Source organism: Faecalibacillus sp. TM498 (assembly GCF_020589955.1).
GTDB lineage: Bacteria > Bacillota_I > Bacilli_A > Erysipelotrichales > Coprobacillaceae > Faecalibacillus > Faecalibacillus intestinalis.
In genome coordinates, this window is record NZ_JAJDKB010000021.1 from 1 (window position 1) to 48,355 (window position 48,355).

The following is a 48,355-nucleotide window of genomic DNA, read 5'->3' on the forward strand; positions in this document are numbered from 1 at the left end:
TTGCGGACATTTGAGAAGATATAAAAAGATAGTCAAAAAGACATATATAATTTAAATCAAAATAATCTGCATTTTTTAAATCTGAAATAACTGTTTTATCAAATATATTATTTAACATTTTGATAGTAGCTCGATTATTCAATAGATAGTATTCCCGTATACCTTCAAGTTGATTATCTATTAATTTATTATTATATTCATTTGCCATTTTTAATTTTCCAAGATGTGCATAATTCATAGATAGTGCGATATATATTGAAGGCAAATATAATGGATCATTTAAATTTATTAGACTTGAAATACATTCATTATATATTGTATTTCCTTCTTTTAAATTAGATAATTCCGCTTTGTTTCGTAGATAGTAAGAGTATTCGGGATAATGTTTAAATTTTTCTATTTTATCTATATAATTGATTAATTGGGTTGTTTGTTTTATTGATTTTCTTTCCATAAATATTTTCATTTTATAAAGTATAATAATAAAAGTACATCGACTAGTATCATCATAATATTTCTCAATTTTATCAATAATATCTATAGATTTTTTTGTATCTCTATAATTAATAGCTTCTAATTCTGCTATTAATATATTATGAGCATTTCTTTTTTTGTTATAAATTTTATTTAGATAAAATTTGCCTTTTTCATAATCATCACATAATATACATAATTCAACAATAAACATTATTATTCTTTCATTAAATGAATCTATTTTTTCATCTTGTAAAAAATTTTTTTCTAATTCACTTATTATTATTTCTGGATACTTCCTTTTTATTGCCATTATTTTTAATTTTGGAAATAATTGAATGATTTCATTATTTTCTTTAAATAAACAATTAATTTTAAATAGAGATATTATGTCATTTTTGCTATTAAAATATTCTTTTAAAAAATTATATGCAATATAACCTTCTATATTATTATGATAGGATTCAACAATTTGATTGTACAATGACTTTGATAAACTTAATTTTGGTTTTTCTTCCAAAATGTTATTACTGATTAATTCATTTATTATAATATTATAATTACTTGATTCAAAATTTGATATGTTAATTGATTGATTATTTAAAAGTTGTACAATTTCTTCAACAGAGAAACTGATAGGAGATATATGAATAAGCTGAAGTATTATTTTTTGAATTTGATCTAATAAAATGTAATTAAATTCAGGTTCGTTATTTATATATAATGTTCTATACTTTTCAAATAATTTTATTAAATTACCGTTAACATGCTCGTAAAAATCTTTTATTTCTTTTAATTTAGGTCCACTTATTTTTGATAAATTAAAAAGTTGTTTTATTTCATTAAAATTTATAGGTTGAACATAATAATATTGACATTCTTTATTAATAGAATTAATTTCGTTTTTTATACAAATAAAATCATCCTTACAAAGAGTATACTCAAAAATAAAAATTGTTGTAGGTATCTCACTTGCCAAATTTAAAAATAAATCCATAGATTCCTTTTCTATAGATTGTGCATTTTTAAAATAGATAAAATTATTATCAAGATTCGATTCTAGATAGTTTCGTATAAGATTTATTTTATTTGCTATTTCAAGATTATTGAAGCCTATTATACTGCTGGTTTTATTCATTATAAAATTTTTTAATGAATTTATAAATAATGGTTTAATCCCTAATAGAAAATTTGTCATTCTATTTGATTTTTTTTCAATTGCATTTAGTAATAAATCAACATGATAAAACTCTTTCAAAGTTTTTTGCTTATGTGATCCTTCAACTATAATAGAATATTTTTTTATGTCAGATTGTTCTAAAATTTTATTTATCAATTCTGATTTACCTATACCGTTATCACCATAAATAATTAGGACATTTTTTATTTGATCATTTTGAGGTTTTAATAAATAAGGTAATTCGCTTCTTTCTTTAGTTCGATTAACAAATTTCATACTATTCTCCTTTATCTATCGATAACTTCTAATTATCGCTATAAAAGGCTATATAAAATAATTAACATTTCTATATAATTCATATTGTAATTTAAAGGAGAAATATGATATGAAAAAAATAGAATTAGAAAAACAATTAGAATCTTATTATGAAGATTGCAAATTTAGAAAAAGATTAAATGAAAAAACAATAAAAGCCTATACAATAGATTTAAATCAATATTTAGAATTTATTACTACTACAGAAATAAATCAAAAAATAATAAATGAATACATACACTACCTAAATAAAAAATATTTAAAATATAAAACTATTAAAAGAAAAATAGCAAGTGTAAAAGCTTTCTATTCTTACTTAGAATATGAAGAAATAATAGACTATTCCCCATTCAATAAAATAAAAACAAAAATAAAAGAACCTAAATTACTACCAAAAACAATTCAAAAAGATTATATCGATAAAATTATTCATCTATTATTAAAAGATTTAAAAAATTCAAAGACAGAATTCCAAAAAAAGATATCCTTAAGAAACATTACACTTATAAGCGTAATGTTTTCAACTGGAATCCGTGTATCTGAATTATGTAATATAAAACTAAAAGATATAGACTTATTAGAAAAGAAATTAAAAATATTTGGTAAAGGATCAAAGGAAAGAATTTTATATTTGGGAAATTCTAATGTAGTTCAATTATGTCAAATGTACCTAACTTATAATAATACATGTAAAAAGAATGAATATTTTTTTCTAAACAAATTCAATAAAAAGCTATCTGAACAAACCGTTCGCATATTGTTGAAAAAAATAGAAAGTGAATTAGAACTTTCGACACATATAACCCCTCATATGTTTAGACATACATTTGCTACAACTTTACTTGAAAAAGGTGTTGACATTAGATACATTCAAAACATATTGGGACATAGTTCAATATCGACAACACAAATATATACATATGTTACATATTCAAAACAAAAAGAAATATTAACTAACAAGAATCCAATAAATGATTATCAATTAAATATTTAAAATAATGAAAGATTTGGAATCTTTCTTACTTTGGGACACTATCTAAATAAAAATTTTGTATAATATAGAAAATTTTTAATATTTTATTTATCCACTATTGAGTAATAATAAAAATTTGAAATTATATGTCTTTTTTTTTGATTATTTCTAAAAAAGCGATATCAACATTAATAATAGTTATATTAATGTTGATATTTTTTTATTTTCAAATAATTTTTCTTATCAGTATCAATTTGTGAAATATTATGTAAGCGACGAATAAAATAGTGGATGAAAATATAGTAAATCACCAATGATAATTATAGTAGTTTTAGTGCCTAATTTTACTATACATGGAAGATGAGATTATGAATGTTTGTAAAAGTCAATATAAAAATGTAGATTTTGGACTAAATAATTTTGTGGGTTTTCTAACATTTTTATTTTATCCTTTACAAATGTTAAGAGTATTAATAACGACATCAAAACAAAGCAATGGATGAAGATAATAAGAAAGAGGGCTACCAATTAAAATGTGGTGTAAGACCTACTACAAATGGCTTAAGAAAGTAAGAACTATAACAGTTGAATCGGGAGCTATTTCAGTTCCAAACATTGTTTCTATAGATTAGAGTAATCTAAAAAATAAAATATTCATATAACCAAAGTCGACGTACGAATCGAAGTTTCCTGTCATATGGATATAAAAACAATAACAAATATTACTGGAGCTTTATTATGCTAGGTGATATATTCTATACAGAATATATTTACACAGCTGTTGGCTTATACTATACAAGATGCCTTGAATTATGAGGGGACTGCGTTTATTTTTAGAGTACCTATGACCGATTCATTAGATGAACATATTTACTGTTGATTGAAATTATGTGTTATAGAACACAATCGAAAGAACTGACTGCTTTCAACTTCTACGAAGGTAGTTGATAGTATTCAGTATGATTGAAATAGCAAAAGATAACAAACTGGATCTATATGATTATATTGAATTTATCCTGAATTATTTATCTCAATAAGATTTAGTTGAAAATTCAGAAAACTGGATTGTTTTTACCATGGAGTGAAGAGATAAAAGAAGAATTTGAAAGAAAAGCCGTTTAAATTGATTATCGGATCAAATTGAACGGCTTTTTAATACACTGTTTTATTTGGCGTTTACAGTGTTATTTTCAATAAGACTATCTTTTGAGTGAATGTTACTAAAATATTAAGTATGTAAAATTTTTTTAATTTTGTTAATAGAGGAGAGTTGTGCCATATATGTGTAACTTATAACAAATTAATACTTTTTATGCTTTATAGATGTTATTTTTTATATGTCAAAGAGATGAGGCGAAAAAATGAAGAAAGTGAAAAAGAATATTATAGATAACATAAACCTGAAATTAGAAAATTATAAACCAAATAATTTCCCAGAAACATTTGATTTAGTTATATATTATTATTTTTTGGCAATTTATTATAAAAAAACAAATTTAAATAAATATAGACAATATCTTGAATATTCAAAGGATCAACTAAATGAAATACTTAATAACCTAAAAAAGTATGATATTCCATTGGGTAGTTGGTACGGATTTACAGGAATAGCATATATGATAAGAGAATTATATGGTGAATGTCAAATATTGTATTCAATAGAAAATTTTGTTAAAGATCAATCTTTAAAATTAATTGTTAATGGGAAAAACCATGACTTGTTTAATGGAAAATATGATTTATTAAATGGTTTAACAGGGATTTTGTCATATTTTATTACATATCACAATGAACAATTAAATTATATAGAAGAATGTTTGAATTGGATGATTAAATTATTTGAGGAAGATTGTGAAATAATTAAATCAAAAAATATATGGATAAAAAATAAATATATAACAAATCCAATTTTTAAAAAAAAATATTCAGAAGGGTATATTGATTTAGGAGCAGCACACGGAATTATAGATTTCTTGTATATATTTTCTCTTGCGAAAAAAAATAACATAAAATGTAATAAATTAGATGAAACATATAATAAAATTTTAGAATTTTATATAAATATGTTTGTATTTTCAAATGATACATATTGGCCACAGATTATAACCAATAATGAAAATGATAGAAAATATGTATATAAAAAAAGATTTGCATGGTGTTACGGGAAATTGGGAATAATTAGAATACTCTTTTGTGCTGCTAATAATACAGAAAATATAGAATTAAAATCATGGATGATACAAGAAATGAAAAAAATAGATATAAATGATTTAAATTTAGAATGTCCTACATTTTGTCATGGGTATTCTGGATTATATTTAATTATTAATTTATTTTATATAGAAACTAAAGATGATTATTTTAGAATATTAAGTAATGTACTTGAAAGAAAAATATGGCAAATGGGAAATAAAAATAATAAGTATTATTTTTATAAATATGATAAAGACTACATAAATAATAAAGATATTTATGAGTATGAAAAATTAAATTCAATAGATGGTTTATTTTCGATTTTAATACCCTATTTTTTAAAAGAAAGTAATTATTTTTATAATATGTACACAAAATCATTATTTTTAGTATAAAGAGGAGGATATAAAAAATGAAATGCAAAAATGATTTTATGATAAGAATACCTTATAATTCATTTGATTATTATAAGGAATCAATAGAAAACAAAGAGAATTTATCACTAGATAAATTTAAAGAAAATTTATTGATATCTTCATCTGGCTTATATGATATTATTTCAAAAAAAGAAAAAATAAATAATGATGAATTGATTTCGTTAACTAAATATTTAATAAGAAGTTCAACAAGATGTACACCATATGGTTTAAATTCGAGTGTGATGATTGGAAATTTTAAAGAAGACAATATATTAAATATACATAAGAAACATCATAAAAAATCTAGGCCTGATATGTCTTGGTTAATTGAAATTATAAAAAAATTAGAAAAAGATGTAGGTATTAAGCTAAAGGTAATAATAAATGATACCAATAGATTTGTTGGTGAAAAGGTCTTGAAAAAATGGAATAGTTGTTATGTGAAAAATGCACGTGAAAGTGAAAGAAAGATATATATTAATAATACCAAAGCAGTAAAGTATGTATTTGATATGTGTAAACAATATATTTCTATTGAAGATATTATCAAAAATTTAAAATCAAATTCAATTGGTGTTAAAGAAGAATCAATAATTGAATTCATTAGTAGTTTACTAGACAATGAATTCTTAATAAGCGACTTAAGACCAAATACTTTAATTACTGATCCATTAGGATATGTATTAGAAAAACTTGAGGGATACAATGTTAGTACAGAATTATTTTGTAAATTATTAGAACTAAGAAGTATGTTAGATAATTATGAAAAGACTGATATAGGTGAAGGTGAAGAAATTTATAAAAATATAATTAATTTTATGGAAAGTATTAATGTATCCGATAATTATCTTCAAATAGATATGTATAATACGTCAAAAATATCTTTAAATAACAAAGTAAAAAGTGATATTGAAGATTTTGCAAATTTTCTTGCTAAATATAGATATAATGAAACATTTTTTGATTATTCGATGAAATTTAAAGAAAAATATGGAAATCAGGCTGTAAAATATCTTGATTTAATAGATGAAGAAACGGGTTTAGGATTTCCACATTCCGATGATAAAAATTCTTTAAAATATAATGATAATATTATTTGTGAAATTTTATTAGCAATGTCTGAAAATAAAACAAATAATTTAAAGTTAGAAAATTATATGGTAAATAATATAACATACAAAGAAAATGTTTCGCAAACAGGAGGAGAATTAGCTTTATATTTATATAATGAAAAAAATACGTTAAAGTATATGATAAGTCCCTTGATGGGATCAAATACTGAATATAAAATTTCAGGAAGATTCGAATATTTATTTTCTAATGAAGAAAAGCATAAAAAGGATTCTTTAGTTAAGGAAGTTGAAGTATGTTTTATACCTCAAAATGCAAGATACAATAATGTTATGATGTGTAAATCAAATAAAAGTGCATATGTTGAATATGGGACAAATACAATTATTCAAAATAAAGAAAGAATAGATATCGAAGATATATATGTAATAGTTGATAATCAAAACTATATTAGGTTTGTTCAAAAATCTACAAATGAAATTATAGAGTTTTATGCATCTAATATGTTCAATATAAATGCATATCCACAAGAGTTAAGAACACTTATTGAGGTAACTAATAAACAGAAGTTGTTATTTACAAGTTTTTATACAGCTTTGCAACACTATATTTTACAAGTAAAAGGTTATTTGCCACGAATAAGTTACAAAAATTTTATTTTATTTCCAGCTTCTTATACATTGCCGAAGGATTTTGATTTTAAAAACAAAGATGTAACATTAAAAAATATATATGAATATATAAAAGAAATGAAGAAAAAATACAACTTTTCTAATCTAGTTAGTGTAGGACCATTAGATCAAAGAATGCTTTTAAATGTAGAAAATAGGGTACATTTAAATATTTTATATAATCTACTTAAAGGAGATAGTACATTAAGAATTTATGAAAATATTTTTGAAGAATCAAATCTTCCAATATATGATGAAAATAATGAAAAATATGTTAGTGAGATAATAGTTCATTTATCACCATGTCAAAAAAAATATAAAGATAAGTTAATTTTACCAGATGATATTCAGTATATAGATACAAATAAATATTTAATGTATTCAAAATTTCCTTTAGAAAATTGGCTAAGTATTAAATTGTATTCCAATGACGATGTACATAATCACATTTTAATTAATTCTATTTCAAAATTAAATAATATTTTAAAACAAAAACAGTATAATAGTAGACTATTTTTTATTAGATATAAGGATCCAAAATCACATATAAGACTAAGAATTAAGTATTCCAATGAGAAATTAAAAGATATTGTAGGACTTGTAAGTGATATGATTAAAGATTTAAAGGAAAATAATTTAATAACAGAATGTGTTATGGATACATACTTTCAAGAATTTGAGAGATATGGAGGAGCTAATAACTTTTATTTTGCAGAAGAAACCTTTTTTTCAAATAGTGAATTAGCTATAGGACTTCTAAAATTGTATGAATACAATTTTACAAAATTAAAATTAACTGATTTATTTATTATAAGTTGTTATAAGTTAATAGAAGATTTAGATATTAATTCGGAAGATAAACTATACTATTTAGAAAATTTTAATATTGGAAAAAAATATAATAAAGAATTTGAACAAATAAAAATAAGAACAGGGCATTATTTGAAAAATCATGATAATTGGCAAAATTATAGAACTTCAGAAGAAGGAATAAGATTATTAATTAACCTAGATAACTATGAGAATGATTTTATTAGTTACTGGAATAAAATTAATAGTAGCATCAATTCTAAAGAAAGAAAAAAGGGAATATTATTAAGTATTTTTCATATGCAATTCAATCGAATGATAGGAATAAATAGAAAATTAGAAAATAGAACAATGGGATATTTAAGAAAAATTATTTATAACCAAATTATGAGGGAAAAATATTATGGAAAGAAATAATATACTAAAAAAAACAAAAGTGATTTCAAAAAATATTATAGAAACCATGAAGCTTTTACTAAGGTATGAAAAAAAATATATATTTTTATCATTATTTTTGAATATTTCAGTTAGTACGTTACCTTTTATTTCTATTATTATTTCTCAAAAAATGCTTAATATGCTTCAAATTGGAGGGGAAAAAAGTACTTTAATTAAAGTTTTAATATTATATACAACGATAAAAATGGTTTCCCTTATTTTGAATAATTTTAATTCATATTACTTAACTAAGTACAGTGATTATTTATTTTATCATTTAAATGTTTTATTTTTAGACAAATGTTCAAGGCTTGATTATCAAGATTTCGAAAATCCACAAATATATGATGCTTTACAAAGAGCAGAACAACAAATAGGCATTAGACCATTAAGTCTTTTTAAAAATATATTGTCCTTAATTTCAGGGTTAGTAAGTTTTATAGTTTCGTTAATTATATTATCAAATTGGCATTTATGGTCATTGATAGGGTTTATTATCTTACCATTTGCAGCTTACAAATATTTTATTGAAATTAATAAAAAAGAATACGATATGGTATACAAAAGAGCAGAAAATGAAAGAAAGGGATGGTATTTATCACATTTAATTATTAAAGATTATTTTGTAAAAGAAGTTAAAATGTTAAATTTATCTGAATATTTAATAAGAAAATTTAAGAATATAAAAAAAGAAATATTTAATGAAAATATAATTATTAATAAGAGAAAAAATATTTTTAATTTCTTTTATCAACTTTTAAATACATTATTTTCGCTAATAATTGTGGCATTAGCGATGTTAGAAGCGTTATCTTCAAAATTATTATTAGGGAGTTTAATGACTTATATTAATACGACTACTAAAGTTGAATCTGCAATTAATAATATTGCTAGTTCGTGTTTTTCATTATATACGGATAGTGTTTATTGTGAATATATTTTATCTTTTTTTAGATTAGTGGACAATAAAAAGTACCAAAATAATGAAGAAAAAATAAAAATAGATTCTATTAAAAATATAGAATTAAAAAATGTTTCATACAGATATAAAAATAGAAAAAATTATTCGTTAAAGAATATCTCATTAAAATTAAATTCTGGCGAAATAAATGCACTTGTTGGTGAAAATGGTTCAGGTAAAACAACTTTAATTAAAATACTAACAGGATTATATACTGATTATGAAGGAACTGTTTTAGTTAATGATATTGATTTAAGAAAAATTGATATGAAAGACTATCAAAACAAAATTTCTACAGTTTTTCAAGATTATAACAATTATGAATTTGATGCAAAAAATAACATTGGTGTTGGGGATATAACACAAATTAATAACAAAGAAAAAATAATAAAAGCGGCTAAACTGACAGGTGCAGATGATATTATTCAAACATTACCAAATAAGTATGATCAACAATTAGGAAATTGGTTTTCTGGAGGTATACAATTATCTGGTGGCCAATGGCAAAAAATTGCTATTGCTCGCTCTTTGATTAGATGTGCAAGTATGTATATTTTAGATGAGCCTACTGCTGCACTTGATCCATCTGCGGAATATTCATTTTTTAAGAATTTTAGAAATAATATTTTAGATAAAATAGGAATTTTTGTTACACATAGATTTTCTAATGTCAAGATCGCAGATAATATTTTTGTACTTAAAGATGGAAAATTAATTGAACAAGGAACACATAAGTCACTGATGAATAATAAAGGTGATTATGCCAAATTATATAATATACAGATAGGAGAATAAAAATGAATATATTATTGTTAATGTCTTCTCCAAGAAGTCATATTACTCTTGTAGAAGTACTAATAAGAGAATTAATAAATAAACAAAATGTAGTTTATTGTATGAGTACATCCAATAATAAAGATATGCTTGAAAGTTATGGTGCAAAGTTTATTGAATATCCCGATTATATTGTTCCTGCTTCTTGTAATAATATTGATGTTGATTTGGTTATGAAAAAAACAGACGAACTATGGAAAAAAGGTAAAATTAAAGAAGGTTATGATTATATAACTGAAAAAGACATAGAATCTGTTTTTGATATAACATTAAAACAAATAGATTATATTTGTGAAATTGTAGAAAAATTTAACATCAATTTAATGTTTCGAGATGCTGTGGATAAATTAGGAAGATTGGTTGCTGATAAAATGAATATTAAATGCATTGGATATATGACACATAATATTTATTCAAAAAGATACTTTGAGCAGAATCCAAATGATTTATATGCTGTATTTATGAATGCTAAATGGCGTATAAAAAACTTACCAAATGAATATTTTCTTGATTTAAGAGAGAGAGCAGAAAAATTATATAAGAAATATGGGGAAAAAATTTTCCAATTTATACTCATCATCAGTTAGATCCAATGACTGAATTTACACTAATTTTTTCAAGTGAAAAATTTCAACCGGTATCATCATTTTATGAAAATAGAAAGTATTTAATAATCAAACCAGAAAAATCTGTATTTAAAATAGAAGAAAATATAGATGATAAATTAATAAAATTTATTGAATCATACAAAAAAATCATATATATATCTTCAGGTTCATTTGTAACACAATCATATTATTATTATAAAAATTTTGTAAATGCTCTTTCAAAATTTAATATTGGAGTTGTTATGGCAGTTGGAAAATTTTCAGAGCCCCTAAATAACTATATAAGAGAAAATAAAATAAATAATATTTACATTTCTAGTTTTATACCTCAAAAATTTATTTTATCAAAAACAGATGTCTTTATTACATCAGGAGGTCATAATAGTATATTAGAAGCAATTTATTATAAGGTTCCAATGTTAATTACTCCAATTAGTAGTGAACAAAGAATGAATGGATTATTATTAGAAGAATTAGGAATAGGTGAAACAACCTATTCATTAAATAAAAATGCTTCAATTTCATCACAAATAAATAAATTATTAAGAAAACAGTTGAATGTAAATAAATTAAATGAAATTTCAAATGATTTAAGAAATCAAAATAATAATTTTAAATCTATGTGGGATTATATTTATGATAATTAAAAGTACAAAAAAATTGTTGCATATTAATGGAGATCATTACAATGAGAAGAAAACAACAATGAAAATCTATAAACAATTAAAATTAGAAATAAAAAAAAGATACTATTTAGAAGAAATTTTTATAGATGATAGTTACTTAAATTTTATAAATAATTGTATTGGTTGTAAAACTTGCTTTAAAACTGGAAATTGTATTTATGATAACAAGGATAGAATTATTGAAATAAAAAACAAACTATTAGGCGCAGATATTATTGTTATTTCAACACCAATATTTATTGATAATATATCAGGTAATTTAAAAACACTATTTGACAGATTATCATATTGGTTTCATACGATGCCATTGAAAGGTAAAAAGTGTATTCTAATAATTTCTACATATAGAACAGGTATAAATGAAGTATCTAATTATTTATATAAAATATGTAGTTATTTAGGGTTAGAAGTAGTGGGATTAATAACCAGTGATTATAAAACAACTAAAAATGTCCTATGTAATGAAATAGATATATCTTTAGATTATTTGGAAACAGGATTATTAAAGAAATGTACAAATGTAGCTTATAGTGATTATATATATAATTTATATGATAAATTATATAAAGATATGTTAAAAAATAATCTTATTACTTTTGAATTAGCTTACTGGTGTAAATTACATCAATAAGTGGTTATAGAAGAAAGGAGGGAAAAATATGGATAAAGAATTACAATTAGAAGACTTCAATTTAGATTTGTATGATGAAGGTAATGGAGAGGATGATGGTGTTGGAGTATATTCTTCAGTAGTAGGAACAAATAGCTCTACATCAATTGTCTGTGCAACATTAACAAACTTCACAGAAGGATGCGATTATTGCTAAAAAAGTAGAAAGGAGAAAAAATTATGGATAAAGAATTACAATTAGAAGATTTCAATTTGGATTTGTATGATGAAGGTAATGGAGAAGATGATGGTGTTGGAGTATATTCTTCAGTAGTAGGAACAAATAGCTCTACATCAATTGTCTGTGCAACATTAACAAATTTCACAGAAGGATGCAATTATTGCTAAGGCAAAAATACAATGAATAAAAGTTATATAACATTATCAAAAACTAATATTTTTAATGCAGTAATTTCAATAAATAGTAAAAATGAACAAAAATATTATCACAAATATAAACCTGAGATTGGTGTTAATATAACAGCTAATAGTATAGAATTACATTCAATTGGTTCATTAACTGGTAAATGGAAACAAGAGCCATTTAAAATAATTAATTATTCAGAAATAGAAAAAATAGAAGTATCAATTTGCAGAAGAAATTATGGTGCTATTTCGGGAATAATTGTAAATGAATACCATATTGATTTAATTATTGAATTATTAGATGGATATTCTTATCAATTAGAAACGCAATCATGGGATAATTTTATTTACATGATAGAAAAATTAAAGTTAGAAAAAGTGTTAGTGGATGATATATTAAATGTTTATGAAAATTACAAACAGTATAGAAAAAAATATTTTGAAAAGTTAGATAAAACTTTTGATGATATTGCTAATCAATACCATTTAGATTCATATAGATCAAGCAATAAAAGAAAAGGGTGTTAAAAGCCAATGCCATTAAGTTAAGAGTTTATGGCTATAGGAGGTTTACATTAAAGTAGACCTCTTTTTTATTTTTAATATTGACATGGCTATAAAGTATGCAGTCTATTATCAATAGATTTTATTGATAATAGGTCAATTTTTTATAGATATTGTCGGAGTTGTTTTTATGGATAACTATAAGTATTTGAAAAATATTTTATATCATATCATTGATGATATGAACAATTCTTGTTCTCTTTTTTGTGAAAATCCGGATACTGATTTTATTCGTTCTTGTAAACTTGATTTTAAAACTACTTCCATCCTTTGTATGGAAACAAGTTCTTTAAAAGATAAATTTTATCAATTATTTGATTATTCTTCGACTACTCCTGCTTCTTCCACTTTTGTATAATCCAAAAGTAAGATTAAAATGGAAGCTTTTTTCATATTCTTAATACTTTCAACAAGAAAATATATGATGAAAAGTTCTTTAAAGAATATCGCTTTTGGCTGTAGATGGATGTGAGCTTCTTATCGACAATGCTTTTTAGGATAATGAAACAACTGTTAGAAACTGTAATAAATAGGACAAAACATACAGTGTATTCTATCTAAATGTTTCTTATGATTTATTGGAATTTACTTTTGATATCTTATCATGCAAAGAAAAGCTATAATGGATGAAAATGATGTTCTCTGTAAAATAGTTGACTGTTACCAAAGTAATAAAGATAACAAAGAATATGAATCTTACAATGGTATTGAAAATGTTTTAAAATTTGACAATAAATATCTGATTAGGGTAAAAAATATTCATTTTAGAACGAGTTGTCCAGATTATTAGGACCATTTCCAGATGATGAATTTGATTTAGATGTAAGTAGAATCCTTGTATTAAAAAATATAAAGATGGTAATGGCATGCTTTCATTACTACAAATGGTATCCTAAAAATATGGGATTTGATTATTATATAAAAGCAATCCATAAAGCATATTTTTCAATATTTCTTTTCATATATCTTTTTATTGTTTCTCTTTGTTATCTTTGATTTTTATAAAAGATGAAATAAGCAATTCAATACCAGTAAGTAATCCTAATAAAATATCTATAAAATCAATACTGCTTTTCAAACTAATCAATTTATAGAATTGAATTAAAATTGAAATGACACTTAATATAGCAGCTAAATATAATGAATTTTTCATCTTCAAGTTCTCCTTAATAAGATTATAAATTATTATATAACACACATTTTTATGGCAAACCATTATTTTAAGCGGCTCACACCTTGGCATATTCACTGATATGCCAAAAGATTGTTCTATTTTGCCCTAATTTAAACCTAAAATAACCTAATTTTGAACATAGTCCTACAATGAGAACATATAAAAATTCCTTATGTAGAAAGGATTTTAAAATAGTTACATATATATGCTCCACTTAGTAATGTAGGGGTCAAAATTATGAAAATGTCTCTTTTTTAGTTACAACAAAGTAAAAATCAGAAGAATATTTTTATTTGATATCTCTTTTGATTATATTTATTTCATCATAATTTAATAACATTGTATTAAAAGCAGCCTTTTTAATTATAAAACCAGTATCACATGCTATGCATGTGGTAACAGAATAGCTTTAGCATTGAGAAAAAACTTCAGTGATATACTGAAAATAGCTTGAAAATTAAAAATGAAAAAGTAAAGTGGAGTTGTTTACGAATGAGTTAATGAAAACGTTGTAGACTTTAGATTTCAGTCAGTAGAAACTTTGACGTCAAAATAATGTACTCTTTTTGGATGTGGATATAGTATATTTTTTGATATTGGAATGATTAAATATATTGTAGTAATTCTTTTTTTAATCAAAAATTTTAATTGATTAGATAGTTTATACTATTTTATTTTTAATAGTTTTTTTGCATTTATATTTTTTTATTATGTTTGATCTTTTCTACTATGTTATTATAGAACAAAAAATTTTTTCTAAGTAAATTACTAATAATTTTTTTGAGCTAATGTTTTAATTAGTTAAGTATTTTCATTTATCATAAATTATTTTATGAGTATATAATCTAGAATCATGTGTGTTTTCTAATACAGTTTAGTCTAAATATTTTTTAATACATAACTAGGAGAAAAATTTAAATTATTATATCAATATATTTGTTTCATTTCTAAATATAGGTATTTTTGCAATCATAATTTTAAAAAAATAAATGTGTAATATAACGCAAAATCATTTTCTTTATAAAATAGAATTAATCACGTTATGTTTTTGTTAGTTGTGACATATTTTTGTTAGTTACGTAGATAATAAATACAAATGCTTAAAGATACTATAAAGTTAAATATGGAGGGAAAAGGAATATGAAAAAAATTAAATTGAAAAAGAATATGGTAAATTTTCTATTAACAGTATTGGCTTTTATGGCTACTGCAGGAGTTAATAATTACTCTATTAGTGGATTATATCAACCAAAAAAACCAGATGATTTTTGTTTTTAAAGTACATACAATATCAAAAAATAATTAAATCAATGTATCGATGTATCTTTAGAATTGTATATGAAAGTATTTAATTGTGTCAATAATTATGATAAAATTATTTTAATAATGATATAGTGAGAGGTACATATAGTGAATATAGCAATTGTAGATGATGATGTTGATTTTTCTAGTGAACTTCAACAATATGTAAAAAAGTTTATTGAAAGATTGTACACTAGGTATGAGATTGATATTATAAATAATAATTTTTTTAATAATACTTTAGATAAAACCTATGATATTGTTTTTTTGGATATTGATTTAAAAGAAATAAACGGAATAAATATAGGAAAGAAATTATTAGTTTCTGAAGCGAATCCTATAATTATCTTTGTATCATCAAGAGATGATTTAGTGTTTTCGTCGCTTTCAGTTAGACCATTTTATTTTGTACGAAAGTCATATTTAAAACAAGATTTAGAAGAAATGTTTATTTTGTTAAAGACGTATTTAAAAGAAACAATGCAATTATTTACTTTTGATTTTCATGGAAGAAAAACAAACTTATTTTTAAAAGATATTTATTTTATAGAATCCAGTGGACATGATGTTACTTTATATACTAAAAATGGAAAATATTGCTATAGATCAACTATGAAAAATATCTTGGATAATTTGGGAACAGAAACAATTGTACAATTTCAAAAATCATTTTCAGTAAATTTAGATTATATTAAGGAAATAGAAAAAAATACTATTATTTTAAAAAATAATGAAGAATTTAATATAGGCAGAAAATTTAAAAATAATGTTATACAAAAATACAAGGAGCACTTTTTACGATGACAATATATAATTATTTTATAAATTTTTTAGAGGGTCTATTATTGAGTTCATTCATGGCATATTATTTCAATGTTAAGAGGAAAAAAATGTATATTTTAATAACAACGATAATTTGTTTTTTTGAAATATCTATTTCAAATTACTACAATACATTTGATCAGTTGTTGATATTTATTGTAATTGCAACATTATTTATCTCTTTATTGAAATTAAAAACAGAAAGTTTGTTTGAAAAAATTATTATTTGTTCTATAGCAGGAATATTTTTATACTTGGCAAACTTATTGTCAATGCTTGTTACAACTTTTATATTTAATATTAGCACATTAGAAATTTATACAAAAAATTATTATGTATTCTGTACAATATTATCTAAATTTATTTTGTTATGTTTTATAATATTCGCTTGTATTTTTAAACGACATTTTTATGATTCTTTAACAATGAAGAATGGATGGGCTATCCTATTATTATGTCTAACGATTGAATATACTATTGCTGTATTACTAGAAACGTTATTAACAGGTGCTTTTTCTACAAAAAAAGGTGTTTCATTAACAATATCCCTTATTGTTATAAGTGGTTTGTTTCTATTTATATTTAGAAAATTACAGACTGATAATGAAAAGAGACTTCAATATGAACTTAAACTTCAAAAGAATCATTTTAGTGAAGAAAATTATAGTAAAATGAAATATATGTATAATGAAATCATCGAAACAGAACATAGAATGATGTATATATTAATAGGAATAAAGAAATATTTAGAGTCAAACCAAATAGATAAAGCAAATTTTATGTTAGAACAATATATTACAAAAGTTAAGAGATTCTCAGCTACAATAAATACTAATAATCCATATTTTGACTTTGTTTTAAGTTCAAAAATACATGAGTTTATGTATGATGATATTTTTTTAAAAAACACGTTATTTATATGTGAAAATCCTATTTACGATACGAATGAATTTTGTGATTTAATTATTTACTTGTTAGATAGTTTTAAAGATAATTTAAATTCTAAAACAGGGTTAAGTTTAGGAATTCATCAAGAAAATAATTTCATAATTATGGAGATAATAGGTGATTTAAAAGAATATAAAATTACAGATACTTTATATAAAAAAATTGAATATTTTACAACAGATTACTCTTTAAAAAATGTGGCAAGTATTTATACATTGAAATTAGTTATTGATATTGATATTGAGTAAATATATAATTTAAAATAAAGAGGGGATTCTCATATTTTGATTATCAAATAGTGTGGCTTGAGTTCAGGCTCCATGTCAATAATGGAGAGGCTTAAGAGATAGCGAAAGCTATCTCTTTTCTTTACTCAAATTCATATGAAATTCTTAGATAAAGAAGAAACACCTTTCTTAAATTGTGATAGTGTTTATATATAGATATTACGTTTTGCAAGTTTGATCTTTTAACAAAAAATACATTCCTATGTTCTATCGTTTCTTATTATGCATAAGTAAAAGTTAAAAATTGATATTAACTATTTTTTTAAATTTTTGAATGATATTATTTAATACTAATAAAGTAAGTTATGCCATATTTAGGTTAGATGTGCCTAAATACATGTATAAAAATTTTCCTAATGTATAATTAATTTGAGAAAGGGAGATGGTATAATGAATAATTATATTATAAATAAATCAGTAAGAAATGACTATATAAAAGAAAAAGAACGATCGAGTTATCGATATGGAATGGATGTTTTAATTTTAAATTTGATACCAATTTTTATAATTTTAGTTATTTTAGTTGTAACAAGAAATATTGAATTTGCTATATTATTCCTATTATTTTTTATTCCTATATTGTTTATCAAGTTCAACAAACATGTTAGATATCTTAATTTTTTACCATTATTGTATAGGACGAGTTGATTTAAAAAGAGAAAATTATTATGAAAAATACGCCAGAAATATATTTAATAGGTCAAAGAATTAAGAGAAAAATATTAATGATAATAATTATAATAAGTGTATTATTAGGTGTCATTATAGGTAATGCATGTAAATCGTTAGTATTTGGTTTAGTTTTAAGTGTAGTATTAGCATTTTTTCAAATTATAATGACAAAAAAATATTATTGGATAATAAGTAATCAAGGTATATATACCCCATTAAATTTTGGAATAAAAAAATATTTAATTATAATGCTTAAATATTTATTATGTGGAGATGATACAGGAAATATAGTTTTTGTTAACTATAGAACTATTGCATATTTAAATTTGTTTGAAAGAAAAAACAAATTATGGGTACAAATTATTCGAAAAAATGGAGATTTTATTTCTATAACTATTGAATCGAAATTTTTTAATCAAGATTTGATAAATGCAGTAATTTATATAAAAAGAAAAGGAATAGTTATAAATGGTTTAGAAGTATTAACAATAATTAAAAATAAGATAAATTAATAATAAGGAGCTAACTATATGAAAAAAATAATTATTTTATTTACAGTTTTATTACTTACAGGTTGTGGAGTAGGGACTACTAGAAACAGTAAGAATAATTCTCAACATCATAATATTTATATGAATACAGATTCAAAATGTGCAGGAATAAAAAGAGTAAGTAAAAAATACAAAGAAACAAATCCAAAGGATATGTTAGAAAAAGTTGATTATTGTTTTATTGGAAAAATAAAAAATTTTAAAGACGTAGAAATATATGAAAATGGGAAGATTAAAACATTAATGTCAATTTCAATTGAATCAACCATTAAAGGTGATGTAACAGGTGATATAGAAATATATAGAGATGGTGGAAGAAGTGGAATTAATGAATATGTTAATTATCCAAAAGATACATGTTTAGATAAAAATAAATTAAAATCTATCCCTGATAAAATGAAAGAAAGTTGTTATATTGAAGTTGTACCAGATGCATATTTCCAAGCAAAAGAAGGGGAAGAATATATGTTTTTTGTGAAGAATAAAAAACAAATGGAAATTTATAACGATGCGTATGGAATGTTGAAGATTTTAGATGATAAGAATTTAGAAAATGTTTATACAAATAAAAAATATAAAATTTCAGAAATTTCTTAAAAGTAGGTGAATATGATGAAGTTGGCATTAAATAATCTTTTTAAACAAAAGAATTTAATGATAATTTACGGATTGACAATTACATTAGTTGCAGCTATATGTTTTGTTTTTCTGGCTATGTTATATGATCCATATTTGCAATTAGACACAACAAGTGTTGATAAAATGTATATGGGATCAGCAACAACATTATTAGTACTAATTTTTAGTGTTTGTCTCATGATTTATACAAATATGTATGTTTTAGAAGCAAAAAATAAAGAAATGTCGTTGTTAGTTTTTCATGGATTGACATTGAAGAAAATGATTTTTTATCAATTTTATCAAAGTATATTTATGTATATATTATTTGGAACGTTGGGAATTGCTTTGGGATATAAATTAACACCGGTAATATTTAAAAACATATATTATAAATTACATTATGTTTATGATATTAAAATTATCAATCAATCATTTTATCAAGCTGTTTATATGTTATTGATGATGCTTTTTATTTCTCTTGTTTTAAATATTGGATATGTATATCGTGGTAGGTTGACTAGTATGATGTCAAATACGAGACAAAAGAATTATAGGAAAAAGAATGTTTTTCAAATAACGAGTAAGATATATCCTGTTTTATTTATTTTAGGACTTGTAATGATGTTTACAACAGAGCATATTGCGTCGGGATATATAGTATTTAGTGTTATTGGAGCACTTGGTGGATATGGAACAGTAAGATATTTTTTCCCAGAATATATTGAAAAATTAAAAGCATCCAAATGGTTAAATAATAGTCAAAGACTAGTCGTTTTTGGAGAACTATATCTAAAATTTAAATATATAGGAATATTTTTAGAGTTATTGATACTTATTTCAATAATAATAACAACATTAATTTGTTTCAACTTAAATAATTTAATCGAAATGTACAGAATGATTATTGCCTACATTATTATGATACCAATGATTGTATTTTGTATCACTTATAAAAATTTAATTATATCAAAAAAGAATGTAAAGAATCAAAATTGTATTTATAAATTAGGAATTACAAAAAAATATCAAAAAAAATTTATAAAAGAAGAAACACTAATTATGTATGGTATATTATTTATTTTACCAATGACATATATGATATCCACATTGGGAAGATTTTATGTATATGATGGAATTTCAATTTTAATAATTGCCTTTATTATTGGTTATTTTATATTAAATTTACTTATTTCAATGTATATATCTTACAAAGTAACTAATCAATTTTTTAGGGGGGTCTAGCTATGAATGAAATTATAATAGAGGTAAAAAAAATTAGTAAGGTTTATGATGAAATGACAGATAATCCAGTAATTTCACTAAATAATATTTCTATGTCAATAGAAAAAGGAGAATTTATTTGCGTGATGGGGACATCTGGATCAGGAAAAACAACTTTTATCAATTGCATTTCAACAATGGATACTCCTAGTAAGGGACAAGTTATATTATATGGAAAATCAACATTAGAAATGAGTGATGAAGAAATTGGCAATTTTAGGAGTAAAGAAATTGGATTCATTTTTCAAGAATATAATTTATTGGATTATTTAACATTGGAAGAAAATATTGCATTTCCATTATCAATGAACAAAGTAAAAAATAGTGAAATAAAAAAAAGAGTACATGAAATTGCTAAAAATCTTGGCATCGAAGGTCTTTTAAATAAATATCCAGATGAATGCTCTGGAGGACAAAAACAGCGTACTGCAATAGCTAGGGCTCTAGTTAATGAACCAAGTATTATTATTGCTGACGAGCCAACTGGAAATTTGGATAGTAAAAATACAAGTGAATTATTGGCAATTTTGAAAAATTTAAATGAAAAAGAGGGAAAAACAATCATTATGGTTACACATGATGTTATGGTTGGGTCGTTTGCTTCTAGATTGCTCTACATTCAAGATGGGACTATTAAAGAACAATTAAGCAGAAAAGAATTTAAGACACAGGAAGATTATTTCTATAATATTTCAAAAATAAATTCTAAAGAGCAACTCATATCATTGAAAAAATAAAATTACAGTAAATATTAAATTTAATAAAAAATCAATATTTAAGACAATATTCGTTCAAATTTAATATGATTATAGGAAGTAAAATAATTGAGGGGGAGCAATTATAGACACTAATTGTTCTCTTTTTTTTTAATAATCCAAAAATGATAAAATATTGTTATTTAAATTAGAAAATATATTCCAAATATTAATTTTTGAATTTACTCTGTAAAATTTTCTTTTGAACAAATCAATAAGAATCTTTGAAATTTCTAAAATACTATAAATTCTTGAGAATATTTTTGCGTTATATGACATATGATTGTTAGATAAGACAAATTTATATATATAATTAAAAAAATATATATACTGAAATTAAGTTAAATGGCTAGGAGGAAATAAATGAAGTAATATAAAAAATATTTAAAACAAATGATTAGATTACTATTTTTAAAATGCATGAATAAAAAAGGAGGTAAAAATAGGAACATATAAATAAAAAATATTAGAGTTTATAAAATAATATTATCAAAAGAAAATAAAGAAAGAAGAAAGTTATTATGGAAAATATATTAATTGTAGGTGCGCATCCTGATGACATAGAATTAGGATGCATAGGAAGTTTAATGAAATTAAAAAAAGAAGGGAAAAAGATTGTTTATTTAGTAATGACAAATGGAGGAAATTGGGAAAAGAAAACTTATAAAGATAGGGTTGATGAAATAAAAAAAGCTTTAATTCATATAGATGTGGATGAAGTCATAGTTGGTGCGATACAAGATGGGTATTTAAAACATGATCCTGATACAATAGATTTTTTAAGTAATATTATAAAAAAATATTCCATTGACACAGTGCTTTGTCAGTATTATAAAGACACGCATCAGGACCATGTTAATTTAGGATTAAATACACTATCGATTGCAACAAGCTGTAAAAACTTGATTTTTTATGAATCATTAACAAGTACAGAATTTGTTCCTAATTATTATATTGATATATCTAAATATGAAATTGATAAAAAAAATGTATTAAAAGAGTATGTTTCACAAATAGAAAAGTATAAAAATAGAAATCAAGATTTATTATCTTATATTGATGCAAAAGATAAAATAAACGGAATAAAGTCTCACGTTGATTATGCTGAAGGGTTTATTATTAATAAGATGGTTCAATAAAAAAGGTGTTATTGATTTGTAGAAAAATATCTAATAAATATCATTTTCTATAAAATAAGAATATGTTTTTCTGTTTTTAACAGTTTGTAAAAAATATTTGGTTGTTATTAATATTTAAGAATTTTTGTTCGTATAAATTAAACTACTATTTAAATATATTGATGCATTTGAACAATAATCAATAATAGACAAGATATATGAGAAAGTTATATTTTTATAGATATAATAAACAAAATTGATTTAATAAAAAATATATTTATAAAACTTTTTTGAAAATAAAAAAGTTTATATAAAAATTGAAATATAAATAATATTACAGTAGAAAATGAAATAAGCAATTATTAAGTTTTTTTAAAAGGAACTCTTTTTATCTCATTTGTATTCAAAAGTCTTTAGCATAATATATGTATGATTTATTTGCTCTTACATGAAAGATTAGTATATGTAAAATTGCATCATATGCTTGTTAATATCTATGTTATGTTTTGCTTGTTTAATTTTTTAAATTTAAACTTTAATGTAAATTAAAAATATCAGGTAAGGAGAATTAATATGTATGGAAGATGATCAATATTTAGATGAAATGTTAAATAAGATAATTATTACTAAAAGCCAATTAGAAGCAAATGAATATATCAGACTTGTTAAAAATTATATATATGTAACAAATAAATATACTAATTTAAAAAAAGTTGATTATTTATTATTGATAGATAAAATAGCACTAAGTAGAGATTTACCGATTTAATACAATATATTATTAATATAAAGTATTTCAATATTAGATCACCTCCGGTTTAAAAAAAGAAAATAAAAATTGGAGGATTTTATGAAATATAATTATAGTAGAGAAAAAATAAAATGGGAAAATGAAAAGATATTAGAAGAAAAACTGTTAAAAGATAATAATATTGATCAAACGATTATAAAAAAATTAAGAGATTACGATTGGATTGATTTTAATAAAGAGAGAAGTTTTAGAACACATCAAAATATTACAAAAGATGTGTTTTTTAATTTAACAGAAACCAATGATAAAAAAGAAATAAACTCTATAAATGATTTGATGGATGAAATAGAAAACGAGAATTTATATAAGATTTTATCTAAAGAAGATGATGTTACTTTAAAAATATTAGTTTATAAAATACAAGGATATTCAACTAAAGAAATTGCAAATATATTGGGTATAACAATAGATAATATTTATTACCGAATAAAAAAATTAAGAAAAAAAATAAAATAATTTACAAAATCACTTAATTTCATTGCCTTTATAGTGAAGGGTAAAAAACCTAAGAGTACATTGAAAACAGAATAGTAATATCGGTAACGTTACTTATATTTAAGCCCAATCATAAGTACGCCATGACCAATGTATATTGAGAGCGAGTAATATTTGATGATAATCATAGGTGCTGCTATGAGGCGATGACAATATAAGAATATAATGATACGCATAGTGTTCGCATGAGTAATTAAATTTGCCGCACGCAAAACACTATTGAAGGTTAGAATCCTTTGAGAACATATAACGCCTTGAAGATTATGTGTGACTCGTGGAATTGCATAGCAAAGCAATCTACTGATATTACAATTAACTAAAAGCAACTTTACTGTTGCTTTTAGTCATACATAAAAAAGAAGGTGATGAAGTTGATAGAAAACATAGTAAGAGGAGAAATCTATATGGCTGATTTAGATCCATGTATAGGCAGTGAACAAGGTGGTATTAGACCTGTTGTGATTATTCAAAATAATACTGGCAATAGATTTAGTACAACTACTATTGTTGCACCGATTACAACAAAATTAGGCAAAGCATATTTACCAACACATTTGGTTATAAATAAAAGAACAGGAATTTATAAAAAATCTATGATATTACTTGAACAAATAAGAATCATTGATAAAAGTCGGCTGTTAGAAAAACTAAGTATTTTAGAAGATCAAGAAATTGATTTAATGGATAGGTCTTTACGGATAAGTGTTGGTTTAAATTAATGTACGATTAATAAATTTGCACATTTGTATGTGAATAAACATCTTAATAAACTAAAGGAGAAGTCAGAAAGTGAATAGAATAAATGATTGGGATAAACAGATATTAACAGCACAGGATATTGCAAGAATTTTTAAATGCGGTAAGAATTTAGCATATAAAATTATTGAAAGTGATGACATGAATGCTGTTAGGATTGGCTCAACAATACGAGTGTCTATGAAATCTTTTAATGAATGGATTGATAATAAAGGTTTTCTTTTAAATAAGGAAGAAACATTTGATAATCAAGTTTATACATTGGAAGAAATAAAAGATATCTTAAAAATTGGAAGAAATTCTTCTTATAATCTATTAAATGAAAATTACTTTAAGATCATTAAACTAGGAAAAATTGTAAGAATATCTAAAAAATCATTTGATAGCTGGCTTAATAAATAGAATTAGGAGGAACAAATGTGGAAATAACAAAAAGAAAGTACATTACTACGATTACTTATGACAAAATATGTAATGGAGTAAAAAAGACATGTAGAGAAAGCTTTTTTGATAAGAAATATGTCGATATTAGAGTAAATGAAATCAATAATCGTGAATATGATAAAGAATATAAGATTGATCAAGATACATTGTTTATAGATTTCATAGATATTTATTTAAAGAAAGTTTCTTTAAAAATTGACACTTATGAAAAGTATGAATCATATGTAAGTTTAACATACAGGTATATTATGGATTATTTTGAAAATACTTATATTAAAGATATAACACCAATATTTATTGAAAATTTAAGTAAACAAGTTGATAATCAAATTTCAAAATTTGGTAATAAAGAAAAAGTAGTATCAAAAGCGGTAAAAAAAGATATTACAAACTTTTTAAATAAATTATTTAATTATTCAATGATGCTTAATTTATACGAAATAAATCCTATGAAAAATTATAAAATTGAAAGTCAGTCTGAAGAGTTCTCACTTGAATGGAGCTTAGATACACTATGTAATGTTTTTGAATTGAGTAAAGGAACTAGGTTTCATATGTTTTTGCACTGCTTTTTTGGAACCGATTTAAAAATTAATGAAATTTTAGCATTAAAATGGGATGACTTACATATAAGTGAAAACGATTTAATAAATAATAATTGTTATGCAGTCGTAAATAAGAAAATTAATAGAAAGAGTACATCTTATATTAACGATAATAAAAAAATGATTTTAAAAGTGTTTGATAAAAAAATAGGTAATGAAGGGCGAACAAGGTTGGTTATTTATAAAATAACAAATAGTAAAAAAATTCATATTTCTATTAATGTAGCTAAGTTACTGATTAAGTGGAAAGAAACAGAAAATCGAAAAAAGAGTTGCTATTGTAATTTTGTTGATAATAATTTGGTTTTTTCATTAAAAAATGGTAAAGCATGTGAAGATAGAATTATTAATAAGGAATTTGACACATTGAAATATTTAAATGATTTACCAAATATAAAATTTATGAAATTAAAATTGTTTTCTAAAGAGAAAATTTTATATAATGGGGAAACTATGACGATAAGAGAATTATATTACAATACTCTGTTTTTTGATTATTCAAAATGGTTTGAAGTAGGTTATATGAAAGAAGGAGGAATTTATCGTAGTAATTCAATTTCAGCAGGAACAAATTATCGCAATATTAATCTTAAAGATATACAAGTTCCAAAGAAAAAAGAAATAAATATATTAAAGATTATTTCATTACTGAAGAACAATCCTGATTTTTCAAAAGAGTTGACAAGTATACTCAAGTAGTAAAGCTGTCATTTTTTAATCGCATGTTGGTAAAATATAATAGTTTCCATAAAATGGAGGGTGTAGGAGGAAATAAACATGGCATCAATTACAAACAAACATGGAAAATATTATGTTGTTTATAGATTTGATTCATTCGAAGGAAAAAAGAAACAAAAATGGGAAGCTTGTGAAAGCTATGAAGATGCAGTATTTAAAAAGAAAAAGATTGAAGACGAAGTTAATAATCAAACTTTTGTGGCTCCCAATAATCAAACTATAAGAGAATTTTTAGAAGTTTTTGTTGAATTATATGGAACAAAACGTTGGGGATTTAATAATTATAAGGCAAATATTGGTCTGTTAAATAATTATGTTTATCCAATTATAGGAAATAAAAAAATACAAACATTTACAGCTTTAAATGTTGATCAGTATATTAATAAACTGACCAAAACAAAAAATGTAAATTATGGTGTAAGAAAAAATGCTCCTCAATATGTTACATCTCACACGATTAAATCAATAATAAAATTATTAAGATGTGCATGGAGGCAAGCAATCAGATGGGAAGTTGTTAAGAAAAATGTTTTTACAGATTCTAATATTCCGTATTATGAATCAAAAGAAAGTGAAATATGGACAGCATGCGAAATTCAACATGCTTTAGAAATATGCGAAGATCAAATTTTATATTTGTGTATTAATTTGGCCTTTTCATGTTCATTAAGAATATCAGAAATATTAGGCCTAACTTGGAATAATATTCATATTGAGGATGAAGATTTTGAAAAAGATAATACAAGATTAGTTGTTGATAAACAATATGTTCGTATTGATAAATCAATGATAGGTATTTTGACTAAAGATGAAATATATAAACAATTTGATTCACAGGTAAAAAGAGATTGTAAAACAGTAATGGTATTAAAATCGTTGAAAATGAATGGTAAATCTAGAACTGTTTGGATACCTCGAACAGTTGCTTTTATGTTAAAAGAATGGAAAAATAAACAACAAGAGATAAAAAATGAATTTGGTAATTTATATGAAGATAATAATCTTGTTATTTGTTTTGAAAATGGAAGACCTATTGAAAAATCAAACATTGAAAGAAGATTTAAGAAATTTATAGAAATAAATGGTCTTCGAAAAGTAGTCTTTCATTCTTTGCGACACTCAAGTGCTACTTATAAACTTAAATTGAGTAAAGGAGATATAAAAGCAACACAAGGTGATACAGGTCATAAATCTGCGGAGATGATTACAAAAAGATATGCACATATTTTAGATGAAGATAGAAAAGTGAATGCTACAAAGTTTGAAGATGAATTCTACGCTTCTAAAGAAAATGAGGAAAAAGATGATGCATCAGAATTGTTGGATATACTAAAAAATAATGATGCATTAAGAGAACAATTGAAAAAAATGTTATCTTTATAAATGGACTACAGGTCCATTTTTTTCATTGAATTTAAGGCTAAATTACTATAAAATTATTAAAAACAAGGTTTTTCCTAACAATGGCTGTCATAAGTGAGTTCGAATCTAACCGAGGATGAATTAGAAAACATAATAAAATCAAGGCTTTTGAAGGAATATTTCAAACGAGAAAATTTGATGTTTTCTAACAGATTTCTAACAAAGACATAAAAAAATAGCAAAAAATAGATAAAATTAGAAAAATTATAAGATACCAAGAAATCTTCAAAAGTGTTGATGTATATAGACTTTAAGGGATTGGAGAAAAAAATTAAACTAAAAAAATTGGTGGTTGTTAGCCTCCGGAACGTAAGATCATGAGTTCGAATCTCATTAGTACCGCCATTTTTAAAACAATAGATTATTCAATAAGCAATTATTGCTTATTGAATATTTTTTTATGATACAATAATATAAATGGAAAGAGGAATTGCGTATGGAATATAAAATAGGTGAAGTATCTAAAATATTGAATATTTCAAAAGAAATGATTCGTTATTATGAAAAACAAGGTATTTTAAAACCATCAAGGAAAGAAGATAATAATTATCGTACATATTCAGTCATGGATGTTTTTTTATTAATGGAAATTATTCGCTATCAATCAATTCATTTTGGAATCAAAGATATCTCTGAATTATTAAATGAACATTATTTAGAAAACTATGCACAACATTTGTATCAATATTATCAAGAAATAGATCAAGATATTATTAAAAAAATTTTATTGAAAGAACGTGTTAAAGAATTAGCAGAAAGAATCGAAACATGTAAATTTAATTTAGGAAAATATTGGGTCAAAAATGTTCCTGCATATCAACTTGTGTTTCTAACTAATGGAAAAGGTGATGACTATGATAAATTACAAATATCTATTGAAAATAGAAATTTGCTTTTTTCCAAGGAAAGAATGGTTTATGTGGAATCTATGGTTTTATTTGAAAAAGGGAAAGAAACTTGGTGGTATGGAATGGAAGAGAGATACATAGAATCACTTCAGCTTTCTTTTAAAGATGAAAAGTATTTAAAGAAGCAATTATGTCTATGTACAATGATTGATATGGGTGAAATAGGTTGTTTTAATAGAAATCAATTAGAAAATATATTAAATGAAATCAAAGATGAATATCAAATAGTAGGAACTCCTAGAGGAATTATTGTAGGTAGGGGTTATGAAGGCGAAAATTTTCAAAGGATTATGGAAATACAGATACCAATTGCTTTAAAACATTGAAATCATTTCAATGTTTTTTTGTGTTTTTTAAGCTATTTTACTTATTTGTGTATTATTTCACAAGCACTTGACCTTGTAATGCTTTCAAGGCGTATACTATAAGTGGTTACAAGGAGGAAAAAGGAATGATAACAAAATTATTTACACCTATGAAAGTAGGAAACTGTACAATACCAAACAGATTGGTCGTACCAGCAATGGTTACAAATTATTGTGATGAAGATGGCTTTTTAACAGATAGATATATGGCCTATATCGAAGAAAAAGCAAAAGGTGGATGGGGAATGATTATTACTGAAGATTATAGTGTTACACCTCATGGAAAGGGATATCAATATATTCCAGGATTTTATAAAGATGAACATGTTGCTTTAAATAAAGAATTAACACGTCGTGTACATGAACATGGTTCTAAGATCTTCTGTCAAATGTATCATCCAGGAAGACAAAGTTCACATGCGGTTAATGGTAATGTTCAACCATTAGCACCTTCAGGAACAAAAGATCCTATTTGTATGGATTTAGCAAGAGAAATGACTGTTGAAGAAATTCATACACTTGTTGAAGATTTTGGTCAAGCAGCAAGAAGATGTAAAGAATCTGGTTTTGATGGAATTGAATTACATTGTGCTCATGGTTATTTATTAGCTGAATTTTTATCATCTTATGTCAATAAAAGAGTAGATCAATATGGTGGATGTTTTGATAATAGAGTAAGAATTGTTGATGAAATTATTGCTGCTATGAGAAAAGAAGTAGGAGATTTTCCAATTCAAGTACGTATTTCAGCTAATGAATATGTTCAAGGAGGACGTACAGAAGCTGAAACATATCAACTTGCAAGACATTTAGAAGAAGTTGGTTTTGATGCAATTCATGTTTCAAATGGAGTTTATGCTGCAGCACCAATTGATCAAATTATTGCACCAATGTTTACTAAACATGCATTAAATATGGAAGCTGCTGCTAATGTTAAAAAGGTCGTTAAAATTCCTGTTATTTTAGCTAATCGTATTAATGAACCGGGAATGGCTGATATTTTACTAGAAATGGATAAATGTGATTTTGTAGGAATGGCTAGAGGTTCTTTAGCAGATCCTTATTTACCAGTAAAAGCTAAAGAAGGAAAATTTGATCAAATTAATTATTGTATTGGATGCCTTCAAGGATGTGAAGGTCCATTATTAACAGGGGGATGTGTCACTTGTTTAGTTAATCCAAGAGTAGGGCGTGAATATGAAACAGATTTAACAAAAACGACTCAACCTAAAAAAGTAATGGTCATTGGTGGAGGACCAGCAGGTTTAGTAGCTGCTCGAACAGCAGCCATTAAAGGTCATGATGTTTCTTTATATGAAGCAAGTAGTCATTTAGGTGGTCAATTTAGATCAGCTGCATATCCAATTGGGAAAGGTGAATTATCTACTACAACTTCTTCTTATCGTGCTAATTTAGAAGCTCTTAATGTTCCTGTACATTTAAATAGTGAAGTAAGTGAAGAAATGATTCAAGAAATTAAACCAGATGCTATTATTCTTGCAACAGGGGCTAAACCAATGGTTCCACCAATTAAAGGTATTGATGGTAAAAATGTATTTACTGCAGAAGATATGCTACTTGGTAAATATGATATTTCTAACGGTCCTATTGTTGTTTGTGGTGGAGGAGAAGTTGGTGGTGAAACAGCTCACTATCTAGCTGAAAAAAATCATGATGTGACATTGTTAGAAATGCAACCTGATATTTTAAATGATATGATGATCATGACAAAAGTATGTCTATTAGAAATGATCCAAAAAGCAGGTATTAAAGTAAAAACACAATTTAAAGTTAAAGAAATTACAGAAACTGCTGTTATTGGAGAAGATGCAAGTGGAAATACAGTTTCGATTCCAGCTGTACAAGTTATCTCTGCTTTTGGTTATAAATCATATAATCCATTAGAAGAAATTGCTAAAAAATATTGTAAGGAAGTCTATGTCATTGGTGGTGCTAAACAAGCAGGTGGCGCTATTCCAGCAACTAAAGAAGGTTTAGAAGTTGGCTTAAAATTATAATAGATAGTAAAGGGGCTGTTACGAAATTAAACAATTAATTTCATACAGCCCTTTCTTTTGTAGAATAAAAAAATATTAAAAATAGGAATTTTAAATATCTATATAATAAAATTATACTACTATAAGAAGCAATTGTTTCTAATTACAATAATTCCTCAAACATTATGGATGAGGAATTAATTAGTAGGAAATAAAGATCATTGGTAAGATATCAATATCCTATTTTTAGTTTGAAATTATAACAAAAAAGGATGTTATGATTTTAAATTATTTCGTAACATCCCCTTTTTTTGGATTATTTAGCTAATGATTATCGAGAAATAATGTTATATAATAGTATACGGATAATATTCACATTATTTTAAATATATGATTAAATAAGAATAATTGAAAGGGGATAATCATGAAACAATTTAAAATTAATATTAATGATTTATTTGAAAAAAGTGAAGTTGAAACAATGATGGATGATGTTGAAAACTCAGCTATCATTTATGAAATGAATAATATCAATCAAAAAGTATTAAACGAAATCAGTACGTATGCAAATAATAGAGAACGTATCCAAAACTTAACAGATGAATTTACAGAAATTATGTATCATGATCGTATTTCAAATAATGATGTTGAAAGAATTGATTATATTTTTGATCAACTTGTTCATCATATAGGACTTGATGCACCCGCTTTAGCGGCATATACGAATACGATCTTTAATACAATTAATGAATATAAAGAAGAATATATTCAAGAGTTTATAAGGCTTAATCCACAATTAAATGAAGAAATGATTTCTGTGGAATTAGACACATATAAAGATGCTGCTTATGAGTTAAATAAAATATTTGTAGAAACAGTAGGAACTATAAAAAAATGTGATATTGATGCAATAAATGAAGCTGTTGATTTATTCTTTGATCAAGATGAACCAACAGATTTGATTCAAATATTTGTTGCTAATACGATTCAAATATTAAACCAACCAGATTTATTAGTAGATGTTTTAGGATTGTCTGTACTTATTAATGAAATTATTATTAATCATCAATTAGATGATTTTAATCCAAATTTATGGAAAATGAATCATCATCATTTCTTTAGTATAGATTATAGAGATTATTTAGATGAAGATGAAAATCAAGATGCTTACAATTAAATGTAAGCATCCTTTTTATTGGACTATCATCCATTGAAAGAAGGAAAAAAAGATAAAATAATAATAGAAATGAAACAAATATGAGACAAATTATCATTAAACATATAATACAATTAAATCAAGAAAATTCCTTACATCAATATAAAAAAAGAGATACTAGAATACTTAAAAGTCAGCGATTAAAAGAAGTAGTAGAGATCAGTCAAAGTATGCTTAAAGGAGACTATGAAGGATTAAGAAAAAATCGAATGATCTGTGCAGAGAGTTTTAAGATAGCAGCCATCTTTACGCATACAGACATTAAAGAAGAAGACTTACTAGGAGGAGATGAAATCAATATGTGTGTAGCAATGGATCAATTATTTCAAAGAATGAGAAACGAGGGAGAAAGTATTGGAATTGAAAAAGGTAGACAAGAAGAAAAACAAAGTACTTTAAAAGAACTGCTTAAAGTGAAACTAGGAACTTTATCAAGTCCTTTAGAAAAACAACTCACAGAAACATCGCTAGAAAAATTGAATGAACTTACATTAAATATCTTTAATATTAATAGTGAAGAAGGTGTTTTAAATTTAATGAATTAAAAGATGAGCTATAAAGAATCTAATCTTGTCAATCAAGAAATTCTTTATAGCTTTTTGTATATATTTTATTAGATAAGACAAACTATGAATGAAAATATTTGACAGTCAAGTTAGCTTATGCTAACATAATATCGTGAGTTAGTTGTAGCTAACTAAAGGAGGAAAAAAATGAAAGTCGTATATGCATCAAGAACAGGAAATGTTGAAAGTATTATTTCTAAATTAGGAATTGAAGATGCTTTAAAAATTGAAGATGGAAGTGAAACCGTAGAAGAAGATTACATCTTATTTACTTATACTGATGGTTTCGGAGATGTTCCTTACGAAGTAGATGAATTCTTACAAAGTCAAAGTGAACATCTAAAAGGTGTTGTTGTAAGTGGTGATACTGGATATGGAGAAGCTTATTGTAAAGCAGGAGATGTCATTGCTGAACAATATAATGTACCATGCTTATATAAAGTAGAAAATGATGGTAGTGACGAAGATATCGAAGCTATCAAAAAAGTGATTGCTTAATTATGCCATTGTCTGCTCACGAATTTGAAAGAAGATTAATCTTTTATGCTTCACCAACACTTACAAAACTTAAAGTTGCATGTATTTATAATTTAAATGATCTTGATGATTTAGAAGAATGTATCCAATATTATAATGAACTTTTAAATAAAAAAGATATTTATTTAAAAGTACTTAAAATAAAAGGGCGTTCTATGATTTATGTTTATCAAAAAGAAAAGTTAAATAAATTATGTGCATGTAAACAAATCCAAAATATCTTTAAAAAATATAATTATAATTGTACATCTTTAGATACTCTTATCCTAGATTTACAAAAACGCCTCAATGATTATAATTTTCCTCATGAAATCGGTTTGTTTTTAGGATATCCTATGACAGATGTTTTAGGTTTTATTGAAGGGAAAGAATCTTTAAGTGTTGGTTATTGGAAAGTTTATAGTCATGTTAAAAATTGTCAGCATACATTTGATAAATATCATAAATGTACACATGAATTATGTAAAAGATTTAATCAAGGAGAAAGCGTTGAGCAAATATGCAGATATGTCTAATTGGTAAAGATTTCTTTACCAATTTTTATTATACTAATGCAAATGGTACTAAAAAATGGTATGATAAATGTGTATTTTAAGGAGGAAATAGAATGGGATTTAGAGAAGACTTTTTATGGGGTGGAGCAGTTGCTGCCCATCAATGTGAAGGTGCCTGGCAAGAAGGTGGAAAAGGAATTAGCTGTAGTGATGTAGAAACAGCAGGAGATAACGTTACAGGTGCACCAAGACGTTTAACAGATGGTGTTATTGAAGGTGAAGATTATCCTAACCATGTAGGTGTTGATTTTTATCATCATTATAAAGAAGATGTTGCTTTGTTTGCAGAAATGGGATTTAAAGCATTTAGAACTTCTATTGCATGGACTCGTATTTTCCCTAGAGGAGATGAAAAAGAACCAAATGAAGAAGGTTTAAAATTCTATGATGATTTATTTGATGAATGTCATAAATATGGTATTGAACCAGTTATTACATTATCACACTTTGAATTACCTTGGGCATTAGCTAAAGAATATGGTGGATTTAGAAATCGTCAAGCCATCGATATGTTCGTTAAATTTGCAAAAGTATGTTTTGAAAGATATCAACATAAAGTTAAATATTGGATGACTTTCAATGAAATCAATAACCAAGCTGATGTGACACAACATAACTTAATTCAAGAAGGTGCTGTTTTACTTCAAGAAGGTGACGATGCAGAATACTTAATGTATTTATCAGCACATCATGAATTAGTAGCTTCAGCGTTAGCTGTAAAAGCTGCACATGAAATCAATCCTGATTTACAAGTAGGATGTATGATTGGTATGAATGGTGTATATCCAGCTTCACCAAAACCAGAAGATGTGATGAATGCTTTAGGTGCAATGCATCAAAAATATTGGTATGTAGAAGTACATGCTAGAGGTCATTATCCTCGTCATATCTTAAAGAAATTTGAAAGAAAAGGATATGATTTCATTACTGAAGAAGATAAGAAAATCTTAGCCGAAGGTAAAGTGGATTATATTGGATTCTCATATTACATGTCATTTGCGACAAAATATCAAGGACGTAATGAAAAAACATTTGATTATGTACCTGAAGATTTCGTAAGAAATACATACTTAAAAGCATCAGATTGGGGATGGCAAATTGACCCACTTGGATTACGTTGGTGTCTAAACTGGTTCAATGACCGTTTTGAACTTCCAATGATGATTGTTGAAAATGGATTTGGTGCTTACGATAAAAAAGAAGCAGATGGTACAGTTGATGATCAATACCGTATCGATTACTTAAAAGAACATATCCAAGCAATGAAAGATGCTGTTGAATATGATGGTGTTGATTTACTTGGATATACAATGTGGTCTCCAATTGATATCGTTTCAGCTTCAACTGGTGAATATGATAAACGTTATGGATTTATCTATGTTAACTATAATAATAATCATGAAGGTGATTTTTCTAGAAGTAAAAAGAAATCATTTGATTGGTATAAACATGTTATTGAAACAAACGGAGAAGAATTATAAGAATGGGGATGTCCTCATTCTTTTTTTATGATATAATTATCCTATGGAGGGATAAGAATAGTATGAAAAAGTTAATGAAGTTAATGTGCGTATTTGCACTTGTATTTGTTGCTGGATGCGGTGCTTCTTCATCAACAGATGAACAAAAAGAAGTTGTAACAAACTTTTTTGATTATGTCAAGGAATGCGACATTACAAAACTTAAAAAGGTAGCGAGTGAAGATGTTTTATCAGGAATGGATCTTGAAAAAATGGAAAAAGAATTAAGCCAATATACTGAAGAAGAATATGGTAAAGTTTTTGTTGATGAAACAAATAAATTCAAAAAAGCTATTTTCAAAGATTTATTTACAGATATCAAAATTAAAGATATCAAAGCAGATGGGGATAAAACAACAGTTAAAGTGACAGGAAAACAAAAAGATTACTCACAAGTATCTTTTGATCAAAGTGAATTAAACACAACTGCACAACAATATGTAGAAGAACATCAAGATGAACTTGCTAAAGTCTATCAAGAAGAAGGTTTATCAGCATATCAAATTAAAGTATATGATGGTATTGCTCCTATTCTTTATCAAAGCATGACAGATACATATAAAAGCGCACCTACTGAAAAATTAACAGCAACATTTACTTTAGAAAAGAAAAATGACAAATGGATCATTACAGGTATTGATGAATAAAAGATAAGCAATCATAAGATTGCTTATTTTGTTTTATGGTAATATTTGTTATAATGAATTTTGGAAAGTGAGGTCGTTATGAGTCGTTCTAATTCAATTGTTAAACAAGCATCAATTTTAGCACTTGCAGGAATTTTAGTTAGAATCATTGGGCTTTTATATCGTAGTCCTTTAACTGCGATGATTTTAGACGAAGGAAATGGGTATTATTCAACAGCTTATAATATTTATGCGTTAGTTTTACTTATTTCATCGTATAGTATTCCTACAGCTATTTCTAAATTAATATCAGAGAAGATTGCTTTAAAAGAATATAAAAATGTTAAAAGAATATTAAAATGTGTATTTATCTATGTTTGTGCCATTGCTGGAAGTGCAGCAATTTTATTATTTATCTTGGCACCATTCATTGTGGATGTTAATGCTGTTCCTGCACTAAGGGTCCTATGTCCAACAATTTTTTTATCGGGCTTATTAGGAGTATTTAGAGGATATTTTCAAGCACATAAGACAACGATTTATACATCTGTTTCACAAATCATTGAACAAATCTTTAATGCAGTTGTTGCATTGCTAGCTGCCTATATTTTTATTCAACCATATCTTGGTGTAGATGCAACAAAGGTAGGATCATATGGTGCTGCTGGTTCTGCACTTGGAACAGGGGCTGGTGTTTTAGTTGGTTTGATCTACATGATTTTTATGTATTTAAAAAAGAAAAATACTTTTGTAGAAGAAAAAGATGAAGAAGCGAGTGAACGAGTAGATTCGTATCAAGAAATTTTTAGAATGATCATGCATATTATTGCACCCATCATTCTAGCAACTTGTGTATATAATTTAGTCACTACGATCGATATGTATATTTTCTATTTTGCTCAATCATTTCATCATATTGATAAAATTACTTATATTTCAAATTATGGCGTTTATGCAGGAAAATATATTGTTTTACAAAATGTGCCAGTTGCTCTAGCTTCAGCGATGTCTACAGCTTCTATTCCTTCTATTTCATCTGCTTGGGCACTTGGAAATGTTAAAGAAGCAAAAGCACATATTACATCTGGTTTGTCAGTAACAATGTTGATTTTAATTCCAGCGGCAGTAGGAATGGCAGTATTATCTTATCCAATCATGGGTGTTTTATTTCCTCAAAAAGCGACAATTATGACAGCTACATTATTGCTTGCTTTAGGATCTCCAGCGATTATCTTTTATGGTTTATCAACACTTACAAATGGGATTTTACAAGCTTTAGGAGAAGTGAATGTTCCATTAAGAAATGCAGCATTTTCACTTGTCTGTCACATCATCATTATTGCTTTATTATTGTTTATTACACCTTTAGGGGTTTATGTTTTAGTGTTTGGTAACTGTACATATGCGCTTCAAGTATGTTATTTAAATCAAAAAGCTTTACGTCAAAAAATAGGCTATAAACAAGAAATAAAAAGAACTTATGTGATTCCTTTATTAGCTTCATTGGTTATGGGAGCGATTGTTTTAGGTATTTATTATGGTTTATTTACACTTACTCATAGAGTCTTTTTACCTCTTATTTTATCTGTTGTTGTAGGCGTATTTGTTTATTTTGTAATGATTATGTATATTTATTGGGAACATCCAGCTTATTTGTTTGAAATTCCTTATATGAAAACACTTTATTATAAAATTAAGAGAATAATGAAGAAATAAACGATTTTTGAAATACAAAATCGTTTTTTAAATCCAATTTTTTGATGTGTTTTTTGAAATATGACAAACTTATTGTTTTAATTTATGTTAAAATAATAAGCAATGGGGGTTATAATATGCATTATAAAACAGTAAAAGGAATTTTATCTAATGATAATACAATGAATTTATATAGGGGATGCCAACATGGCTGTATTTATTGTGATTCAAGAAGCAAGTGTTATCATTTTGAACATGACTTTGAAGATATAGAAGTTAAAGAAAATGCGCTATCTTTATTAGAAAATGGTTTAAAACATAAAAGAAAGAAGTGTATGATTCAAATGGGATCTATGTGTGATCCATATATGCCTTTAGAAAAAGAATTAAAGCATGTACAAAAAGCTTTAGAACTTATTGAACAATATCATTTTGGAGTAACACTTATTACGAAGTCAGACTTAATTTTAAGAGACCTGGAACTTTTAAAGAAAATTAACCAACAAACAAAATGTGTTGTTCAAATGACGCTTACAACATTTGATGAAAATTTATGTCAAAAGTTAGAACCAGGTGTTTGTACAACTCAAAGAAGAATAGAAGTATTAAAAGAACTCCATAAAAATGGGATTCCCACAATTGTTTGGTTAACACCAATCTTGCCTTTTATTAATGATAGTCAAGAAAATATTTTAAAGATTTTAGAAGAATGTCATGAAGCAGGAGTTAAAGGAATTATTTGTTTTGGTATGGGAGTTACTTTAAGAGAGGGAAGCAGAGAATATTATTATAAGCAACTAGATCGTTTATTCCCTGGTATGAAAGAAAAGTATCAAATGACGTATAATGATCAATATACGCTTAATAGCCCACATAATAGGGATTTAATGAATTTATTCTTTAAAAAATGCCAAGAATATCAAATGATGTGTAATTACTTAGAAATATTTGAATATTTACAAGAATTTGAAGAAAAAACACCAATAAAAAAGAAAGATATTCATGACTTTGAACAACTTTCTTTATTCTAAAAAGATGGAAAACCATCTTTTTATTTTACGATTTTTTGATAAACTTCATCTAAATCAACATCTTGACTATGATCATTAAATTCAATAACAAGTTCTTTTTCATCATATCGAGGTAAAATATGAACGTGGAAATGATGAACGGTTTGACCTGCCACTTCATTTGTATTTGTTAAAATATTCAATCCCTTAGCGTTTAGTTTTTCAACGATTTGTTTAGCTAATTTTTGAGTGACTTGCATGACATGAGCCAATGTTTGTGCGTCAACTTCAAGAATATTTTCAAAATGTTTTTTAGGAATAACAAGGGTATGTCCATAAGTTGCTTGTGATAAATCTAAAAAAGCAATACATACATCATCTTCATAAATGATTTTTCCAGGAATTTCTTTATTAATAATTTTACAAAAAATACAGTTACTCATTTTCTTTTCCTCCATAGCTCTATTTTAAAACAAAAAAAGAATAAGGTCGAGACCTTATTCAAAATAATCTTTAGAAGATTTTTTTATTTTCTTTTTGATTGATGGTTCATAAACATCAAAGTTATACTTTCTTAAATAAGAAGTTTCACATTTTGTAGAAAAATTAGAAATAGAAGTTAAACTTTCTTTAATTTCATCTTTTAAATTTGATTTATCTGTATTATAAACCCAAACAATTGCATATTTAGATTCAGATGTTTTAATTGCTTTTGCATAAATACCATCTTTTGTAAATTTATCTAATTTTTTAATGATTTTAGAATCAACGCTACTTGATTCTTTTGTAACTAAACCAGCATCTGTTCCACTATTTTCATTAAAATAATTTGTGAAAGATTCTTCGCTTGTACAATCTTTAATAATTTTTAAAGCTTGTGATTCAGTATCAACTGTAAAATATTTAAGATATTTTACTTTATATTCTTTAACTAAACTTTTGAAATTATCTTCAACATATTTTTCTTGAAGAAGTTGAATTTTTGCATTAGGTTCTAAAATTTGTTTTACAAAATCGTCTTCATTTTCATAGCCAGCATCTTTAGCGTAAGTTTCTAGATCACTTGTACTAGCATATTGAAGGTATTGTTGTTTTAATTCTTCAACTTTAGAATTAATAGCGTCTTCATCAGTGATTTCTTGATCAGCTACATAATTGATAGCACTGTTTAAAGTCATATTTAACCCATCATTATCTAAGAAATATTCATAAAGATCATCTTTAGTAATTGTTACATCACCTGTTTTAACAACTGCTGAATCACCATCTTTTACATGGGTTACATAGGAATCATCTTTTTTGTTAAAGCTTTTATAAAGACCATAACCACAACCACCAATAAGACAAATACATACGATAATAACTAATAATCTATATTGGTAAAGCTTATCTTTTAATGAACTCATTAGGCTTCACCTCTTTCTGTTTTTCTTTCTTCTAAGGCTTTATTAACAACTTCTTGAACGATTTTCTTAATGTCTTTATCTTTATAATTGATTTTATAAGAATTATAGACAACATATTGTAAATAATCATCATAAGCTAATAAAGGAGAATCAATATCAGTTTTCTTTAATTCTTTCTTTAAAGTTTTTTTATCAGTACTTGTTACTTTTACAAAATAATATCCGTTATCACCAGTAATAACATCAGAAACTTGTCCTTCACTTAATGCTTCAATAGCATTAAAGACATCTTTACCATAACTATTTGCAATACCAGAAGTATCTTTACTATCAACGATACCTAATGATCCTTTTTTACTTGAAGTAGAATCATCAGAGTAATCTTGAGCAATATCTCCAAATGATTTATCCGTATTACTGATTAATTCTTTAACTTCATTTAATTTAGAAGTTTCATCATCTGTAGGTGAACTTGTATCAGATACAGAAATTTTAATTAAACTTACATATTTTGGAGCACATTGTTGATAGTAATCATTAAAGACATCATCAAAATGATCATCAATATAATCTAATAAGAAATTAGCATATTGAATTTGTTTGATCATTCTTTGACGATACTCAGATAAATTCTTATATCCTGCAGATGTTAAAGCTTGATTTAATGAATCTTTATAATTATCACCATAATTAGATTTATATGCTGATTTAATTTGTTTAATAATTGTAGCAGCATCTTCTTTCATATCATCGTTGACAGGGAATTTTTGATCAACTAAGTTTTGTAATACAGCATTAAAGACTGTTGAATTATTACTTGAATTATCAATAATATCTTTATATAAATTATCAGCAAAGATATTTTTTGTTTTATTTCCTTTTTCTAAAGATGCAACAACGTATTTTGAATCAACTTTTTTTGCTGATGAAGTTGTACATCCAGTCAAAAGGCAGCTACTTACAAGTAATAAGGCAGCACATTTTTTTAATTTCATAATTTTCCTCCTTCTTGTAGACTTAAAAAGTATACTATTTTTTCCCACTTATTTCAATATTATGGGCAAAAACACATGGTCAAACATATTTATTACATAATTTATACTAAAAGGATATAAGGGAGGGGTTTATATGAAGTGTGAAAATTCTTTTACGCTTGTTTTAGTACTTTTTATTTTATTAGTGATTATTTGTAATATGTTATAAAAAAATGCTTAGCAAATTGCTAAGCATTTTTAGGCTGAGGATTATGTTGACGATAAACACGATAACTGATTTTAATAGTAACAAGAATAGGCATTGCGATGATCATTCCCCATGCACCAAACAAAGTTGAACCAGTTAAAATACCAAATAATACCCACATAATCGATAAATCGATTTTTGATGAATATATTTTTGGTTGAATGACATAAGGAACAACATTTGATTGAATAAAAATCAGTACAAATAAAATAATAAGTTTTGTTGCCCCCATCGTAATTGAAGTGACGATTCCAAGTAAATTAGCAACAATTGGACCTACATAAGGGATTACCGAACTGATAGCTGAGAAAATACCAAGTAAGATCCAGTTTGGATGGCCAATAACCAAATAGACAAAAGCTGTTGTAAGACCTTGAATAAGAGCACTTAAAGCAAAAGCTTCAATATATTCAATTAAAGAAATATTGATTTCCTTTAAATAAACAGGTAAGTTTTCATCAAACTTTCCTGCAAAATGATTAATTGCAATTCTTATACTATCAAATTTTATAGACATATAGATTGCAAGGATTGAATAAATCAAGCCGTTTCCAATTTTTACAATAACAGAATTTAAAACATCAAACGTTGTATTAATAACTGTCATATCTTGTAAAAGCTTCGCTGCTTCTGTTTGAATATAAGTTGTTATTTCAGAAATATTGAAGCCTAAATGACTTTGTACAAAGCGCGAAATAAAAATCAAACCGTCTTCAAAAGCAGGATAGAGGTCTGTTACGCTATTAATTACAAGAGGAATTGCTAGTGATAAAATAAGTATTAAACAAGCAATGATTCCTACATAAACAATAATTAAAGATAATCCACGATTTTTTACATATTTTTGTACCCATTCAATAAGCGGATTTAAAACATAAGCGATTGCAAATGCTACAAAGAATGGTTTTATAATCTTCCAAAAAATACTAAAAGCGCCACCCCATACTTCTTTTGTAATATCTAATAAAAGAACGATCAAAAATAAAATAAGTAAGTTTAACAGGGTTTGTGTAATTTTTTTAGATGATATGACTTGAAATAAAGATTTCAGAAATTTCACATTATCACTCCTTTTGTTTAAATAATATACCATATTTTGGATATAATATAAATTGTTAATACAAAAGATTATCACATTGATTGTTTTTTTTTTGACATTTTAGTAAAATGTTGTGGGTAGAAAGGGGCTTGATTTATGTCAACTTTAAAAATAGAAAATTTACATGTTTGTATTGATGATAAAGAAATACTAAAAGGAATTGATTTAACAATCAATACAGGAGAAATACATGCATTAATGGGACCTAATGGTAATGGTAAATCAACATTGCTATCAGCTATCATGGGAAACCCTAAATACCAAGTAACAGAGGGAAGTATTTACTTGGATGGACAAAATGTTTTAGAAATGTCAGTCGATGAAAGATCGAAAGCAGGAATCTTTTTAGGAATGCAATATCCTCAAGAAATTCCAGGAGTTGTCACTTCTGATTTTTTAAGAGCTGCGCTCAATGCTCATCAAGAAAAACCAGTATCTTTATTTAAATTTATTAAAGAATTAGATAAAAATATTGCTGATTTAAAAATGGACGAAAATTTAGCACACCGTTATTTAAATGAAGGTTTCTCTGGTGGAGAAAAGAAAAGAAATGAAATCTTGCAAATGAAATTATTAAAACCCAAATTTGCATTATTAGATGAAATTGATTCTGGTTTAGATGTTGATGCTTTAAAAATTGTTTCTGAAGCTATCAATGATATGAAATCAGATTCATTTGGTTGTGTGATGGTTTCACACTATGAAAGATTATTTGAACTTGTACCACCTAGTCATGTTCATATATTAGTAGATGGAAAAATTGTATTAAGTGGAGGACAAGAATTAATAGATCGTATTGATAAAGAAGGTTATCGTTGGGTTAAAGAACTAGGTTTTGATTTTGAAACTGAAGAAGATAAACAACCTATTGTTTTAGGTAGTTGCGGAAATAAGGTTAAAGCTAAATAATGAGTCGATTAGTAGATATTGATAATTATCTTGTTTTAGAAAATGGAACAATCAAAGAAACATCTTTTAAACAAGATATTCAAATTCAAAATCAAACTTTAATGATTAATGAAGATGCAAAAGTACAAATTATTTATAAGACAACAGAAGAAGGAACTTATCAATTTAATATTGAAATTAAAGATCGTTTACATGTAGATCTTGTAGAAATGTATGAAGCATCAAAGTCTTGTTCTTATACAAAAAATATAAAAATCAATGAATCAAGTGAAGTTTTAAGATATGTTGAAAAAAATAGTCATCAAAATATTCAACTTGATTTAGATGAAAATGTTGATGTTTATAAGTATGCAAGAGTGTCTTGCGCTTATGTAGAATTAACAGATTATACAACTTTATCAAAAATAAAATATCGTTTACTTGAAGAGGAAGCAAGTGCTAAACTTCGCTTAGCTTCTTTAAGCAAAGAAAAAGAAAATAAACATTATGAAATGACTTTAGAACATTTAGCACCACATACATATGGTGATATGGATAACTATGGTATTGTTAAATCAAAAGCAAGTTTAATTATTGATGGTGTGGGACGTATTTATAAAGGTATGTCTGGATCAGATACACATCAAACAAATAAAATTATTGTTTTTGATGAAGGGTGCAAAGCACAAGCTAATCCGTATTTATATATTGATGAATATGATGTTAAAGCAAGCCATGGAGCAAGTGTTGGAAAGATTGATGAAGATCATCTTTATTATTTAATGTCTAGAGGTCTTTCTAAACAAGATGCTATGCATCTAGTCACTTATGGTTATTTCTTACCTGTTTTAGAATTTATCAGTGTAGAATCTTTAAAAGAAAGATTTTCAGATGTTTTGAAAGAAAAGGTGGGACTATAATGTTAGATGTTTTAAAAATTAGAGATGATTTTCCAATGCTTAAAAAGTCTATGCATGGAAAACCTCTTATTTATTTAGATAATGGGGCAACAACTTTAAAACCTCAATGTGTGATTGATAGTGTTTGTGATTATTTAACAAATTATTCTGGAAATGCACATCGTGGAGATTATGACTTATCACATGAAGTAGATACAAAATTTGAACATGTAAGAAGTATTGTTGCTGATTTTATTCATTGTAAACCAGAGGAAGTTGTTTATACTTATGGTTCTTCAGATAGTTTGAATATGGTAGCTTTTGGTTATGGGATGACACATTTAAAAGAAGGAGATGAAGTATTGATTACTCTTGCTGAACATGCAAGCAATACGCTTCCTTGGTTTGAAGTAGCTAAACATACAGGAGCTATCATTAAATATATTGATCTAGACGAAGAAGGAAAAGTGACTTTAGAAAATGTCAAAAAAGCAGTGACTGAACATACAAAAATTATTTCACTTGCGCAAATTACAAATGTTTTAGGATATTTAGCACCAATTAAAGAAATTTGTAATTTTGCTCATGAACACGATATTATTGTTTGTGTTGATGGGGCTCAAAGTGCACCTCATCATGCTGTTGATGTTCAAGATTTAGATGTTGATTTCTTTGCTTTTTCAGGACATAAAATGTGCGGACCTACAGGAGTAGGTGTATTATATGGAAAATATCATTTATTGGAAGAAATGACACCAACACGTTTTGGTGGAGGAAGTAATGCAAGATACAATAGCTGTGGTTTAGTAAAGCTTAAAAATGCACCAACAAAATTTGAAACGGGAACACCTAATATTGAAGGGGTCATTGGTCTTGGTAGTGCTATTGAATATTTACAAAATATTGGTATGAAAAATATTGAAGAACATGAAGCAATGCTTAGAAAATATGCCGTTGAAAAGATGAAAGAATTAGATAACATTGAAATTTACAATGAAAATGGTGTTGGAGCAATTGCTTTCAATATTAAAAATGTTTTTTCTCAAGATGGAGCATCTTTATTTAATACGTATGGAATTGCCATTCGTGCTGGTCAACACTGTGCAAAAATATTAGATGAATATTTACATGTTTCACAAACATTAAGAGCTTCATTCTATTTCTACAATACAAAAGAAGAAATAGATCAGTTTATTGAAGTATGTAAGAAAGGGGATGACTTTTTAGATGCCTTCTTTGGATAATATGATGCTTCGTCAAATTATTATGGATCATTATGAAAATCCACGTAATCATGAATTAGTTGAAGACGATAGCTATAAAAAAGTCAATATGGATAGTGAAACTTGTATTGATAATATTGATATACAAGCAAAAATAGAAAATGGAGTGATTGAAGATATTCGCTTTGATGGAGAAGCGTGTGCGATTTGTACATCAAGTACTTCCATTATGACAGAATTATTAATTGGTAAAACAATTGATGAAGCAAGGGTTATTATTGAAAATTATATGAATATGATTTTTGAAAAAGATTATGATCCTGAAATATTAGAAGAAGCGATTGCTTTTTATAACACTCATAAACAGGCCAATAGAATTAAATGTGCAACTCTTGGATGGAAAGGAATTACACAATTAATTGATGAAAGTGAAAAGGAGGAAACTCATGGAAAATGATGAAACTATGATTCCTGATAAAGATGTGTCTGTTTTTAAAACACCTAAAGGAATTAATGAAGATATCGTTAGAGAAATCTCTGCTATTAAAGGTGAACCTGAATGGATGTTGGAATATCGTTTAAAAGCACTTGATTGTTTTTTGAAAAAGCCAATGCCTACATGGGGTGTCGATTTAAGCAGAGTAGATTTTGATGAGTATACGTATTATATTAGACCTTCTGATAAACAAACAAATAAATGGGAAGAAGTCCCTGAAACGATTAAAGATACTTTTGATAAGCTAGGAATTCCTGAAGCAGAACAAAAATATTTATCAGGGGTAACAACTCAATATGAATCAGAAGTGGTTTATCATAATATGTTGAAAGAAGTTCAAGAAAAAGGTGTTATTTTCTTAGATATTGACAGTGGTTTAAGAGAATACCCAGAATTATTTAAAAAGTATTTTGATACAGTTATTCCTTATAATGATAATAAGTTTTCAGCTTTAAATGGAGCTGTTTGGTCTGGGGGCTCATTTATTTATGTACCACCAGGAGTAAAACTAGAAAAACCTTTACAATCTTATTTTAGAATCAATTCTGAACAAATGGGACAATTTGAAAGAACATTGATTATTGTTGATAAAGGTTCTGATATTCATTATGTAGAAGGATGTACAGCACCAAATTATTCAAAAGATTCATTACATACAGGAGTTGTTGAAATTGTTGTTTTAGAAGGGGCTAAATGCCGTTATACAACAATTCAAAACTGGTCTAATAATATCTTAAACTTAGTGACACAAAGAGCGAAGGTTTATAAAAATGGACAAATGGAATGGGTCGATGGAAATATTGGTTCTGCTGTTACAATGAAATATCCAACTTGTGTTTTAATGGAAGAAGGAGCGAAAGGTTCTTGTATTACAATTGCTGTTGCTGGAGAAAATCAAATTATGGATTCTGGAGCTAAAATGATTCATTTAGCACCAAATACTTCAAGTAGTATTGTTTCTAAGTCAATTGCTAAAAACGGTGGTAAAACAAACTATCGTGGGTTAGTACAACATAATCCAAAGGCAATCAACGCTAAAAGTAAAGTTGAATGTGATACATTGATCTTAGATCAAATTTCAACAAGTGATACAGTGCCAACAAACTATGCTAGAAATAATGATTCTTTAATTGAACATGAAGCAACTGTTTCTAAAATTTCAGATGAACAACTTTTCTATTTAATGTCTAGAGGTCTTTCTAAAAAAGATGCGACAGAAATGATTGTTATGGGATTTATTGAACCATTTTCAAGAGAATTACCAATGGAATATGCTGTTGAGTTAAATCAATTGATTAAAATGGACTTTGGTGAAAATGGAATTGGATAAAAAACAATTGCGTAAACAATTGATACAAATGAGATTGGCTTTTGATGATTATCAAAAACAATCTCATTTCATTATAGAAAAGTTAAAAAAAGATCCACGTTTCATTAAAAGTAAAAAAATAGGAATCTATTTATCTTATAAACATGAAGTGGATACTTGGAAATTAATTGAAGAATTTAAAACTCAAAAAGAATTTTATGTTCCCGTAGTTCGCGGTAAAGAAATGTATTTTACTTTATATCAAGATAAAATGATAAAAAATAAATATGGTATTGATGAACCGATAGATAAACAAGAAATTAATAAAGAATTTCTTGATTTAATGATTGTTCCACTTGTAGGTTATGATGCAAATTGTTATCGTTTGGGCTATGGTGGAGGTTATTATGATCGATATCTTAAAGATTTTAATGCACCAACAATAGGACTGGCTTATTCATTTCAATATATTGAGCATTATCAATCTGAAGATTTTGATATTCCATTAGATGACATTATCACTGATAAAAAAATATGAAAAAAATGTAAAAAACTGTTGACGTAAAGGTATAGAGATGTTATTATAAATGGGCACTAGTCAAGGAGGCTTAGCTCAGTTGGGAGAGCATCTGCCTTACAAGCAGAGGGTCAGCGGTTCGAGCCCGTTAGCCTCCACCATTAAAATAGTGTTTAAAATAAATTATAGAAGATGCCGGCTTAGCTCAATTGGTAGAGCAACTGACTTGTAATCAGTAGGTTGAGGG

50 protein-coding genes and 1 tRNA gene are annotated in these 48,355 nt (G+C 25.6%); 45 read left to right on the plus strand and 6 right to left on the minus strand.

Features of this window, described 5'->3' with window-relative positions; all coding sequences use genetic code 11:
- The coding region (locus tag LJD32_RS07890; protein WP_227392802.1) for a hypothetical protein at positions 1-1,930 on the minus strand (1,930 nt) is incomplete at its 3' end.
- A gap of 109 nt (positions 1,931-2,039) precedes the next feature.
- On the opposite strand from LJD32_RS07890, the gene LJD32_RS07895 reads away from it, so the two are divergent.
- The 12 genes from LJD32_RS07895 to LJD32_RS07950 all read left to right on the plus strand — a co-directional run bounded on the left by LJD32_RS07895 (position 2,040) and on the right by LJD32_RS07950 (position 14,023).
- Positions 2,040-2,963, plus strand: a complete 924-nt coding sequence (locus LJD32_RS07895) for a tyrosine-type recombinase/integrase (RefSeq protein ID WP_227403813.1) — start codon at positions 2,040-2,042, stop codon at positions 2,961-2,963.
- 1,340 nt (positions 2,964-4,303) lie between these two features.
- Positions 4,304-5,530, plus strand: a complete 1,227-nt coding sequence (locus LJD32_RS07900; RefSeq protein ID WP_227392592.1) for a lanthionine synthetase LanC family protein — start codon at positions 4,304-4,306, stop codon at positions 5,528-5,530.
- A gap of 17 nt (positions 5,531-5,547) precedes the next feature.
- Positions 5,548-8,523 (plus strand): lantibiotic dehydratase, encoded by a 2,976-nt coding sequence (locus LJD32_RS07905; protein WP_227392593.1) that lies wholly within the window; start codon positions 5,548-5,550, stop codon positions 8,521-8,523.
- Positions 8,510-10,300 carry an ABC transporter ATP-binding protein gene (locus tag LJD32_RS07910; RefSeq protein WP_195947410.1) on the plus strand — a complete coding sequence of 597 codons (1,791 nt, stop codon included), beginning with the start codon at positions 8,510-8,512 and terminating at the stop codon, positions 10,298-10,300. Before LJD32_RS07905 ends, LJD32_RS07910 begins: the two co-directional genes overlap by 14 nt.
- A gap of 2 nt (positions 10,301-10,302) precedes the next feature.
- Entirely contained in the window at positions 10,303-10,926 is a 624-nt protein-coding gene (locus LJD32_RS07915) for a hypothetical protein (RefSeq protein ID WP_227392594.1), read from the plus strand.
- Between the two features lie 5 nt (positions 10,927-10,931).
- Positions 10,932-11,594, plus strand: coding sequence for a glycosyltransferase (locus LJD32_RS07920; protein WP_227392595.1), 663 nt, complete (start codon positions 10,932-10,934; stop codon positions 11,592-11,594).
- Positions 11,584-12,264 (plus strand): flavodoxin family protein, encoded by a 681-nt coding sequence (locus LJD32_RS07925; protein WP_227392596.1) that lies wholly within the window; start codon positions 11,584-11,586, stop codon positions 12,262-12,264. The genes LJD32_RS07920 and LJD32_RS07925 overlap by 11 nt, the downstream gene beginning before the upstream one ends.
- Positions 12,265-12,292: 28 nt before the next feature.
- Positions 12,293-12,460 carry a hypothetical protein gene (locus LJD32_RS07930; protein ID WP_227392597.1) on the plus strand — a complete coding sequence of 56 codons (168 nt, stop codon included), beginning with the start codon at positions 12,293-12,295 and terminating at the stop codon, positions 12,458-12,460.
- Positions 12,461-12,483: 23 nt separating this feature from the next.
- Entirely contained in the window at positions 12,484-12,651 is a 168-nt protein-coding gene (locus LJD32_RS07935) for a hypothetical protein (protein WP_155522460.1), read from the plus strand.
- 12 nt (positions 12,652-12,663) lie between these two features.
- On the plus strand, positions 12,664-13,197 hold the full coding sequence (locus tag LJD32_RS07940; RefSeq protein ID WP_195932677.1) for a hypothetical protein: 534 nt from the start codon (positions 12,664-12,666) through the stop codon (positions 13,195-13,197).
- 166 nt (positions 13,198-13,363) lie between these two features.
- The gene (locus LJD32_RS07945) at positions 13,364-13,591 is read left to right on the plus strand and encodes a hypothetical protein (protein ID WP_107030400.1); all 228 of its coding nucleotides are present in this window, start codon (positions 13,364-13,366) and stop codon (positions 13,589-13,591) included.
- A gap of 246 nt (positions 13,592-13,837) precedes the next feature.
- Positions 13,838-14,023 (plus strand): hypothetical protein, encoded by a 186-nt coding sequence (locus LJD32_RS07950; RefSeq protein ID WP_227392598.1) that lies wholly within the window; start codon positions 13,838-13,840, stop codon positions 14,021-14,023.
- A gap of 180 nt (positions 14,024-14,203) precedes the next feature.
- Here the strand turns inward: LJD32_RS07950 and LJD32_RS07955 are convergent, their stop codons facing one another.
- Complete coding sequence (locus tag LJD32_RS07955; protein WP_227392599.1) at positions 14,204-14,386, minus strand: hypothetical protein; 183 nt, start codon at positions 14,384-14,386, stop codon at positions 14,204-14,206.
- Positions 14,387-15,547: 1,161 nt separating this feature from the next.
- Here LJD32_RS07955 and LJD32_RS07960 point away from each other — a divergent pair.
- The 25 genes from LJD32_RS07960 to LJD32_RS08080 all read left to right on the plus strand — a co-directional run bounded on the left by LJD32_RS07960 (position 15,548) and on the right by LJD32_RS08080 (position 39,050).
- Positions 15,548-15,685, plus strand: coding sequence for an AgrD family cyclic lactone autoinducer peptide (locus tag LJD32_RS07960; protein WP_107030401.1), 138 nt, complete (start codon positions 15,548-15,550; stop codon positions 15,683-15,685).
- A gap of 132 nt (positions 15,686-15,817) precedes the next feature.
- Entirely contained in the window at positions 15,818-16,513 is a 696-nt protein-coding gene (locus tag LJD32_RS15490; protein ID WP_227392705.1) for a LytR/AlgR family response regulator transcription factor, read from the plus strand.
- Positions 16,514-16,599: 86 nt separating this feature from the next.
- The gene (locus LJD32_RS07970; protein ID WP_227392706.1) at positions 16,600-17,727 is read left to right on the plus strand and encodes a hypothetical protein; all 1,128 of its coding nucleotides are present in this window, start codon (positions 16,600-16,602) and stop codon (positions 17,725-17,727) included.
- Positions 17,728-18,156: 429 nt separating this feature from the next.
- Positions 18,157-18,414, plus strand: coding sequence for an accessory gene regulator B family protein (locus LJD32_RS15625; protein ID WP_178814843.1), 258 nt, complete (start codon positions 18,157-18,159; stop codon positions 18,412-18,414).
- 20 nt (positions 18,415-18,434) lie between these two features.
- Positions 18,435-18,950, plus strand: a complete 516-nt coding sequence (locus tag LJD32_RS07980) for a hypothetical protein (RefSeq protein WP_178814840.1) — start codon at positions 18,435-18,437, stop codon at positions 18,948-18,950.
- Between the two features lie 18 nt (positions 18,951-18,968).
- Positions 18,969-19,586, plus strand: coding sequence for a hypothetical protein (locus LJD32_RS07985; protein ID WP_227392707.1), 618 nt, complete (start codon positions 18,969-18,971; stop codon positions 19,584-19,586).
- Between the two features lie 15 nt (positions 19,587-19,601).
- Complete coding sequence (locus LJD32_RS07990) at positions 19,602-20,852, plus strand: FtsX-like permease family protein (RefSeq protein WP_227392708.1); 1,251 nt, start codon at positions 19,602-19,604, stop codon at positions 20,850-20,852.
- Positions 20,853-20,854: 2 nt separating this feature from the next.
- Positions 20,855-21,628 carry an ABC transporter ATP-binding protein gene (locus LJD32_RS07995; protein ID WP_107030413.1) on the plus strand — a complete coding sequence of 258 codons (774 nt, stop codon included), beginning with the start codon at positions 20,855-20,857 and terminating at the stop codon, positions 21,626-21,628.
- 539 nt (positions 21,629-22,167) lie between these two features.
- Positions 22,168-22,785, plus strand: coding sequence for a PIG-L deacetylase family protein (locus LJD32_RS08000; protein ID WP_107030414.1), 618 nt, complete (start codon positions 22,168-22,170; stop codon positions 22,783-22,785).
- Positions 22,786-23,341: 556 nt separating this feature from the next.
- On the plus strand, positions 23,342-23,533 hold the full coding sequence (locus LJD32_RS08005; protein WP_107030415.1) for a hypothetical protein: 192 nt from the start codon (positions 23,342-23,344) through the stop codon (positions 23,531-23,533).
- 81 nt (positions 23,534-23,614) lie between these two features.
- On the plus strand, positions 23,615-24,031 hold the full coding sequence (locus LJD32_RS08010; protein ID WP_227392796.1) for a sigma-70 family RNA polymerase sigma factor: 417 nt from the start codon (positions 23,615-23,617) through the stop codon (positions 24,029-24,031).
- A 443-nt stretch (positions 24,032-24,474) separates the two neighbouring features.
- Positions 24,475-24,789, plus strand: a complete 315-nt coding sequence (locus LJD32_RS08015; RefSeq protein WP_227392799.1) for a type II toxin-antitoxin system PemK/MazF family toxin — start codon at positions 24,475-24,477, stop codon at positions 24,787-24,789.
- A 70-nt stretch (positions 24,790-24,859) separates the two neighbouring features.
- Positions 24,860-25,228 carry a helix-turn-helix domain-containing protein gene (locus LJD32_RS15495; RefSeq protein ID WP_227392797.1) on the plus strand — a complete coding sequence of 123 codons (369 nt, stop codon included), beginning with the start codon at positions 24,860-24,862 and terminating at the stop codon, positions 25,226-25,228.
- 17 nt (positions 25,229-25,245) lie between these two features.
- A complete protein-coding gene (locus LJD32_RS08025; RefSeq protein ID WP_227403814.1) occupies positions 25,246-26,574 on the plus strand; it encodes a hypothetical protein in 1,329 nt (442 codons plus the stop codon).
- Positions 26,575-26,652: 78 nt separating this feature from the next.
- The gene (xerC, locus tag LJD32_RS08030) at positions 26,653-27,996 is read left to right on the plus strand and encodes a tyrosine recombinase XerC (protein ID WP_227392438.1); all 1,344 of its coding nucleotides are present in this window, start codon (positions 26,653-26,655) and stop codon (positions 27,994-27,996) included.
- A gap of 475 nt (positions 27,997-28,471) precedes the next feature.
- Positions 28,472-29,269, plus strand: a complete 798-nt coding sequence (locus LJD32_RS08035) for a MerR family transcriptional regulator (protein WP_227392437.1) — start codon at positions 28,472-28,474, stop codon at positions 29,267-29,269.
- 125 nt (positions 29,270-29,394) lie between these two features.
- Positions 29,395-31,326 (plus strand): FAD-dependent oxidoreductase, encoded by a 1,932-nt coding sequence (locus LJD32_RS08040; RefSeq protein ID WP_032091436.1) that lies wholly within the window; start codon positions 29,395-29,397, stop codon positions 31,324-31,326.
- Positions 31,327-31,729: 403 nt separating this feature from the next.
- Complete coding sequence (locus tag LJD32_RS08045; RefSeq protein ID WP_227392436.1) at positions 31,730-32,482, plus strand: hypothetical protein; 753 nt, start codon at positions 31,730-31,732, stop codon at positions 32,480-32,482.
- Between the two features lie 80 nt (positions 32,483-32,562).
- Complete coding sequence (locus LJD32_RS08050; RefSeq protein WP_227392435.1) at positions 32,563-33,066, plus strand: DUF4351 domain-containing protein; 504 nt, start codon at positions 32,563-32,565, stop codon at positions 33,064-33,066.
- 168 nt (positions 33,067-33,234) lie between these two features.
- Positions 33,235-33,585 carry a class Ib ribonucleoside-diphosphate reductase assembly flavoprotein NrdI gene (nrdI, locus tag LJD32_RS08055; protein ID WP_032091433.1) on the plus strand — a complete coding sequence of 117 codons (351 nt, stop codon included), beginning with the start codon at positions 33,235-33,237 and terminating at the stop codon, positions 33,583-33,585.
- Positions 33,586-33,587: 2 nt separating this feature from the next.
- Positions 33,588-34,139, plus strand: a complete 552-nt coding sequence (locus tag LJD32_RS08060) for a DUF3793 family protein (RefSeq protein ID WP_227392434.1) — start codon at positions 33,588-33,590, stop codon at positions 34,137-34,139.
- Positions 34,140-34,231: 92 nt separating this feature from the next.
- Complete coding sequence (locus tag LJD32_RS08065; protein WP_032091431.1) at positions 34,232-35,659, plus strand: 6-phospho-beta-glucosidase; 1,428 nt, start codon at positions 34,232-34,234, stop codon at positions 35,657-35,659.
- Between the two features lie 62 nt (positions 35,660-35,721).
- Positions 35,722-36,345: a hypothetical protein gene (locus LJD32_RS08070; RefSeq protein WP_227392433.1), complete on the plus strand. Its 624-nt coding sequence runs from the start codon at positions 35,722-35,724 to the stop codon at positions 36,343-36,345.
- Between the two features lie 78 nt (positions 36,346-36,423).
- Positions 36,424-38,040 (plus strand): oligosaccharide flippase family protein, encoded by a 1,617-nt coding sequence (locus LJD32_RS08075; RefSeq protein WP_032091429.1) that lies wholly within the window; start codon positions 36,424-36,426, stop codon positions 38,038-38,040.
- 116 nt (positions 38,041-38,156) lie between these two features.
- Positions 38,157-39,050, plus strand: a complete 894-nt coding sequence (locus LJD32_RS08080) for an SPL family radical SAM protein (RefSeq protein ID WP_032091428.1) — start codon at positions 38,157-38,159, stop codon at positions 39,048-39,050.
- Between the two features lie 20 nt (positions 39,051-39,070).
- On the opposite strand, the gene LJD32_RS08085 is transcribed toward LJD32_RS08080, so the two are convergent.
- The 3 genes from LJD32_RS08085 to LJD32_RS08095 are packed head-to-tail and all read right to left on the minus strand — an operon-like array spanning position 39,071 to position 41,430.
- Positions 39,071-39,472, minus strand: a complete 402-nt coding sequence (locus LJD32_RS08085) for an HIT family protein (protein ID WP_107030616.1) — start codon at positions 39,470-39,472, stop codon at positions 39,071-39,073.
- A 54-nt stretch (positions 39,473-39,526) separates the two neighbouring features.
- Positions 39,527-40,435 carry a hypothetical protein gene (locus LJD32_RS08090; RefSeq protein ID WP_227392432.1) on the minus strand — a complete coding sequence of 303 codons (909 nt, stop codon included), beginning with the start codon at positions 40,433-40,435 and terminating at the stop codon, positions 39,527-39,529.
- On the minus strand, positions 40,435-41,430 hold the full coding sequence (locus LJD32_RS08095) for a peptidylprolyl isomerase (protein ID WP_032091426.1): 996 nt from the start codon (positions 41,428-41,430) through the stop codon (positions 40,435-40,437). Before LJD32_RS08095 ends, LJD32_RS08090 begins: the two co-directional genes overlap by 1 nt.
- A 133-nt stretch (positions 41,431-41,563) precedes the next feature.
- On the opposite strand from LJD32_RS08095, the gene LJD32_RS15630 reads away from it, so the two are divergent.
- Positions 41,564-41,638, plus strand: coding sequence for a YjcZ family sporulation protein (locus tag LJD32_RS15630; RefSeq protein WP_081919121.1), 75 nt, complete (start codon positions 41,564-41,566; stop codon positions 41,636-41,638).
- A 19-nt stretch (positions 41,639-41,657) separates the two neighbouring features.
- On the opposite strand, the gene LJD32_RS08105 is transcribed toward LJD32_RS15630, so the two are convergent.
- Complete coding sequence (locus LJD32_RS08105; RefSeq protein WP_032091425.1) at positions 41,658-42,737, minus strand: AI-2E family transporter; 1,080 nt, start codon at positions 42,735-42,737, stop codon at positions 41,658-41,660.
- A gap of 135 nt (positions 42,738-42,872) precedes the next feature.
- On the opposite strand from LJD32_RS08105, the gene sufC reads away from it, so the two are divergent.
- From sufC to LJD32_RS08140, 7 genes are all read left to right on the plus strand, one after another.
- Positions 42,873-43,685, plus strand: a complete 813-nt coding sequence (gene sufC / locus LJD32_RS08110; RefSeq protein ID WP_119363162.1) for a Fe-S cluster assembly ATPase SufC — start codon at positions 42,873-42,875, stop codon at positions 43,683-43,685.
- Positions 43,685-44,584, plus strand: coding sequence for a SufB/SufD family protein (locus LJD32_RS08115; RefSeq protein WP_032091423.1), 900 nt, complete (start codon positions 43,685-43,687; stop codon positions 44,582-44,584). The genes sufC and LJD32_RS08115 overlap by 1 nt, the downstream gene beginning before the upstream one ends.
- Positions 44,584-45,807, plus strand: a complete 1,224-nt coding sequence (locus tag LJD32_RS08120) for an aminotransferase class V-fold PLP-dependent enzyme (RefSeq protein ID WP_227392431.1) — start codon at positions 44,584-44,586, stop codon at positions 45,805-45,807. Before LJD32_RS08115 ends, LJD32_RS08120 begins: the two co-directional genes overlap by 1 nt.
- Complete coding sequence (sufU, locus tag LJD32_RS08125; protein WP_032091421.1) at positions 45,791-46,243, plus strand: Fe-S cluster assembly sulfur transfer protein SufU; 453 nt, start codon at positions 45,791-45,793, stop codon at positions 46,241-46,243. Before LJD32_RS08120 ends, sufU begins: the two co-directional genes overlap by 17 nt.
- Positions 46,233-47,612 carry a Fe-S cluster assembly protein SufB gene (sufB, locus tag LJD32_RS08130; protein WP_022002250.1) on the plus strand — a complete coding sequence of 460 codons (1,380 nt, stop codon included), beginning with the start codon at positions 46,233-46,235 and terminating at the stop codon, positions 47,610-47,612. The genes sufU and sufB overlap by 11 nt, the downstream gene beginning before the upstream one ends.
- Positions 47,605-48,129: a 5-formyltetrahydrofolate cyclo-ligase gene (locus LJD32_RS08135; RefSeq protein WP_227360151.1), complete on the plus strand. Its 525-nt coding sequence runs from the start codon at positions 47,605-47,607 to the stop codon at positions 48,127-48,129. Before sufB ends, LJD32_RS08135 begins: the two co-directional genes overlap by 8 nt.
- A 64-nt stretch (positions 48,130-48,193) precedes the next feature.
- Positions 48,194-48,269, plus strand: a tRNA-Val gene (locus LJD32_RS08140).
- Positions 48,270-48,355 lie beyond the last annotated feature (86 nt).

Bases quoted from the DNA above. Each gene is read 5' to 3' on its own strand.
- LJD32_RS07895 (WP_227403813.1), top strand. From the start codon at position 2,040: ATGAAAAAAATAGAATTAGAAAAACAATTAGAATCTTATTATGAAGAT.
- LJD32_RS07900 (WP_227392592.1), top strand. From the start codon at position 4,304: ATGAAGAAAGTGAAAAAGAATATTATAGATAACATAAACCTGAAATTA.
- LJD32_RS07905 (WP_227392593.1), top strand. From the start codon at position 5,548: ATGAAATGCAAAAATGATTTTATGATAAGAATACCTTATAATTCATTT.
- LJD32_RS07910 (WP_195947410.1), top strand. From the start codon at position 8,510: ATGGAAAGAAATAATATACTAAAAAAAACAAAAGTGATTTCAAAAAAT.
- LJD32_RS07915 (WP_227392594.1), top strand. From the start codon at position 10,303: ATGAATATATTATTGTTAATGTCTTCTCCAAGAAGTCATATTACTCTT.
- LJD32_RS07920 (WP_227392595.1), top strand. From the start codon at position 10,932: ATGACTGAATTTACACTAATTTTTTCAAGTGAAAAATTTCAACCGGTA.
- LJD32_RS07925 (WP_227392596.1), top strand. From the start codon at position 11,584: ATGATAATTAAAAGTACAAAAAAATTGTTGCATATTAATGGAGATCAT.
- LJD32_RS07930 (WP_227392597.1), top strand. From the start codon at position 12,293: ATGGATAAAGAATTACAATTAGAAGACTTCAATTTAGATTTGTATGAT.
- LJD32_RS07935 (WP_155522460.1), top strand. From the start codon at position 12,484: ATGGATAAAGAATTACAATTAGAAGATTTCAATTTGGATTTGTATGAT.
- LJD32_RS07940 (WP_195932677.1), top strand. From the start codon at position 12,664: ATGAATAAAAGTTATATAACATTATCAAAAACTAATATTTTTAATGCA.
- LJD32_RS07945 (WP_107030400.1), top strand. From the start codon at position 13,364: ATGGATAACTATAAGTATTTGAAAAATATTTTATATCATATCATTGAT.
- LJD32_RS07950 (WP_227392598.1), top strand. From the start codon at position 13,838: ATGCAAAGAAAAGCTATAATGGATGAAAATGATGTTCTCTGTAAAATA.
- LJD32_RS07955 (WP_227392599.1), bottom strand. From the start codon at position 14,386: ATGAAAAATTCATTATATTTAGCTGCTATATTAAGTGTCATTTCAATT.
- LJD32_RS07960 (WP_107030401.1), top strand. From the start codon at position 15,548: ATGAAAAAAATTAAATTGAAAAAGAATATGGTAAATTTTCTATTAACA.
- LJD32_RS07970 (WP_227392706.1), top strand. From the start codon at position 16,600: ATGTATATTTTAATAACAACGATAATTTGTTTTTTTGAAATATCTATT.
- LJD32_RS15625 (WP_178814843.1), top strand. From the start codon at position 18,157: ATGAATAATTATATTATAAATAAATCAGTAAGAAATGACTATATAAAA.
- LJD32_RS07980 (WP_178814840.1), top strand. From the start codon at position 18,435: ATGAAAAATACGCCAGAAATATATTTAATAGGTCAAAGAATTAAGAGA.
- LJD32_RS07985 (WP_227392707.1), top strand. From the start codon at position 18,969: ATGAAAAAAATAATTATTTTATTTACAGTTTTATTACTTACAGGTTGT.
- LJD32_RS07990 (WP_227392708.1), top strand. From the start codon at position 19,602: ATGAAGTTGGCATTAAATAATCTTTTTAAACAAAAGAATTTAATGATA.
- LJD32_RS07995 (WP_107030413.1), top strand. From the start codon at position 20,855: ATGAATGAAATTATAATAGAGGTAAAAAAAATTAGTAAGGTTTATGAT.
- LJD32_RS08000 (WP_107030414.1), top strand. From the start codon at position 22,168: ATGGAAAATATATTAATTGTAGGTGCGCATCCTGATGACATAGAATTA.
- LJD32_RS08005 (WP_107030415.1), top strand. From the start codon at position 23,342: ATGGAAGATGATCAATATTTAGATGAAATGTTAAATAAGATAATTATT.
- LJD32_RS08010 (WP_227392796.1), top strand. From the start codon at position 23,615: ATGAAATATAATTATAGTAGAGAAAAAATAAAATGGGAAAATGAAAAG.
- LJD32_RS08015 (WP_227392799.1), top strand. From the start codon at position 24,475: ATGGCTGATTTAGATCCATGTATAGGCAGTGAACAAGGTGGTATTAGA.
- xerC (WP_227392438.1), top strand. From the start codon at position 26,653: ATGGCATCAATTACAAACAAACATGGAAAATATTATGTTGTTTATAGA.
- LJD32_RS08035 (WP_227392437.1), top strand. From the start codon at position 28,472: ATGGAATATAAAATAGGTGAAGTATCTAAAATATTGAATATTTCAAAA.
- LJD32_RS08040 (WP_032091436.1), top strand. From the start codon at position 29,395: ATGATAACAAAATTATTTACACCTATGAAAGTAGGAAACTGTACAATA.
- LJD32_RS08045 (WP_227392436.1), top strand. From the start codon at position 31,730: ATGAAACAATTTAAAATTAATATTAATGATTTATTTGAAAAAAGTGAA.
- LJD32_RS08050 (WP_227392435.1), top strand. From the start codon at position 32,563: ATGAGACAAATTATCATTAAACATATAATACAATTAAATCAAGAAAAT.
- nrdI (WP_032091433.1), top strand. From the start codon at position 33,235: ATGAAAGTCGTATATGCATCAAGAACAGGAAATGTTGAAAGTATTATT.
- LJD32_RS08060 (WP_227392434.1), top strand. From the start codon at position 33,588: ATGCCATTGTCTGCTCACGAATTTGAAAGAAGATTAATCTTTTATGCT.
- LJD32_RS08065 (WP_032091431.1), top strand. From the start codon at position 34,232: ATGGGATTTAGAGAAGACTTTTTATGGGGTGGAGCAGTTGCTGCCCAT.
- LJD32_RS08070 (WP_227392433.1), top strand. From the start codon at position 35,722: ATGAAAAAGTTAATGAAGTTAATGTGCGTATTTGCACTTGTATTTGTT.
- LJD32_RS08075 (WP_032091429.1), top strand. From the start codon at position 36,424: ATGAGTCGTTCTAATTCAATTGTTAAACAAGCATCAATTTTAGCACTT.
- LJD32_RS08080 (WP_032091428.1), top strand. From the start codon at position 38,157: ATGCATTATAAAACAGTAAAAGGAATTTTATCTAATGATAATACAATG.
- LJD32_RS08085 (WP_107030616.1), bottom strand. From the start codon at position 39,472: ATGAGTAACTGTATTTTTTGTAAAATTATTAATAAAGAAATTCCTGGA.
- LJD32_RS08090 (WP_227392432.1), bottom strand. From the start codon at position 40,435: ATGAGTTCATTAAAAGATAAGCTTTACCAATATAGATTATTAGTTATT.
- LJD32_RS08095 (WP_032091426.1), bottom strand. From the start codon at position 41,430: ATGAAATTAAAAAAATGTGCTGCCTTATTACTTGTAAGTAGCTGCCTT.
- sufC (WP_119363162.1), top strand. From the start codon at position 42,873: ATGTCAACTTTAAAAATAGAAAATTTACATGTTTGTATTGATGATAAA.
- LJD32_RS08115 (WP_032091423.1), top strand. From the start codon at position 43,685: ATGAGTCGATTAGTAGATATTGATAATTATCTTGTTTTAGAAAATGGA.
- LJD32_RS08120 (WP_227392431.1), top strand. From the start codon at position 44,584: ATGTTAGATGTTTTAAAAATTAGAGATGATTTTCCAATGCTTAAAAAG.
- sufU (WP_032091421.1), top strand. From the start codon at position 45,791: ATGCCTTCTTTGGATAATATGATGCTTCGTCAAATTATTATGGATCAT.
- sufB (WP_022002250.1), top strand. From the start codon at position 46,233: ATGGAAAATGATGAAACTATGATTCCTGATAAAGATGTGTCTGTTTTT.